The organism is Tabrizicola fusiformis, assembly GCF_013328815.1.
GTDB lineage: Bacteria > Pseudomonadota > Alphaproteobacteria > Rhodobacterales > Rhodobacteraceae > Fuscibacter.
On sequence record NZ_JABUHN010000002.1, the window covers coordinates 332,536 to 390,206 of the forward strand.

General features: G+C 65.1%; 45 protein-coding genes and 1 tRNA gene (2 of these 46 only partly in view). 23 read left to right on the plus strand and 23 right to left on the minus strand.

Annotated features, from left to right (window positions below; genetic code table 11):
* From pstA to HS053_RS04230, 5 genes are all read left to right on the plus strand, one after another.
* Window positions 1-330: the 3' end of a phosphate ABC transporter permease PstA gene (pstA, locus tag HS053_RS04210; protein WP_174209954.1), read on the plus strand. Its footprint begins 972 nt before the window's first position; 330 of the gene's 1,302 nt are visible here — the last part of the coding sequence; the start codon falls outside the window, past its left edge; its stop codon occupies window positions 328-330.
* A gap of 9 nt (window positions 331-339) precedes the next feature.
* Window positions 340-1,134, plus strand: coding sequence for a phosphate ABC transporter ATP-binding protein PstB (gene pstB, locus HS053_RS04215; RefSeq protein ID WP_174209955.1), 795 nt, complete (start codon window positions 340-342; stop codon window positions 1,132-1,134).
* Between the two features lie 11 nt (window positions 1,135-1,145).
* Window positions 1,146-1,868: a phosphate signaling complex protein PhoU gene (gene phoU, locus HS053_RS04220; protein ID WP_174209956.1), complete on the plus strand. Its 723-nt coding sequence runs from the start codon at window positions 1,146-1,148 to the stop codon at window positions 1,866-1,868.
* A gap of 1 nt (window position 1,869) precedes the next feature.
* Window positions 1,870-2,559: a phosphate regulon transcriptional regulator PhoB gene (gene phoB / locus HS053_RS04225; RefSeq protein ID WP_174209957.1), complete on the plus strand. Its 690-nt coding sequence runs from the start codon at window positions 1,870-1,872 to the stop codon at window positions 2,557-2,559.
* A 72-nt stretch (window positions 2,560-2,631) separates the two neighbouring features.
* Window positions 2,632-3,405: a DUF2189 domain-containing protein gene (locus HS053_RS04230; RefSeq protein WP_174209958.1), complete on the plus strand. Its 774-nt coding sequence runs from the start codon at window positions 2,632-2,634 to the stop codon at window positions 3,403-3,405.
* Here HS053_RS04230 and HS053_RS04235 read toward each other — a convergent pair.
* The 5 genes from HS053_RS04235 to HS053_RS04255 form a co-directional block, all read right to left on the minus strand.
* Window positions 3,402-3,824, minus strand: coding sequence for a DUF1801 domain-containing protein (locus tag HS053_RS04235; RefSeq protein WP_174209959.1), 423 nt, complete (start codon window positions 3,822-3,824; stop codon window positions 3,402-3,404). The two genes, HS053_RS04230 and HS053_RS04235, sit on opposite strands and share 4 nt — an antisense overlap.
* Before the next feature lie 108 nt (window positions 3,825-3,932).
* Window positions 3,933-4,454 carry a bactofilin family protein gene (locus tag HS053_RS04240; RefSeq protein ID WP_174209960.1) on the minus strand — a complete coding sequence of 174 codons (522 nt, stop codon included), beginning with the start codon at window positions 4,452-4,454 and terminating at the stop codon, window positions 3,933-3,935.
* Window positions 4,444-5,772, minus strand: a complete 1,329-nt coding sequence (locus tag HS053_RS04245; protein WP_174209961.1) for a DUF5930 domain-containing protein — start codon at window positions 5,770-5,772, stop codon at window positions 4,444-4,446. Before HS053_RS04245 ends, HS053_RS04240 begins: the two co-directional genes overlap by 11 nt.
* A gap of 187 nt (window positions 5,773-5,959) precedes the next feature.
* On the minus strand, window positions 5,960-6,781 hold the full coding sequence (locus HS053_RS04250; protein WP_174209962.1) for a ferritin-like domain-containing protein: 822 nt from the start codon (window positions 6,779-6,781) through the stop codon (window positions 5,960-5,962).
* Window positions 6,782-6,871: 90 nt separating this feature from the next.
* Window positions 6,872-7,330, minus strand: a complete 459-nt coding sequence (locus HS053_RS04255) for a peroxiredoxin (RefSeq protein WP_174209963.1) — start codon at window positions 7,328-7,330, stop codon at window positions 6,872-6,874.
* A 109-nt stretch (window positions 7,331-7,439) separates the two neighbouring features.
* On the opposite strand from HS053_RS04255, the gene HS053_RS04260 reads away from it, so the two are divergent.
* From HS053_RS04260 to HS053_RS04285, 6 genes are all read left to right on the plus strand, one after another.
* Window positions 7,440-10,814 (plus strand): YhdP family protein, encoded by a 3,375-nt coding sequence (locus HS053_RS04260; protein WP_241699743.1) that lies wholly within the window; start codon window positions 7,440-7,442, stop codon window positions 10,812-10,814.
* A complete protein-coding gene (gene queA / locus HS053_RS04265) occupies window positions 10,811-11,842 on the plus strand; it encodes a tRNA preQ1(34) S-adenosylmethionine ribosyltransferase-isomerase QueA (RefSeq protein WP_174209964.1) in 1,032 nt (343 codons plus the stop codon). Before HS053_RS04260 ends, queA begins: the two co-directional genes overlap by 4 nt.
* A gap of 224 nt (window positions 11,843-12,066) precedes the next feature.
* Window positions 12,067-13,284, plus strand: a complete 1,218-nt coding sequence (locus tag HS053_RS04270) for an MFS transporter (protein ID WP_174209965.1) — start codon at window positions 12,067-12,069, stop codon at window positions 13,282-13,284.
* Window positions 13,285-13,336: 52 nt separating this feature from the next.
* The gene (locus tag HS053_RS04275) at window positions 13,337-13,924 is read left to right on the plus strand and encodes a DUF924 family protein (RefSeq protein WP_174209966.1); all 588 of its coding nucleotides are present in this window, start codon (window positions 13,337-13,339) and stop codon (window positions 13,922-13,924) included.
* A 75-nt stretch (window positions 13,925-13,999) separates the two neighbouring features.
* Window positions 14,000-15,391: a dihydrolipoyl dehydrogenase gene (lpdA, locus tag HS053_RS04280; RefSeq protein ID WP_174209967.1), complete on the plus strand. Its 1,392-nt coding sequence runs from the start codon at window positions 14,000-14,002 to the stop codon at window positions 15,389-15,391.
* Window positions 15,392-15,454: 63 nt separating this feature from the next.
* Window positions 15,455-16,615, plus strand: a complete 1,161-nt coding sequence (locus HS053_RS04285) for an MFS transporter (protein WP_174209968.1) — start codon at window positions 15,455-15,457, stop codon at window positions 16,613-16,615.
* Here HS053_RS04285 and HS053_RS04290 read toward each other — a convergent pair.
* On the minus strand, window positions 16,605-16,958 hold the full coding sequence (locus HS053_RS04290) for a rhodanese-like domain-containing protein (RefSeq protein WP_174209969.1): 354 nt from the start codon (window positions 16,956-16,958) through the stop codon (window positions 16,605-16,607). The genes HS053_RS04285 and HS053_RS04290 overlap by 11 nt on opposite strands.
* A gap of 179 nt (window positions 16,959-17,137) precedes the next feature.
* Between HS053_RS04290 and uvrA the strand changes: the two genes are divergently transcribed.
* Window positions 17,138-19,996, plus strand: coding sequence for an excinuclease ABC subunit UvrA (gene uvrA / locus HS053_RS04295; RefSeq protein ID WP_174209970.1), 2,859 nt, complete (start codon window positions 17,138-17,140; stop codon window positions 19,994-19,996).
* On the opposite strand, the gene HS053_RS04300 is transcribed toward uvrA, so the two are convergent.
* The 3 genes from HS053_RS04300 to purB form a co-directional block, all read right to left on the minus strand.
* Entirely contained in the window at window positions 19,997-21,073 is a 1,077-nt protein-coding gene (locus HS053_RS04300; RefSeq protein ID WP_174209971.1) for a flagellar motor switch protein FliG, read from the minus strand.
* A 54-nt stretch (window positions 21,074-21,127) separates the two neighbouring features.
* Window positions 21,128-21,283: a hypothetical protein gene (locus HS053_RS04305; RefSeq protein ID WP_174209972.1), complete on the minus strand. Its 156-nt coding sequence runs from the start codon at window positions 21,281-21,283 to the stop codon at window positions 21,128-21,130.
* Window positions 21,284-21,352: 69 nt separating this feature from the next.
* On the minus strand, window positions 21,353-22,657 hold the full coding sequence (gene purB / locus HS053_RS04310; protein WP_174209973.1) for an adenylosuccinate lyase: 1,305 nt from the start codon (window positions 22,655-22,657) through the stop codon (window positions 21,353-21,355).
* Between the two features lie 133 nt (window positions 22,658-22,790).
* Here purB and HS053_RS04315 point away from each other — a divergent pair, with 133 nt between their 5' ends.
* Complete coding sequence (locus tag HS053_RS04315) at window positions 22,791-23,675, plus strand: endonuclease/exonuclease/phosphatase family protein (RefSeq protein ID WP_174209974.1); 885 nt, start codon at window positions 22,791-22,793, stop codon at window positions 23,673-23,675.
* A gap of 9 nt (window positions 23,676-23,684) precedes the next feature.
* Here HS053_RS04315 and dddP read toward each other — a convergent pair whose 3' ends face one another.
* A complete protein-coding gene (dddP, locus tag HS053_RS04320) occupies window positions 23,685-25,022 on the minus strand; it encodes a dimethylsulfonioproprionate lyase DddP (protein ID WP_174209975.1) in 1,338 nt (445 codons plus the stop codon).
* A 167-nt stretch (window positions 25,023-25,189) separates the two neighbouring features.
* Between dddP and HS053_RS04325 the strand changes: the two genes are divergently transcribed.
* Window positions 25,190-25,972 (plus strand): heme-dependent oxidative N-demethylase family protein, encoded by a 783-nt coding sequence (locus tag HS053_RS04325; protein WP_174209976.1) that lies wholly within the window; start codon window positions 25,190-25,192, stop codon window positions 25,970-25,972.
* Window positions 25,973-25,978: 6 nt separating this feature from the next.
* On the opposite strand, the gene HS053_RS04330 is transcribed toward HS053_RS04325, so the two are convergent.
* The 3 genes from HS053_RS04330 to HS053_RS04340 form a co-directional block, all read right to left on the minus strand.
* Entirely contained in the window at window positions 25,979-26,917 is a 939-nt protein-coding gene (locus tag HS053_RS04330; protein WP_174209977.1) for a hypothetical protein, read from the minus strand.
* Window positions 26,918-27,130: 213 nt separating this feature from the next.
* Entirely contained in the window at window positions 27,131-28,540 is a 1,410-nt protein-coding gene (glnA, locus tag HS053_RS04335) for a type I glutamate--ammonia ligase (RefSeq protein WP_174209978.1), read from the minus strand.
* A gap of 48 nt (window positions 28,541-28,588) precedes the next feature.
* Window positions 28,589-28,927 (minus strand): P-II family nitrogen regulator, encoded by a 339-nt coding sequence (locus HS053_RS04340; protein WP_174209979.1) that lies wholly within the window; start codon window positions 28,925-28,927, stop codon window positions 28,589-28,591.
* A 171-nt stretch (window positions 28,928-29,098) separates the two neighbouring features.
* Between HS053_RS04340 and HS053_RS04345 the strand changes: the two genes are divergently transcribed.
* The gene (locus HS053_RS04345; RefSeq protein WP_174209980.1) at window positions 29,099-30,733 is read left to right on the plus strand and encodes an NAD(P)H-hydrate dehydratase; all 1,635 of its coding nucleotides are present in this window, start codon (window positions 29,099-29,101) and stop codon (window positions 30,731-30,733) included.
* Window positions 30,734-30,751: 18 nt separating this feature from the next.
* Here HS053_RS04345 and xth read toward each other — a convergent pair whose 3' ends face one another.
* Window positions 30,752-31,531 carry an exodeoxyribonuclease III gene (gene xth / locus HS053_RS04350; protein WP_174209981.1) on the minus strand — a complete coding sequence of 260 codons (780 nt, stop codon included), beginning with the start codon at window positions 31,529-31,531 and terminating at the stop codon, window positions 30,752-30,754.
* 25 nt (window positions 31,532-31,556) lie between these two features.
* Window positions 31,557-32,264: a hypothetical protein gene (locus HS053_RS04355; protein WP_174209982.1), complete on the minus strand. Its 708-nt coding sequence runs from the start codon at window positions 32,262-32,264 to the stop codon at window positions 31,557-31,559.
* A gap of 142 nt (window positions 32,265-32,406) precedes the next feature.
* Here HS053_RS04355 and HS053_RS04360 point away from each other — a divergent pair, with 142 nt between their 5' ends.
* Window positions 32,407-34,452 carry a hypothetical protein gene (locus tag HS053_RS04360; RefSeq protein ID WP_174209983.1) on the plus strand — a complete coding sequence of 682 codons (2,046 nt, stop codon included), beginning with the start codon at window positions 32,407-32,409 and terminating at the stop codon, window positions 34,450-34,452.
* 22 nt (window positions 34,453-34,474) lie between these two features.
* On the opposite strand, the gene HS053_RS04365 is transcribed toward HS053_RS04360, so the two are convergent.
* On the minus strand, window positions 34,475-34,801 hold the full coding sequence (locus HS053_RS04365) for a HesB/IscA family protein (protein WP_174210087.1): 327 nt from the start codon (window positions 34,799-34,801) through the stop codon (window positions 34,475-34,477).
* A 99-nt stretch (window positions 34,802-34,900) separates the two neighbouring features.
* Here HS053_RS04365 and HS053_RS04370 point away from each other — a divergent pair, with 99 nt between their 5' ends.
* Window positions 34,901-36,064: a deoxyguanosinetriphosphate triphosphohydrolase gene (locus HS053_RS04370; RefSeq protein WP_174209984.1), complete on the plus strand. Its 1,164-nt coding sequence runs from the start codon at window positions 34,901-34,903 to the stop codon at window positions 36,062-36,064.
* 78 nt (window positions 36,065-36,142) lie between these two features.
* Here HS053_RS04370 and HS053_RS04375 read toward each other — a convergent pair whose 3' ends face one another.
* On the minus strand, window positions 36,143-36,607 hold the full coding sequence (locus tag HS053_RS04375; protein WP_174209985.1) for a disulfide bond formation protein B: 465 nt from the start codon (window positions 36,605-36,607) through the stop codon (window positions 36,143-36,145).
* Between the two features lie 8 nt (window positions 36,608-36,615).
* Window positions 36,616-37,200 carry a YqaA family protein gene (locus HS053_RS04380; RefSeq protein ID WP_174209986.1) on the minus strand — a complete coding sequence of 195 codons (585 nt, stop codon included), beginning with the start codon at window positions 37,198-37,200 and terminating at the stop codon, window positions 36,616-36,618.
* Window positions 37,201-37,352: 152 nt separating this feature from the next.
* Here HS053_RS04380 and ypfJ point away from each other — a divergent pair, with 152 nt between their 5' ends.
* From ypfJ to HS053_RS04405, 5 genes are all read left to right on the plus strand, one after another.
* Complete coding sequence (gene ypfJ / locus HS053_RS04385) at window positions 37,353-38,207, plus strand: KPN_02809 family neutral zinc metallopeptidase (protein WP_174209987.1); 855 nt, start codon at window positions 37,353-37,355, stop codon at window positions 38,205-38,207.
* 183 nt (window positions 38,208-38,390) lie between these two features.
* A tRNA-Leu gene (locus tag HS053_RS04390) sits at window positions 38,391-38,474 on the plus strand.
* A gap of 748 nt (window positions 38,475-39,222) precedes the next feature.
* On the plus strand, window positions 39,223-41,493 hold the full coding sequence (locus HS053_RS04395; RefSeq protein WP_174209988.1) for a Hint domain-containing protein: 2,271 nt from the start codon (window positions 39,223-39,225) through the stop codon (window positions 41,491-41,493).
* 305 nt (window positions 41,494-41,798) lie between these two features.
* Window positions 41,799-46,964 carry a Hint domain-containing protein gene (locus HS053_RS04400; RefSeq protein WP_174209989.1) on the plus strand — a complete coding sequence of 1,722 codons (5,166 nt, stop codon included), beginning with the start codon at window positions 41,799-41,801 and terminating at the stop codon, window positions 46,962-46,964.
* 221 nt (window positions 46,965-47,185) lie between these two features.
* Window positions 47,186-50,914 (plus strand): Hint domain-containing protein, encoded by a 3,729-nt coding sequence (locus HS053_RS04405; protein WP_174209990.1) that lies wholly within the window; start codon window positions 47,186-47,188, stop codon window positions 50,912-50,914.
* Here HS053_RS04405 and HS053_RS04410 read toward each other — a convergent pair.
* Window positions 50,900-51,493, minus strand: a complete 594-nt coding sequence (locus HS053_RS04410; protein WP_174209991.1) for a nucleotidyltransferase family protein — start codon at window positions 51,491-51,493, stop codon at window positions 50,900-50,902. The genes HS053_RS04405 and HS053_RS04410 overlap by 15 nt on opposite strands.
* A 130-nt stretch (window positions 51,494-51,623) precedes the next feature.
* On the opposite strand from HS053_RS04410, the gene HS053_RS04415 reads away from it, so the two are divergent.
* Entirely contained in the window at window positions 51,624-52,655 is a 1,032-nt protein-coding gene (locus HS053_RS04415; protein WP_174209992.1) for a DUF2332 domain-containing protein, read from the plus strand.
* Window positions 52,656-52,726: 71 nt separating this feature from the next.
* On the opposite strand, the gene HS053_RS04420 is transcribed toward HS053_RS04415, so the two are convergent.
* From HS053_RS04420 to HS053_RS04435, 4 genes are all read right to left on the minus strand, one after another.
* Window positions 52,727-55,147, minus strand: coding sequence for a GcvT family protein (locus HS053_RS04420; RefSeq protein WP_174209993.1), 2,421 nt, complete (start codon window positions 55,145-55,147; stop codon window positions 52,727-52,729).
* Window positions 55,148-55,329: 182 nt separating this feature from the next.
* The gene (locus HS053_RS04425) at window positions 55,330-56,634 is read right to left on the minus strand and encodes a branched-chain amino acid ABC transporter permease (RefSeq protein ID WP_174209994.1); all 1,305 of its coding nucleotides are present in this window, start codon (window positions 56,632-56,634) and stop codon (window positions 55,330-55,332) included.
* 1 nt (window position 56,635) lies between these two features.
* Complete coding sequence (locus tag HS053_RS04430) at window positions 56,636-57,640, minus strand: branched-chain amino acid ABC transporter permease (RefSeq protein WP_174209995.1); 1,005 nt, start codon at window positions 57,638-57,640, stop codon at window positions 56,636-56,638.
* Window positions 57,640-57,671, minus strand: partial view of an ABC transporter ATP-binding protein gene (locus HS053_RS04435; protein ID WP_174209996.1) — the 3' end only. The gene runs 682 nt beyond the window's last position; only the last 32 of its 714 coding nucleotides appear in the window; its start codon lies off the right edge, out of view; it ends in the stop codon at window positions 57,640-57,642. Before HS053_RS04435 ends, HS053_RS04430 begins: the two co-directional genes overlap by 1 nt.

A 57,671-nucleotide genomic window follows, 5' to 3' on the forward strand; every position in this document is an offset into this window, starting at 1 on the left:
GGGGCGTCCAAGCTGCAAACCGTGCTGCACCATGTCCTGCCGCTGGCAATGCCGGGCATCCTGACCGGCATGATCATCGGCCTGGCGCAGGCGCTGGGTGAAACCGCGCCGCTCCTTCTGATCGGCATGGTGGCCTTCGTGCGTGACTTCCCCGGCGGCCTCTTTGACCCCGCCGCGGCCCTGCCGGTGCAGGTCTATAACTGGACCCAGCGCGGCGATCCCGGCTTTGTCGAGCGGGCCTCGGGTGCGATCATCGTTCTTCTTCTCTTCCTCATCGTGATGAACACTGTGGCCATCATCCTGCGCCGCAAGTTCGAGCGCCGCTGGTAAGGTGCCAAAATGAAAGACCTCGTTATGGAGACTCGCGTGGACGTTCAGACCGTCAAGATCGAAGCCCGCAAGGCGCAGGTGTTCTACGGCACCAACCATGCGATCAAGGATGTCGATGTCGATATCCTCGACAAGACGGTGACCGCCTTCATCGGCCCGTCGGGCTGCGGCAAATCCACCTTCCTGCGCTGCCTGAACCGGATGAACGACACGATTGCCTCGTGTCGCGTCGAAGGCAAGATCACGCTGGAAGGCGAAGACATCTATGACCCCCGTGTCGATCCGGTGCAGTTGCGCGCCAAGATCGGCATGGTGTTCCAGAAGCCGAACCCCTTCCCCAAGTCGATCTATGACAATGTGGCCTATGGCCCCAAGATCCACGGTCTGACCCGCAACAAGGCGGAACTGGATCAGGTCGTGGAAAGCTGCCTGCGCAAGGCGGCGCTCTGGAATGAGGTGAAGGACCGTCTGCACGCGCCGGGTACCGGCCTGTCGGGTGGCCAGCAACAACGCCTCTGCATCGCCCGCGCCATTGCCACCAGCCCCGAAGTGCTGTTGATGGACGAACCCTGCTCGGCCCTTGACCCAATCGCCACGGCACAGGTCGAAGAGCTGATCGACGAGCTGCGCAGCCAGTTTTCGGTGGTGATCGTTACCCATTCGATGCAGCAGGCCGCCCGGGTCAGCCAGAAGACCGCTTTCTTCCACCTCGGCAATCTGGTGGAATTCGGCGAGACCTCGCAGATTTTCACCAATCCGCGCGACCCGCGGACGGAATCCTATATCACCGGCCGGATCGGCTGACGGAGGCGAACATGCTCAATGACCAGCACATCCTGCGGGCCTTCGACCGCGATCTTGAATCCGTTCAGGCGATGATCATGAAGATGGGCGGCCTTGTCGAAGCTGCCCTCGCCGATGCCGCCAAGGCGCTGGAAACCCAGGACGAGGCGCTTGCCGAACAGGTGCGTCGTGGCGATGCGGCGATTGATGCGCTGGAAAGCGACGTCAACACCGAATGCGCCCGGCTTATCGCGCTGCGCGGCCCCATCGCGGGCGATCTGCGCACCGTGCTGACGGTGATGAAGATTGCCTCCAGCCTTGAACGCTGCGGCGATTATGCCAAGAATCTGGCCAAACGCTCGCTCCTCCTTGGCACCATGACGCCGATCCCGGGAGCGGCCGGTTCTATCCGCCGTCTGGCGCGGCAGGTGGGGCTTCTGCTCAAGGACGCGTTGGATGCCTTCATCGCCCGCGATCCGGGTCTGGCCGAGGATGTGCGCCAGCGTGACCATGAAGTGGACCAGATGTATAACGCGCTGTTCCGCGAATTCCTGACCTTCATGCTGGAAGATCCGCGTAACATTTCCGCCTGTATGCACCTGCATTTCATCGCCAAGAACATCGAGCGGGTGGGCGACCACGCCACCACCATCGCCGAACAAGTGATCTATCTGACCACCGGCGCCCTGCCGGGCGAGGCGCGGCCCAAGGCCGACCTCACGCAGGACGGGCTTTCGACGGGCGGGCAGGGCTGAGATGGCCGATCCGCGTCCGCTTGTGCTGCTGGTCGAGGATGAGCCCGCCCAACGCGAGGTTCTGGCCTACAATCTGGAGGCCGAGGGTTTCGAGGTGGCGCAGGCTTCCAACGGCGAAGAGGCACTTGAGGCGGTGGCCGATACCCCGCCCGACCTGATCCTGCTGGACTGGATGATGCCGCATGTCTCGGGGCTTGAGGTGTGCCGCCGCCTGAAACTGCGCCCCGAGACGCGCAACATTCCGGTGATCATGCTGTCGGCCCGGTCCGAAGAGGTGGACAAGGTCCGCGGCCTGGAAACCGGCGCCGATGATTATGTGATCAAGCCCTATTCCGTGGTTGAACTGATGGCGCGGCTCAAGGCGCATCTGCGCCGGGTGCGGCCCTCGACCATCGGGATCGTGCTGGAATGGGGCGATATCCGGCTGGACCCGGAAACCCACCGCGTCACGCGCGGGGCGTCGCAGCTCAAGCTGGGCCCGACCGAGTTCCGGCTGCTGGCGACCTTCTTGGAAAAGCCCGGCCGGGTGTTTTCGCGCGATCAGTTGCTGGATCGGGTCTGGGGGCGCGACATTTATGTCGATACCCGCACGGTGGACGTGCATATCGGGCGGCTGCGCAAGGCGCTGATGGCGCAGGGCGGCGATGACCCGCTGCGCACGGTGCGCGGCGCGGGTTACGCGCTGGGCTGAACGCCGCTGCGAAAATACATCTTTTTCAAACCTCTATTCCCCGCATAGGCTTTGCCGAAAAGGGAGGACAGGATGGAAGCACGCGCGGCGGACAGGCCCGAGATTCTGCATGTCGAATGGTCCGACATCACCCATGCGCTGCGCAAAGGCTGGCGGGATTTCCTGCGGGCGCCGCATTACGGGCTGTTCTTCGCCTGTTTCTATGTCGCGGGCGGCTGGCTGGTGACCTGGGCCATCATGGCCAAGGGGCAGCTTTGGTGGACCCTGCCCGCCGGGGCGGGGTTTCCCATTCTTGGCCCGTTCATCGCCTGCGGCCTTTACGAAGTGTCGCGGCGGCTGGAGCAGGGCATTCCCCTGAACCGGCATGAGATTTTCGGCGTGATCTTTCGACAGAAGGACCGGCAGATCCCCTCGATGGCAGCCATTGTGGTGGTGTTCTTCCTGTTCTGGAATTTTCTGGCCCATATGATCTTTGCGCTGTTTCTGGGCAATGCGACGCTGACCAATGTCACCTCGTCGCTGGCGGTCTTCACCTCGTCTCAGGGGCTGACCATGCTGGCGGTGGGCAGCGTGGTGGGGGCAGGTTTTGCCACGCTTTTGTTCAGCCTGACCGTGGTCAGCCTGCCGATGCTTCTGGACCGCGAGGTGGATTTCGTCACCGCCATGCTGACTTCGTTTGGGGTGGTCAGGGAAAGCCCGGTGGTGATGCTGGGTTGGGGGCTGGTGATTGCGGTGATGCTCTTTGCCGGCATGGCGACGCTGTTCTTCGGCCTCTTTGCCGCGCTGCCCATTCTGGGCCATGCCAGTTGGCACCTCTATCGCCGCGCGATCGGCTGGGAAAGCTAGAGCCGGACCCCGGGCAGGCGGCTGGCCTGAAGAATCCAATCCGTCAGCAGCGCCTCGTCCAGCGGCTCCCCTTCGTGGATGTCGAAATAGCGCACCTCGGGCTGGCGCGAGGGGCCCGGCGGCACCGGCATCAGGGCCGCACCGCGAAAGAAGGCAAGGTTGACCCGGCGGGTATAGCAGCGGAATGACAGGAACCATTCCCTGTCATTCAGGCCATAAAGCGGGTTGTTCCATTTGACGGCCTTGTGCAGCCCCGGCACCGTGGCCGTGATCAGCGCATCCAGCCGCTGCCCGACATCGCTTTTCCAGCCGGGCATGGCGGCGATATAAGCGCGCACCGGCGCCTCGCCATGACCCTTGGCGATCTGCGGGTTCCCCCCGGACAGAAGCACGGGTGGCGTCTCGGCTGGGGTGGTCATGCGGCATCCTCCGTGATCTGACGATGCCGGGGTGGGATGGGGCGGTCAAGCCGCCATGAAAAAGGGCGCCCATGGGGCGCCCGTTTCATCAGCCGAAGACGCTTTGCCTCAGGGTTCTTCACCGGCGACGGCCGGGGCCACGACACGGCCTGCGGCCGGCGGAACGGCGGTGCGGCCGGTGGCAAGCGGGTCGTCCTGACGCTGTACCGAGCCTTCGAAATGCGCGCCAGATTCAATGGCGATGGTCTTGTGGATGATGTCGCCTTCGACCTTGGCGGTCGAGGTCAGCCGCACCTTCAGCCCGCGCACCCGGCCGATCACCCGGCCGTTGACGACGATATCATCGGCCACGATCTCGCCCCGGATGGTGGCGGTTTCGCCCACGGTCAGGAGATGGGCGCGGATGTCACCCTCGACGGTGCCCTCCACCTGAATGTCGCCGGTGGTGCGCAGATTGCCCACCACGGTCAGGTCGGCCGACAGGACCGAAGCCGCGACCTTGCCCTTGGGAGCGGCAGAGGTGAAATCCATCGTCGGTTTGCTCGTCACGCCGCCAGCCTCCGGGGTCTTGGGTTTGTCGGTTTCGCCCTGCTTGGGACCGGGTTCGTTGATGCGGCTCTTAGAAAACATTGTTCGCTGCCTTTATGAAGGTCATCGGATTGACGGCGGCCCCGCCGATGCGGACCTCGTAGTGAAGATGTGTGCCGGTCGAGCGGCCCGAATTGCCCATATCACCGATCCGCTCGCCGCGCGAGACCCTTTGGCCCACCTCGACCCTGATCTGCGAAAGATGGCCGTAGCGGGTTTCAAGGCCGAAGGCGTGCTGAATCTTGATCAACCGACCATAGCCGTTTTCCCATCCGGCATGGGTCACAACCCCGTCAGCGGTGGCATAGATCGGGGCACCATAGCTGCCGGCCATATCGACACCCTCATGCTTGCGGGTGCCCGCGCCCTTGGGGTCATTGCGATAGCCAAAGCCGGAAGTCCAGCGGAAGGCGGTCTTCACCGGCATGGCAAAGGGCGTCTTGAAGGCGGCGATGCGGTAAAGGTTCATCTCGTCCAGACCCTTGAGGATGGCATTGGCGCGCATCTCTTCAAGGCTGGGCGGCTGGCCCTTGGTTGAAAGCGTGATCGGCGTCAAAGGCCCGCCCTGCCCGGAATAGCCTTTGCGGACCGAAGTCAGAAGGTCGTCGGGCGACAGGCCCGCATCGCGGAACATCTTTTCCAACGGCTCGACCGAAACCGTCAGCGCCTCTTCCAACTGGGTGAAGATCACCACATTGCGCTGTTCCAGTGCCTTCTTGTCGGCGGCGATAATGTCGGCGCGTTCGGCGGCCTTCATCGCGGCGCCTTCCATCAGGTCGCGCTCTTCGGCGGTGGAGCCCAGACGTTCGGTCAGGAAATCGACGGTGGCGGCGGCGTCGCGGGCGCGGCCCGCCTCGGTCACGCCGGTTCCGGCGCTGGCCAGCACCGCCGAAGCTTCGGCCCGGGCCTGATCGCGCTCCTGAATGGTGCGGCGCAGGGTGGACTGGATCACGTCGATGCCGGTCTCAAGCTCGCGCCGGCGGTCTTCCGAGGCGAGAAGCCGGGCCTGCATCGCGCTGACCTGCGCAAGGGCAAGGTTGAAGCGTTCCTGCGCGCTGACCGCCTCTTCCACCCGGGCGTCGCGGTCTTCGGACAGGGCCGTCAGCCGCTGTTCATAAAGCGCCTGCTGGCGCGCGACCTGATCGCGCGAGGTGCCTGCCGAGATCGAGTCGAACATCAGGATGGCGGTGGCAAGGATGGTCCAGGCCAGCGCAAGCCCACCCACCACCACGGCAATCGCCTGGGTCGCGGGGCGCAGCCGGATGAAGCGCGTTTCGGTATCGGATTTCAGGAAAAGCCGCTGTTCGGGAAAATACCGCTCAAGCGTGGCATGGATCCGATAGGCGATGCGGGTCAGCACGAGGCGCGGTTCCGGTCTGTGAGTGGCTGGACGACCCTTCCCCGGGGCCGCCCATTGCTTACGGTGCGGTCGGAGCGGCTGCAACAAATTTGAAGAATGGGCTGGCAAAGCCCCGCCGGAACCGGGGGGTATCGGCGGGAATCTGCCGAAAATGGCGGGTTCACCCCGGAAATCCGTTTCCGCCGGATCAGCCGTCCTGCGGGGCACCATCGGCCAGCGGCCAGTAGAAATCGGGCGGCAGACCGGCCTCGGCGCGCTTCTCTTCGTTGAAGGGCGGTTTCAGGGCGCCATGGAAATAGCGTCGGACAAGCGTGTGGAACGCCTCCTTGGGGTCATCGCCTGCCCGGCCGCAAAGCCAGTTGAACCATTTTGAACCATAGGCGACATGGGCCACCTCTTCGGCATAGATCACCTGCAACGCGGCAAGGGCGCCGGTCTCTCCGGCCTTGGCGAAAATCTCGATCATGCCCGGGGTCACGTCGAGGCCCCGCGCCTCAAGCACCATCGGCACCACGGCAAGACGCCCGGGAAGGTCATCCACCGTATCCTCGGCGGCGCGCCACATGCCGGCATGGGCGGGCAGGGCGCCATAATGGCTGCCCATCGCCTCAAGACAGTCGCACATCAGGTTGAAATGCTTGGCCTCGTCATCGGCGGCCTTCACCCAGTCGTCGTAAAAGCCCAAAGGCATCGGATGATCGGTGAAGCGCGCGATGATGTCCCAGTGCAGATCGACGGCGTTCAGCTCGATATGGGCGACGGCGTGCAAGAGGGCGATGCGGCCCTGCGGGCTGCCGGGGCGGCGGCGCGGCACGTCGCGCGGCGACAGGAGTTCGGGCTGGTCCGGCCGCGCCGGGTGCAGCGGCGGCATGGCCCGCCCGATGGGCAGCGGCGCGCCCGCCGCACGCGCCGCAAACCATGCGGCGGCATGGGCCCGGCCCAAGGCGGTCTTGGCGCGGCCATCGGCGGTGGTCAGCACCTCGACCGCCATCTCTGCAAGTGTCTTCATGCCGCCCTCCGGGACGCGCCACAATTTTCCTGGAGGAAAATTGCAAATTCCTTGGAAGGAATTTGCAAGTTCCTTCCAAGGAACTTGGCCTTAACCTGCCAGCGCCGAAAGAACCTCGGCGGCATGGCCCTTGACCTTGTCCACCTTCCAGATTTTCCGCACGATCCCGTCGCCGCCGATCAGGAAGGTCGTGCGCAGCACGCCCGTCACCATCTTGCCGAAGAACAGCTTTTCGCCGTGGCTGCCCCATTGCTCCATCACGCTGCCGCCATGGTCGGACAAAAGCGGCAGGGTGATGCCCTGTTTGGCGATGAAACGGTCATGCGTCTTCACCGGGTCTTTCGACAGGCCCAGCACCACCGCGCCCGCGGCGCGGAAGGCATCGGCCAGCGCATTGAACTCCATCACCTCATTCGTGCAGGTGGGGGTGCCATCCTTGCCATAGGTGAAGAGGACCACCGGCTGCGGCCGCAGCGACGACAGGGTGACAGTGCCGCCGCCATCGCGGGGCAGGGTGAAATCGGGGGCGGGCTGACCTTCGGCGATCATGGGCGGCTCCTTGCCTTGGGGTGGGTGACCCTTGGCGATCTAGTTGCCTTTCGGCAAAGATAAAGGCAAGCCCGCGCCAGAGCTTGGCGCGGGCAAAGCGGAAGGGTGCATGGAAGACGGCAGCACAGGGCAGGAGGCGGCGGCAGGGTCGCCGCAAGCGGCGGCCGAGGCCCCCGCGCCCATGCCGCGCAAGCACCGGCGCCGGCGGGGCACCGGGCTGGCCGGGCGGCTGGTTCTGCTGACGCTGGCGCTTCTGGTCGCGGTCGGGGTCTATGGCCTGTCGGGACGTCCGATTGCCCTGCCGGTCTGGGCGGTGGCCGAGGTCGAGGCGCGGCTGAACCGGGCGCTGGAACCGACGATGCCGGGGGTTTCGCTGTCGATCGGCGGGCTGGATGTGGTGGTCGATGCCGATTGGGTGCCGCGGCTGGCGCTGGAGGATCTGCGGCTCCTGAAGGCGGACGGTTCGGCGCTGGTCTCGCTGCCCGATCTCAGGATGGAGCTGGACCCGGGCGCGCTTCTGCGGGCGCGGCTGGGGGTGCGGGCGCTGACGCTTTCCGGCGCGCGGCTGGCGATCCGGCGCGACCGGCAGGGCAATTACGACTTTGCCTTCGGCGGCGAGGCGGCGATGCCGCGGATCGAGAGTTTCGCGCAGCTTTTCGACATGGCCGATGCCCTCTTGGCGCAGCCCGCCGCCGCCAGCCTGACCCGGATCGAGGCCGAGGCCCTGACCCTCAGCCTGACGGATGAGCGCAGCGGCCGCACCTGGGAGGTGGGCGACGGTCGCCTGACGGTGGAAAACCGCCCCGATGCGCTGGCCGCCGATCTGAGCCTGACCCTGCTTGGCGGGGTGCCGGGGCAGGCGGGCCGGGTGGGAGTGCTGGCCATTTCGCAAAAGGCGACCGACAGCGCGCGGATCACGGCAACGGTCGATGGCGTGGCGGCGCAGGATCTGGCGGTGCAGGCGCCGCTGCTGGCGCCGCTGGGCATTCTGGACGCGGCGATTTCCGGCCGGTTCTCGGCAGAGCTGGGCACCGAAGGGGTGCGCGGGCTGGAGGCGGCGTTGCAGATCGGGCAGGGCGCGTTGCGTCCCACCCCCGCCGCCGCCCCCATCGCCTTTGACCGCGCCACGCTGGCGATGAATTATGATGCCGCCAGCGGCCGGGTCATCCTGAGCGATCTGGCGGTGCAAAGCCCCTCTCTGAGGCTGACCGCCGAGGGACAGACCTATCTGATGGCCGCCGATGGTCAGCGGATGGCCGGGCCACTGGGCGGGACGCTGCCGGAAAGCTTTCTGACGCAGATCCGCTTCCGCGAGGTCACCATCGACCCCGAGGGGCTGTTTCAGGAGCCGGTGCGCTTTTCCGACGGGGCGCTGGACCTGCGGCTGCGGCTGAATCCGTTCAGCGTGGAAATCGGCCAGTTGTCGCTGGCCGAAGCGGCGCAGCGGCTGACGGCGACAGGGCGGGTCGGCGCCGATGCCAAAGGCTGGAGCGCGGCGGTCGATCTGCGCCTGAACCAGATCGCGCATGACCGGCTGGTGGCGCTTTGGCCGGTCACGCTTTTGCCGCGCACCCGCGACTGGGTGGCGAAGAACATCCTGAAGGGCAAGCTTTTTGACGTCGAGGCGGCGCTGCGCATCAATCCGGGGCAAGAGCCGCGGCTGCATCTGGGCTATAGCTTTGAACAGACTGAGGTGCGCTTTATCCCCACCCTGCCGCCGATCCATGACGGCTATGGCTATTCCACCATCGACGGGTTGGTCTACACCGTGGTTCTGTCGCGCGGCCGGGTGACGCCGCCCGAGGGTGGGCAGATCGACGTTTCCGGCTCGGTCATGCGGGTGCCCGACATCACGCAGAAACCGGCGCGCGGCGAAATCACCCTGACCACGCAATCCAGCCTGACGGCGGCGCTGTCGCTGTTGGACCAGCCGCCCTTCACCTTCATGACCAAGGCCGACCGCCCGGTCGATCTGGGCGAGGGCGAGGCGCGGATCAAGACGCGGCTGTCGCTGCCGCTGCAAAAGAAGATCCTGCTGTCGGATGTCGATTATGACGTGGCGGGCACCGTCAGCGCCTTTCGCTCTGACAAGCTGGTCACGGGCCGCATCGTCACCGCGCCCCTGCTGACGGTGGCGGCCAATCCCGAAGGGCTGACGATTTCCGGGCCGGGCCTTTTGGGCAATGTGCCCTTCGATGCCACCTACAGCCAGAGCTTTGCGCCGGATCAGAAGGGCAAGGCGCGGATCGAGGGTCAGGTGGCCCTGTCGCAGGCGGTGGCCGAGGAATTCGGGCTGGGCCTGCCGTCCGGCATGGTTTCGGGTCAGGGGCAGGCGCAGGTCGGGATTGATCTGGTCAAGGGCCAGCCGGGGCGGTTGCGGCTGGTGTCGGACCTGAACCGGGTCGGGCTGTCGCTGCCCGATCTGGGCTGGTCAAAACCTGCGGCCAGCACCGGCCGCCTTGAAGCGCAGGTGCTGCTTGCCACGCCGCCCCGGGTCGAAAGCCTGTCACTGGCCGCAGCGGGGCTGAAGGCGCAGGGCACCGTATCGCTGCGGCAGGGGGGCGGGCTGGACCTTGCACGGTTTGAAACGGTGACCTTGAACGACTGGCTGCAAGGCGCGGTTGAAATCCGCGGTCGCGGTGCGGGCCGCCCGGTGGAGCTGGCAATGACCAGCGGCCGGGTGGACATGCGGCGGATGCCGCCCGCTTCGGCCCGCAAGGGCTCGGGCGTGGGGGGCGGGCCGCTGTCGCTGACGCTGGACCGGCTGACGGTGGCCGATACGGTGGCGCTGACGGGGTTTCGCGGCACATTCCAGATGGCGCGCGGCATGAAGGGCGATTTCACCGCCCGGGTGAATGGTGGTGCTGCGGTGCGCGGCTCGGTCGCGCCGGCGCCCCGGGGAACCGCGGTGCGCCTGACCTCGGACGAGGCCGGGGCGGTGCTGCGCGATGCCGGCGTCTTTGCCAGCGCCGTCGGCGGCAAGCTTTCGGTGCTGCTGGTGCCGCGCGACGACAAGGGCAGCTATGACGGGCAGGCGCGCATTCAGTCGGTGCGGGTGCGCGGCACCAATGTTCTGGCCGAGATGCTGAACGCGATCAGCGTGGTCGGCCTTCTGGAACAGTTGAGCGGCGAAGGCATCGTCTTCAACGAGGTGGATGGCGAGTTCCTGCTGACCCCCGGGGCGGTGCAGATCAGCCGCGGCTCGGCCATCGGCGCCTCGCTGGGGGTTTCGATGGCGGGGGTCTATCAGACCGGCTCGGGCAGGCTGGCGATGGAGGGGGTGATTTCCCCGATCTACATGCTGAACGGCATCGGCGCGCTCCTGACCAAACGGGGCGAGGGCGTGTTCGGCTTCAACTTTTCACTGCGCGGCACCTCGAAAGACCCTGAGGTCGATGTGAACCCGCTGTCGATCCTGACCCCCGGCATGTTCCGCGAGATTTTCCGCCGCCCGCCGCCGGTTCTGGGAGAACCCAAGCCATGAAACTGTCCGATTTCGACTTTGACCTGCCCGAGGCGCTGATCGCCACAAGGCCCGCCAAGCCCCGCAGCGCCGCAAGGCTGCTTCTGGCCGAGGGTGACAGCATCCGCGACCTGCATGTGCGCGACCTGGTCGATGTGTTCCGGCCCGGCGACCGGCTGGTGCTGAACAATACCCGGGTGATCCCGGCGCGGCTCTTTGGCAGCCGGACGCGGGGCGAAGCGGTGGCAAAGGTGGAGCTCACCCTGCTGGAGCCCGCTGCCGCCGGCTGGCGTGCCTTGGCCAAGCCGCTGCGCAAGGTCAACCCGGGCGAGGCGATCGTCTTCTCCGATCAGCTTTCCGCCACGGTCACCGCCAAATCCGAAACCGACCTGCATCTGGAGTTCAACCTGAGCGGCCCCGATTTCGACGCGGCGCTGAATGCGGCGGGGGCGATGCCGCTGCCGCCCTATATCGCCGCCAAACGCCCGGCGGACGAGGCGGACAAGACCGATTACCAGACCGTCTTTGCCCGCCATGCCGGGGCTGTTGCGGCGCCCACCGCCTCGCTTCACTTCGATGCCGAATTGCTGGCGGCGCTGGCGGCCAAGGGCGTGCAGTTCACCGAAGTCACCCTGCATGTCGGCGCGGGCACCTTCCTGCCGGTCAAGGTCGAGGATGTGACCACCCACCGGATGCATGCCGAATGGGGCCATGTCAGCCCGCGTGCCGCCGAAGAAATCAACGCCACCCGCGCTGCCGGGGGCCGGGTCATTCCGGTCGGCACCACCGCGCTGCGGCTGATCGAAACTGCCGCCCGCTCGGGCCGGGCCGAAGCCTGGGAAGGACCGACGGACATCTTCATCTACCCCGGTTTCCGCTTTCATGTGACCGATGCGCTGATGACCAATTTCCACCTGCCGAAATCGACGCTGCTGATGCTGGTCTCGGCGTTGATGGGCAAGGATCGGGTGGACAGGATTTATGCCCATGCCATTGCGGCAGGCTACCGCTTCTTTTCCTATGGCGATGCCTCGCTGCTGATCCCCTGACGCCGCGCGGCGGAAAGGTCGGCAGCCTCCGGCGGGAGTATTTCGAAAGGTGCAAATGCAAGTGCGGCGGTCCTGCATTTGCACCTTTTGAAATACTCCGGGGTCCGGGGCTGGCCCCGGTCCGCCGCCGGGGCAGGGCGTGCAAATCGGCCTTCGGTCGCAATCGGTCTGGGCAGGTTGCGCGGGCATTGCTACGATGCGCGAAAACGAATGAGGACCGCAGGATGCTGAAAGTTCTGGCCCAATCCTGGCCCCTGTTGCTGGGGGTCATGCTGTTGATGGTGGGCAACGGGGTGCAGGGCTCGCTTCTGGGGGTGCGGGGCGCGCATGAGGGCTTCACCACCTTCGAGCTGTCGGTGATCATGTCCTCGTATTTCGTGGGCTTCCTCGGCGGTTCGCGTCTTGCGCCCGAGATGATCCGGCGGGTCGGCCATGTGCGGGTGTTCTCGGCGCTCGGCTCCATGATCTCGGCGGTGCTGATCCTGTTTCCGATGGTGCTGGACGTTTATGCCTGGTCGATCTTCCGGGTGCTGATCGGCTTCTGCTTTTCGGGCATCTATGTGACGGCCGAAAGCTGGCTGAACAACACGGCCAGCAATGAAACCCGGGGGCGGGCGCTGTCGGCCTATATGATCGTGCAGATGCTGGGGATCATCGCCAGTCAGGGGCTGTTGTCGCTGGGCGATCCCACGGGATACGGGCTTTTCATCATCCCGTCGGTTCTGGTCTCGCTGGCCTTCATGCCGCTGCTCTTGGCCGATACTCCGGCGCCGACCTTTGACAGCATCAAGGCGATGAGCTTTCGCCGTCTTTTCATCATCTCGCCGCTGGGCTGCGTGGGGATGCTGCTGACGGGCGGGATCTTTGCCGCGATGTTCGGTATGGCCTCGGTCTGGGGCGCCAAGAGCGGGTTGAGCATTGGCCAGATCGCGGCCTTTGGGGCGGCGCTCTATATCGGCGGGCTGATGCTGCAATACCCCGTGGGCTGGATGTCGGACCGGATGGACCGCCGCGCGCTGGTGATGTGGCTTTCGGCGCTGGCGGCGGTGGTGGTGCTGACGGCGGGGGCGATCAAGTTTCCCTTCCCGGTCGAGCTGGTGGTGGCGCTGGTGCTGGGCGGGATCATCAACCCGCTTTATTCGCTGCTGATTGCCCATACCAATGACTATCTGAGCAAAGAACAGATGCCCGCAGCCAGTGCCGGACTGATCTTCCTCAACGGCTTTGGCGCCATCTTTGGCCCGCTGGTGACCGGCTGGCTGATGGGCGAGGTGGGCGCGCGGGGCTATTTCCTGTTCATCGGGGCGCTGTTTGCGCTGCTGGCGGGCTACGCGGCCTGGCGTATGACGCGGCGGCGGGCGCCGAAATCGACCGGCAGCTTTACCGGGCTGTCGCCCAATGCCTCGTCCCTTGCCGTGGGGGCGGTGATGGACAAGGAATGATTGCGGTAACGGGGCGAACCTGCCACGTTGCCCTGAATGCGTGGAGGTGGCGATGTCTGACCCGGTAGAGGTTCTGGATTTCTGGCTGGGCGAGGTTGGACCCGAAGGCTGGTACGCCGGGGGCGAGGTGCTGGATCTGGAATGCCAGACCCGGTTCGGGCCGATCTGGCAGGCCGCCCATGCCGGCGGGATCGAGCATTGGGTCGATGGGCCGGCGGGCACGCTGGCCTATCTGGTGATCTGCGACCAGTTGGCGCGCAACATGCACCGGGGAAGCGCGCTGGCCTTTGCCACCGATGCGCGGGCGCGGGCGGCGGCGCGGGTGGCTGTGGCCGAGGGTTGGGACATGGAGGCGCCCGAGCCGGAGCGGCAGTTCTTCTATATGCCCTTCGAGCATTCCGAAGACCCCGCCGATCAAGCCCTTGCGGTGCAGCTTTTGTCCGAGCGGGTGCCCTCGCTGCCCGAAATGGCCCTGCACGCCCGGGCGCATCAGGCGGTCATCGCCCGTTTTGGCCGTTTCCCGGGCCGCAACGCTGCCCTTGGTCGTGACGACACGCCGCAAGAGGCGGAATGGCTGGCGGCAGGCGGTTATCGTGCCGAGGTGGAGGCGCTGAAATCCAGCCATGCAAACGGCGCATAGGGGCGCGGCGGCAAGACTGTTGCTGGATTGAATGAGATAGTTTAACGCCAAACTACTTTCTTGAGGGAGGAAAACATGGCGCAGAATTTCGATGTGGTGGTGATCGGGGCCGGTCCCGGGGGCTATGTGGCGGCGATCCGCGCCAGCCAGTTGGGCCAGAAGGTGGCCATCGTGGAACGCGAACATCTGGGTGGCATCTGCCTGAACTGGGGCTGTATCCCGACCAAGGCCCTGCTGCGCAGCGCCGAAGTGTTCCACCTGATGCACCGCGCCAAGGAATTCGGCCTTAAGGTGGAAGGCGCCAGCTTCGATCTGGATGCCGTGGTCGCCCGCTCGCGCGGGGTGGCCAAGCAGCTTTCGGGCGGCATCGGCCATCTGATGAAGAAGAACAAGGTCACCGTCTTCATGGGCGCGGCCACGCTGCCCAAACAAGGCGTGGTCAGCGTCAAGACCGACAAGGGGACCGAGGAACTGACCGCCAAGGCGATCATTCTGGCGACCGGCGCCCGCGCCCGCGAACTGCCGGGGCTTGAGGCCGATGGCGATCTGGTCTGGACCTACAAGCACGCGCTGCAACCCAAGCGGATGCCGAAAAAGCTGCTGGTCATCGGCTCGGGTGCCATCGGCATCGAATTTGCCAGCTTCTTCAACACGCTGGGCGCCGATACCACTGTGGTTGAGGTGATGGACCGCGTGCTGCCGGTGGAAGATGCCGAGGTTTCGGCCTTTGCCAAGAAGGCTTTCGTCAAGCAGGGGATGAAGATCCTCGAAAAGACCACGGTCAAGAAGCTGGACCGCAGCCCGGGCAAGGTGGTGGCGCATCTCGAAGATGCCAAGGGCACCACGACGCAGGAATTTGATACGGTGATTTCCGCCGTGGGCATCGTCGGCAATGTCGAAGGGCTGGGGTTGGAGGCGCTGGGCGTCAAGATCGACCGCACCCATGTCATCACCGACGAATATTGCCGCACCGGGGTTCCGGGGCTTTACGCCATCGGCGACATCGCCGGGGCGCCTTGGTTGGCCCACAAGGCCAGCCATGAAGGCGTGATGGTGGCCGAGCATATCGCGGGCGGCCATCCGCACCCGATCAAGCCGGGCAGCATTGCCGGTTGCACCTATTGCCACCCGCAGGTGGCCTCGGTCGGCATGACCGAAGCCAAGGCCAAGGAGGCCGGGTTCACGGTCAAGGTCGGCCGCTTCCCCTTCATCGGCAACGGCAAGGCGATTGCGCTGGGCGAGGCTGAGGGTTTCATCAAGACGGTGTTCGACGCCAAGACCGGCGAGCTGCTGGGCGCCCATATGATCGGGGCCGAAGTGACCGAGCTGATTCAGGGCTATGTCGTTGGCCGCGCTCTGGAAACCACCGAGGAAGATTTGATGAACACGGTCTTCCCGCATCCGACCCTCTCGGAAATGATGCACGAAGCGGTGCTGGACGCTTACGGCCGCGCGCTGCATATCTGACGCAGCCGGGGGCCTGCCGCCCCCGGACCCCCGCTGCGGCGGGACAGCGCAAAAGGGGCGGCGATGAAGGCGGGTCTGACGATTGTGGCGCTCTGGCTGGCAGGCTTGGGCGCCGCAGCACAATTTGGCAAGATTTCCGTGGCTTACCCGTCGCTCGGCGCGGCCTATGCCGGGTATGAAGGCGTCTGGCTGGGGCTGATGGTGTCGGTCGTCGGCATGGTGGGGCTGATCTTCGGCACCACGGCGGGGCTTCTGGTGGCGCGGATCGGGCCACGGCGGGCGATTCTGGCGGCGCTGGTTCTGGGGGCTGCCGTTTCGCTGGTGCAGTCGGTTTTCCCGCCCTATCCGGTGATGATGCTGACGCGGGTGCTGGAGGGCGTCTCGCATCTGGCGATTGTCGTGGTGGGGCCGACGGCGATTGCCGCCACCGCCCCGCCGGCGCGGCAGGGGGCGGCGATGACGCTGTGGTCAAGCTTCTTCGGGCTGACCTATGCGGTTCTGTTCTGGCTGGGGCCGAAACTGATCGAAGCCGCAGGGGCGGGCGCGCTGTTTCAGGCCCATGCGCTGTGGATGCTGGGCTGTGCGGCACTGCTGGCCACGCTGATGCCCACAGACCGGCGCGCGACGGCGCAACCGGGGCAGGGCGGGCTTCTGGCGCAGCATGTTGCCATCTATGCCTCGCCCCTTACCGCCGCGCCGGCCATGGGATTTGTCTGCTATACGGTGACTTATGTCGCGGTGCTGACGCTGCTGCCGGGGCTGGCCAGCCCGGGGTGGGGCGGCTTCATAGGCGTGGCGATGCCGCTGGTCTCTATCGCGGTGTCGCTGACGCTGGGGGTCTGGCTGTTGGGGCGGATGCCTGCGGTGCGGCTGGTGCAGGCGGGGTTCGCGCTGGCGGTGCTGGGGGCGCTGGGCCTCTGGCTGGCCTGGGGGCAGGGGGCGGCCGAGGCGGGTTTTGCGCTGGTGGTCGCGGCGGCGTTGGGCATCGTGCAGGGGGCAAGTTTCGCCTCGATCCCGCAACTGAACCCCCGGCCCGAGGATCGCGCCGGCGCCGCCGGGGCGATTGCGCAACTGGGCAATCTGGGCACCACGACGGGCACGCCGCTGCTTGCTTTTCTGGTGGAGCAGGCGGGGGCCTCGGGGCTGGCGCTGTTTGTGCTGGGCTTTTCCGGGCTGGGCATTGCCATTCACGCGCTGCAGGCCCGCCGCCGCGCTAGCGCGTAACGGGGCCGCCCGCCGCGCACCAATCGCCGAAACCGCCGATGTTATGCGCGGTATAGCCCAGCCGTTGCAGCACCTGCACCGCCATGCCCGACCGCCCGCCCGAAGCGCAGAACACCGCCACCGGACGCGCCGGATCAAGCCGCGCATCATGGTCGGGGCCCTTCGGATCGGCCTTGAGCGCGATCAGCGCCAGCGGCAGATGCAGCCCGCCTTCTGCGGTGCCCGAGGCCCGCAGCTCATTGGCTTCGCGGCAGTCGATCACGGTAATCGCGCCGCTGGCAAGTCCGGCTACCGCATCGGCAGCGGTCAGGCGCGGTTTGGCGGCACCGAAGAGGTTGAACATGGCTGGCTCCGTTGTTCGGGTGCGGCCTATATATTCCTAAGTGTGAATTTGTAAAGCCCGGACGCCGCGGATCGCAGCAATTTCCACACAAGACTGCGAATGTTCACTCTTAGTTCACATTTTCTGGTTGGAGACTCGTCCCAACCGCCCTAAATCTGGCTTCCAGTGCGGGGGTAACCATGGCCGAACACAAGTTCATCGAGGTGCGCGGGGCGCGCGAGCATAATCTGAAGGGCGTGGATGTCGATATTCCGCGCGATCAGTTCGTGGTCATCACCGGGCTGTCGGGCTCGGGCAAGTCCTCGCTGGCTTTCGACACCATCTATGCCGAGGGGCAGCGCCGCTATGTCGAAAGCCTGTCGGCCTATGCCCGGCAGTTCCTTGACATGATGGGCAAGCCGGATGTGGACCACATCTCGGGCCTGTCCCCGGCGATTTCGATTGAACAGAAAACGACATCGAAGAACCCGCGCTCGACCGTGGGCACGGTGACCGAGATTTACGACTATCTGCGGCTGCTCTTTGCCCGCGTTGGCACGCCCTATTCCCCCGCCACCGGCCTGCCGATCACCGCGATGCAGGTGCAGGACATGGTCGATGCCGTGATGGCGATGGAAGAGGGGACGCGGGCCTATCTGCTGGCCCCCATCGTCCGCGACCGCAAGGGCGAATATAAGAAAGAGTTCCTCGACCTGCGCAAGCAGGGGTTTCAGCGCGTCAAGGTCAACGGCGCCTTCCACGATCTGGAAGAGCCGCCGGTGCTGGACAAGAAATTCCGCCACAACATCGACGTGGTGGTGGACCGCATCGTGGTGCGCCCGGGCCTTGAAACCCGGCTGGCCGACAGTTTCCGCACCGCGCTGAACCTGGCCGACGGCATCGCCATCATCGAGACGGCCCCGGCCGAGGGCGAGGGTGCCCGCATCACCTATTCCGAGAATTTCGCCTGCCCCGTCTCGGGCTTTACCATTCCTGAAATCGAGCCACGGCTGTTTTCCTTCAACGCCCCCTTCGGCGCCTGCCCGGTCTGCGACGGGCTGGGGATGGAGTTGTTCTTTGACGAACGGCTGGTTGTGCCCGATCAGGGCCTGACCCTGCTGCAAGGCGCCATCGCCCCCTGGGCCAAGTCGAAAAGCCCCTATTTCACCCAGACCATCGAGGCGCTGTCCAAGCATTATGCCTTTGACAAGAAAGCGAAATGGGTGGACCTGCCCGAGAAGGTGAAGGATCTGTTCCTTTACGGGTCCAAAGGCGAAGAGATCACCTTCCGCTATGATGAGGGCGGGCGGATCTATCAGGTGGCCCGGGTGTTCGAAGGCGTGATCCCGAATATGGAGCGCCGCTACCGCGAGACGGACAGCGCCTGGAGCCGCGAGGATATGGAGCGGTTCCAGAACAACCGCCCCTGCGGCAGTTGCGGAGGCTTCCGTCTGCGCCCCGAGGCGCTGGCGGTCAAGATTGCCGGGCTGCATGTCGGCCATGTGGTGCAAATGTCGATCCGCGAGGCGCATGACTGGATCGGTTCGGTGCCCGACAGCCTGACCAACCAGAAGAACGAAATCGCCCGGGCCATCCTGAAGGAAATCCGTGAACGCCTTGGATTCCTTGTGAATGTCGGTCTCGACTATCTGACGATGAGCCGCAATGCCGGCACGCTTTCGGGCGGCGAAAGCCAGCGTATCCGGCTGGCCAGCCAGATCGGTTCCGGCCTGACCGGCGTGCTTTATGTGCTGGACGAGCCGAGCATCGGCCTGCATCAGCGCGACAATGACCGGCTCTTGACCACGCTGAAGAACCTGCGCGACCAAGGCAATTCGGTGCTGGTGGTCGAGCATGACGAGGATGCCATCCGCGAGGCGGATTATGTGTTCGACATGGGACCGGGGGCGGGGGTGCATGGCGGGCAGGTGGTTTCCCATGGCACACCGGCGCAGGTCGCCGCCGATCCGGCCAGCCTGACCGGGCAATACCTGTCGGGTGCCCGGGCGATTGCGGTGCCGAAGACCCGGCGCAAGGGCAATGGCAAGAAGCTGGTGGTGGTCAAGGCCACCGGCAACAACCTGAAAAACGTGACGGCCGAGTTTCCCTTGGGCAAGTTCGTCTGCGTCACCGGCGTTTCGGGCGGCGGCAAATCGACCCTGACCATCGAGACCCTGTTCAAGACCGCCGCGACCCGGCTGAACGGCGCGCATGAAACGCCCGCGCCCTGCGAGACGATCAAAGGGTTCGAGCATCTGGACAAAGTGATCGACATTGACCAGCGGCCCATCGGGCGGACCCCGCGCTCGAATCCGGCCACCTACACCGGCGCCTTCACCCATATCCGCGACTGGTTCGCCGGCCTGCCCGAAGCCAAGGCGCGCGGCTATGCCTCGGGCAGATTCAGCTTCAACGTCAAGGGCGGGCGGTGTGAGGCGTGTCAGGGCGATGGCGTGATCAAGATCGAGATGCACTTCCTGCCCGATGTCTATGTGACCTGCGAAACCTGCAAGGGCCACCGCTATAACCGCGAAACGCTGGAGGTGAAGTTCAAGGACCGCAGCATCGCCGATGTGCTGGACATGACCTGCGAAGATGCGCGCGACTTCTTTCAGGCGGTGCCCAGCATCCGCGAGAAGATGGACGCCCTTTGCGAGGTGGGCCTTGGCTATATCAAGGTGGGCCAGCAGGCGACCACGCTTTCGGGCGGTGAGGCGCAGCGGGTGAAGCTGTCCAAGGAACTCAGCCGCCGCGCGACGGGGCGAACGCTGTATATCCTGGACGAGCCGACCACCGGCCTGCATTTCGAAGATGTGCGCAAGCTGTTGGAAGTGCTGCATTCCCTTGTGGATCAGGGCAATACAGTGGTGGTGATCGAGCATAACCTCGACGTGGTGAAGACCGCCGACTGGATCATCGACATCGGCCCCGAGGGGGGCGATGGCGGCGGTGAGATTGTCGCGGTCGGCACGCCCGAGGATGTCGCCAAGGTCGAGCGCAGCCATACCGGGCGGTATCTGAAGGATGTGCTGAAACCGCGCCGGGTGGCGGCGGAATAGTCAGTCCTCCTCCTGCACAAGGATCAGTTCGCCCGCGCCTTCCAACTGCCGCACGGCCATGACCACGGTGGACATCGCCTCTTCCGCGTCTTTCTCGCGCACCTTGCCACGGGCGGCCATCTCTTCGCGCAGGCCCTGCGCCATGCGCTGCGACATGTTTGCCAGCAGGAATTCGGCGGTGCGCGCCTGCGCCTCATGGTGCTGCGCGGCGGTCAGGGCGGTGACCAGAACCGGCTGTTCGACGATGCGGATGATTTTGGGCACGTCACGCGGCTGCACCCGGGCGGGGATATGAACGAAGGTGAAGATCGCCTTGCGCACCAGCTCGGCAAAGTCGCGGTCCTCAATCTCAAGCCCTTTCAGCACATCTTCGCGCGTCAGCGCCGGAGAGACGTTGAGGATCGCCCCCACCCGTTCCACCGGGCCGGAGTCAAAGGCACGGGGCGGCTGCGCATCCAGTTGCGCGGCCAGCGACAGCCCGATCCGCCGCACCGTTTCAGGATCGACATTGCCGGTCATCGACACGGCATAGGCCACCCGCCGCGCCCGGTCTCCCGGCAATTTCCCCAAGAGTTCCGCTGATTTGGCCACCGGAAGCTTGGACAGCATCACCGCCGCCACCTCGGCGCTTTCCTCTTCCAGAACCGGCAGCAACCGTTCGGCGGGCAAAGATGTCAGCCTATCCCAGGGGTCCACCTTGGCCGATGCCCCGGCAAGGCGGCGCAGCCGGCTGGCGGCGGTGGCCGAGATATGGCCATCCATCACCTGCAAGGCACCTTCGATGCCGCCGGGGAAGGCCAGCCCGACCTGCTCCAGCTCGTTCAGGAATTCATCCACCACCTGCCCCAGCGTGGCGCGGTCCACCAGCCGCATATGGGCCATCTGTTCGGTCAGTGCGGCCTGCATGTGGTCGGGCAGCTTCGACAGCGGGATCTGCGCCCCCTCGGCCAGCAGAAACCGCACGATGACCGCCGCCTTTTCCCGCGCGGTCAGCCCGCGCTTGGCAGGGGGCGGGGGCAGGGCCGCCAGCGCCCGCTTTGCCGGGGTGATCCGTGCCAAAGCCTGTTCGCCTGCCATTGCCGCCTCCGATTCTTCCGAAGGTCAGACTGTCAGGGCGGGGTTAACAGCACCTTAGCTCGACACCGGCTCGCAGGTCTTGGTGCCGGGATTATAGAGCGTGCCGGTGGCACAGGTCGGCGTCTCGCAATCGCTGCCGCGCGGGGTCGATTGCTCTTGCGCCGTGGCAGAGAGCGGCAGCAGCAAGAGGGCAAGGGCAATCCGTCGCATCGGGGCCTCCATCGCATCTGGCATCAGCCTAGCAGCGATGGCGGCAATCCGATGCTCACAGACCCGTGATCAGGCACCGAACACCCGGGCAAAGATCGTATCGACATGCTTGGTGTGATAGCCAAGGTCGAACTTCTCCTCGATCTCGGCGGGCGACAGGGCGGCGGTCACCTCCGGGTCGGCCAGAAGCTCGGTCTTGAAATCGGCGCCCTTCTCCCAGACCTTCATCGCGTTGCGCTGCACAAGGCGATAGCTGTCTTCGCGGCTGACACCGGCCTGGGTCAGCGCCAGAAGCACCCGCTGCGACATGACCAGCCCTTTGAACTTGTTCATGTTCTTCAACATGTTCTCGGGATAGATCACCAACTTTTCCACCACACCCGCCAGCCGGTGCAGCGCGAAATCCAGCGTGATCGTGGTGTCCGGCCCGATGGCACGCTCGACCGAGGAATGGCTGATATCGCGCTCATGCCAAAGCGCCACATTCTCCAGCGCCGGGGTGACCGACATGCGCACCAGCCGGGCGAGCCCGGTCAGGTTTTCGGTCAGCACCGGGTTGCGCTTGTGCGGCATGGCCGAAGACCCCTTCTGCCCGGGGCTGAAGAATTCTTCCGCCTCAAGCACTTCGGTCCGCTGCATGTGGCGGATTTCGATGGCGATATTCTCGATCGAGGAGGCAATGACCCCCAGCGTGGCAAAGAACATCGCATGACGGTCGCGCGGAATGACCTGCGTGCTGATCGGCTCGGGCGTCAGGCCCAGCATCTTGCAGACATGCTCTTCGACGGCGGGGTCGATATTGGCAAAGGTGCCGACGGCGCCGGAAATCGCCCCGGTGGCAATCTCGGCCCGGGCATTGACCAGACGGGCCCGGCCCCGCGCCATTTCGGCATAGAAGCGGGCAAAGGTCAGGCCCATCGTGGTCGGCTCGGCATGGATGCCATGGCTGCGGCCGATGCGGACGGTGTCCTTATGCTCATAGGCACGGGTCTTGAGCGCAGCCAGAACCCGGTCCATCGCGGCCAGCAAAAGGTCACAGGCTCGGACAAGCTGAATGTTCAGCGTGGTGTCCAGCACATCGGAAGAGGTCATGCCCTGATGGACAAAGCGGGCGTCATCGGCGCCGATATGCTCGGCCAGATGGGTGAGGAAGGCGATGACGTCATGCTTGGTGACGGCCTCGATCTCATCAATCCGGGCCACGTCAAAGGTGACATCCTTCGCCCGCCAGACCGCTTCGGCATTGGCCTTGGGGATCACGCCAAGAGCCGCCTGCGCATCACAGGCATGGGCCTCGATCTCGAACCAGATGCGGAAGCGGGCCTCGGGCGACCAGAGGGCAACCATCTCGGGGCGGGAATAGCGCGGGATCATCGGGACCTCTGACTTGTCGGGCGTTGGTGCCCCCCTTAGACTGCACGTCGCTGCGCTGCAAGAGTTGAGGCAACTGCGTGCCCAGCAGGTGCCATCAGGCGAATTGACACAGAGATACAAGGGTCAGGTGGCGATGACGGTCGCAAGATGGGGACTGGGGTTGACCGGGCTGACCCTGTTGCTGGCTCTGGTGGCGGGGTTCCTTGGGGCGTTGCACCCGGCGGGGGACTCTCTTGCGGTGTTCCGCGCCCAGGTCACGGCGCTGTTGGCGCTGGTTGCGGTGCTTGGTCTGGCCCTTGGCGCGCGCCGTTCAGGGGCGGTGGGGCTGATCGCGGCGCTGGCGGCAGGGGCACCGCTGCTTGCGGCCTATCAGTTGCCAGCCACCCCGGGTGCGTTGCGGCTTTATCAGAAGAACATGCTGTTTCGCAACGATGCCCTGCCTGCGCTGGTGGCCGATATCCGCGCTGCCGTGCCCGATGTGGTGACCTTGCAAGAGGTGTCTGCGCCGAACTGGGTGGTGTTGGCCGATCTGGCCGATATCTTGCCGCATCAGGTGATGTGCCCGGTGTCAACGGTGGGTGGTCTGGCCGTGCTGACGCGGCTGCCGCCGGTTCCGGGCACCGAGACTTGCGCCAAGGGTCTGGCCGCCCTGCAGGTGCAGGCGCCGCAGGGGCGCATCTGGCTGGTGTCGGTGCATCTGAGCTGGCCATGGCCCTATGGTCAGGCGGCACATCTGGCGGTCGTGCTTCCGGTGATCAAGGCGCTGGAAGGCCCCGTGGCGATCGCGGGTGATTTCAACATGGTGCCATGGTCGCATGCCTTGGCCGAGGTGAGGCGCGCAGCCCGGGTCACTGCCGCCGGTCCGGTCCGTGGCAGCTTTCCCGAGTTTGGCCGACTTCTGACCCTGCCGATTGACCATGTCATGGCCCCCGGCGGCGGTGCCGTTGCATTGCGCCCGCACCTTGGTTCGGACCATCTGGGCCTTTTGGCCGATTTGACTGTCTGGACTGCAGACTGACCGGCCCGGTTACCCCATCAGCCGGGGGTCAAACGGATAGCGCGTCAGGTTCTCAAACCCCGTTTCGGTGATCAGCACCTGATCCTCCAGCTTGATCGAGAAATCGCCACCCTCGGGCGAAACCAGCGCCTCGACGCAGAGGACCATGCCCGGCTGCAACGCCACCTCGAAGGCGCCGTCCACCCAGGCGTCAGGATAGGGCACGAAGGGCCATTCGTCGCACAGGCCCACCCCATGCATCTTGCAGGAATATTTCTGCTTCCAATATTGCGCGTCCAACTGGTGGCCGCCATGGGTCAGCTCGCGGATGGTCACGCCGGGTTTCAGCATGGCCATATTGGTGTCGATATGGTCGCGGGCGTGGTGCATGGCGGAAATCATCGCATTGGTCGGGTGCCCGTCGCCCACCCACCATGTCCGGCTGATGTCGATGCAGATACCGTAGGCGCCGATCAGGTCGGTGTCGAAGGCCACGATTTCATTGTTCTGCACAATCCGCGGCCCGCATTCCTGAAACCAGGGGTTGGTGCGCGGGCCGGAGGCGAGCAACCGGGTCTCGATCCACTCGCCGCCGCGCCGGATGTTGCCCTTGTGCAGTTCGGCCCAGATGTCATCCTCGCTGACGCCGCCGCCGGGCACGGCTTCGCGGGTAAACGCCTCCATCTCGGCAATCGCGGCTTCGCAGGCGTGGTGGGCGGCCTTCATCGCCAGAATCTCATCCGGCCCCTTGATGGCGCGGCTGCGTTCGGTCACCACCTCGCCCTCCAGCACTTCGAACCCCGCCCGTTCCAGCGCACGCAGGCCGTGGACCATGATCTTGTCCACCGCCAGCCGTTTGTTGATCCCCGCATGGGCCGCCATCACCTCGGTCACCTGCGCGGCAAAGGCGCGGGCGTCCTGCGCGGTGGCATCGCCGCAGACATTGTAGAAGAACGACGCGCCCGAGCGCAGTTCGGCCACCAAAGGGTTGAACGTCACCAGAAAGGGCGAGTTCTTGTATTCCCACATCACCATATGGCCGTCGGCGCAGAGCAGGCAGGCGCGGAACGGGTTGTGGCTGTTCCAGAGCTGCATATTGGTGGTGTCGGTGGCATAGCGGATGTTCAGCGGGTCGAACATCAAAAGCCCGCCGATATCGCGCTCGACCAGCGCCGCGGTCAGCCGCTGCCAGCGATAGCGCCGCATCCGGTCAAGGTCGGGCAGCGCCAGACCCGCCGCCGCCCATTCGGCAAAGGCAAGCTGGGTCGGGCCGATCTCCACCCGGTCATTGTCATTGGGGGTTCCGTCGCCCAGACGGTCGCCCCGGGCGGGGTCGATCTTGCGGCGGGTCTGGGCATAGGGGTCCATCGGCATCCTCCGGGGCTGTTGCCGCAGCTTCGCCGCCCGGCGCGCGGGAGCTTGCCTTGCCGCGACATCCGCTGTCGCGCCCGGGCTTTCATCTTGGCCCAAATATCCCCGCCGGAGGCCCCGGCCAGCCCCTTGCGTGCCGGGCGGCCTTCGGAGAGAAACGGGCCATGACCGATCCGATCCTGCAAACCCGCCTGCCTTTCGCCATCTGGATGGACCCGCGCACGGCGCGCCTTCCCGGCATTCAGCCCGTGCAGGGCGATGACTGGCTGCGGCTGGATGAGGCTTACGCGCGCCAGATGGCCGAGCGTGACCGGCTGATCGCCAGCCGCCCCGAAATTGTCCATGCCCTGATGGAGCGGGGGCGTCCGGCGGCGGATGAGCTTTATGCCGCCGTGCTGGACTGGACCGCCCGCACCCCCGGTTTTGTGCGCAAGGGGGAGGCTGTCCGGCGCCCGGATGGCGTTCTGGTGCCGCTGGACCCGGAGCAGCCGCTCATGACGCTCGGGCGGCTGGTGCAGGAAGACCTGTGCCTGCTCGAGGCCGAGGGAGAGGAGCATGTGCTGACCGGCGCCATCCTGTGCTTTCCGGCAAGCTGGTGGCTGACGGAAAAGCTCGGTCGGCCTCTGACCGGCATTCATGTGCCGGTGCCCGCCTATGATGGCGATCTCGCGCGGCGGGTGCAGCGGCTGTTCGATGCGATCCGGGTGGGTCAGCCGCTCTGGCGGGGCAATGCGCTGATCTACCGCGACCCCACCTTGCACCAGCCCCGGCGCGAGGCCGATCCGCGCACCGACCGCACCGGCGGCAGCTATGTGCGCAGCGAGCGGCAGGTGCTGATGCGGCTGCCGCAGAGTCAGGCGGTGGTGTTTTCGATCCATACCTGGGTAGTATCGGTTCAGGCGCTTGAGCCTGCCGAGCTGGCCGCCTTGCGGGCGGCGGCGCATTAAGCGGCGTCAGGTGCCGACAAAGGCCGCCATGGTCTGGCCCAACGGCGTCTGCACCATCATCGAAATGCTGCCCGTCAGCATGAGAAGCCGCGCCGACAGCTTCATGTCCTCGCCTTTCAGCAGGGCATAGGTCATCACCGCAGCGCCCAGCGGGGCATAGACCACGATCAGCGTGGCATTCATCGCATGGACCGCAAGCCGCATCTGGGACGAGGGCACTTCCGGCACCTCGGCGGGCAGCGGTTCGTAAAGGGCGGCACGCAGCCGGGCCAGTTCCGGGTCGCGCGACCGCGGCAGGTCAGGCCGGTCGTTCGCCATTTCGGTGCGGCTGGCCGCCTGTGCGGCAGAGCGGCGCAGATGCGGCGCCCGGCGCGACTTGACCGGCTTTTCGGCCGGGGCTTGGGCGGTTTCAGGTGCGGCAGGGGGCGGCTCCGGCGCCACGGGGGCGGGCCCGGCAGTTTGCGGCTCGGCCGGTTTCACGGCGACTTCGGCATCGGCCATCTCGGCCAGATCGGTTGCCAGATTGTCCAGCCGGGGCAGGGCTTCGATCAGGGCATCAATGGTTTCAGCGGTGACGACGCCTTCGACCTGATGCCAGACCACCGCTTCGGGCGCCAGCCGCGGCTGCACCCGTTCGACCAGCCGCACACAGAGCGCGTCATGGCCATCGTCGCGCGCGCCGGGCACCCGGGCCCGCGGCGAGGGGCCGACGCCGACGCTGAGGCAGGCATTGCCGCGCCCGGTCTGTTCCGACCAGCCCAGCAAAATGCGCGTTCCGGGCAAATCGAAGATCGCCACATCCTCGCAATCCCAGGTCAATTGCCTCTGGGTGTCGCCAAAGCGGGACAGAACCGCATCCAGATCGCCCACCATGCGGGCGAAGTTGACGGGCGTTTCCGGGCAGCACACGAGCTGGGCAATCGTACTGAGAGACGCGTAAGACATGGCAACCCTCCGTTGCAGGCCCGTCCAATCTCTCGCCCGAATGTGATGGGAAGCGGGAATGATTGTGGTCTTAAGATGAAATTAACCTTGGGTTGTGTTCGGTTTCCGCCACATTGGGTAATCGCCGGGCGACCCGCCGCTTTGTTTCCGCGACGCCGTGTCAAACGCAAAAGGCCGCCCGGGGGCGGCCTTTCGATTGTCATGATCGCTGCCTCAGCAGGAGTAGTACATCGCGTATTCGATCGGGTGGGGCGTATGCTCATAGGCATAGACCTCTTCCCATTTCAGCGCCATGTAGGCTTCGAGTTGGCCTTTTTCGAAGACACCGCCAACCAGCAGGAAGTCCATGTCCTTCTCCAGCTCTTCCAGCGCTTCGCGCAAGGAGCCGCAGACGGTCGGGATTTCGGCCAGTTCTTCCGGCGGCAGATCGTAGAGATCCTTGTCCGAAGCCGGGCCCGGGTCGATCTTGTTGCGGATGCCGTCCAGGCCAGCCATCAGCAGGGCCGAGAAGGCCAGATAGGGGTTCGCTGCCGGATCGGGGAAACGGGCCTCGACGCGCTTGGCCTTCGGGCTTTCGGTCCACGGAATACGGACGCAGCCCGAGCGGTTGCGGGCCGAATAGGCGCGCAGCACCGGCGCTTCAAAGCCCGGGATCAGGCGCTTGTAGCTGTTGGTGGAGGGGTTGGTCAGGGCGTTCAGCGCCTTGGCATGGGTCAGGATGCCGCCGATGAACCACAGGGCTTCCTGGCTCAGGTCAGCATATTTGTCACCGGCGAAGAGCGGCTTGCCGTCCTTCCAGATCGACATGTTGACGTGCATCCCCGAGCCGTTGTCGCCCTTCATGGGCTTGGGCATGAAGGTCACGGTCTTGCCATAGGCGGCCGCGACGTTGTGGATGACGTATTTGTACTTCTGGATGTTGTCGGCCTGTTCGACCAGACCACCGAAGATCATGCCCAGTTCGTGCTGGCAGGTCGCCACTTCGTGGTGGTGCTTGTCCACCTTGATGCCCATGCGCTTCATGGTCGAGAGCATCTCGCCGCGAAGATCCTGGGCTTCGTCCACCGGGTTCACCGGGAAATAGCCGCCCTTGTGGGCCGCGCGGTGCGCCTGGTTGCCCGAGTCATATTCGGTATCGGTGTTCCAGGCCGCCGCATGGGCGTCGATCTGGTAAGACACCTTCTGCGGCGTGATCGAATAGCGCACGTCGTCGAAGATGAAGAATTCGGCTTCCGGCCCGCAGTAGAACGCATCGCCGATGCCCGAGGATTTCAGGAAGGCTTCGGCCTTCTTGGCAATCTGGCGCGGGCAGCGGTCATAGGCTTCGCCGGTGTCCGGCTCGACCACGTCACAATGCACGCAGAGCGTCTTTTCGGCATAGAACGGGTCGATATAGACCGAACCGGCATCGGGGATCAGCTTCATGTCGGACTGGTCGATCGACTTCCAGCCGGCAATCGACGAACCGTCGAACATGAAGCCTTCTTCAAAGAAGTCTTCATCCACGAGGTCGGCGATCAGCGTGACGTGCTGGAGTTTGCCTTTCGGGTCGGTGAAGCGGACGTCGACGTATTCGACCTCTTCGTCCTTCATCAGCTTCAGAGCTTTTGCAACTGCGCTCATCTGACTGCCTTTCGGTTGTGGTTGGAATTAGGGCCGCAAAGCCCGGTGTCACACGGCATCATCACCGGATTCCCCGGTGCGGATGCGGATGGCCTGTTCGACGGGAGAGACGAAGATCTTGCCGTCGCCTATCTTGTCGGTGCGCGCGGCGCCGATGATGGCTTCGATGGCGGTGTCCACCATGTCGTCGGTCAGGACGACCTCGATCTTCACCTTGGGCAGGAAATCCACCACATATTCGGCACCACGATAGAGTTCGGTATGGCCCTTCTGGCGCCCGAACCCTTTGACTTCCGTGACCGAAAGGCCCTGAATCCCGGCTTCCTGAAGGGCTTCCTTCACCTCATCCAGCTTGAACGGCTTGATGATTGCCTCGATCTTCTTCATGGGCCGACTCCCCCCGATTTCGCTCTGTTTCCGTCTGACCACTTCCGCCGGGCAGGGACAATTGGCTAGGGTGGGGTATGGGCGATCCGCCGCGGGATTCCGCAGGATGTGATTAAAAATTATGCAATGCGCCCTTTGTGTGGGCGGTTTGAAAACTCAATAGGCGGAACGATGACCGAACTCCTCACCGCTGCCCAAATGCGCGCCATCGAAGCGGCCGCGATTGCCTCCGGTCAGGTCACCGGGCTGGACCTGATGGAACGCGCCGGGCAGGGCGTGGTGAACGCGATCTTCGAGGTATGGCCGGAATTGGCCAAGGCCCCGAGCCGCGCCGTGGTCCTCTGCGGGCCGGGCAACAACGGCGGCGATGGGTTTGTGGTGGCGCGGTTGTTGAAGGGTCAGGGCTGGCAGGTGGAGGTGTTCCTGTACGGGGATGCCGAGCGGTTGCCGCCGGATGCGCGGGTGAATTATGAGCGGTGGGGGGAGGTGGGGGAGGTGCGGCCGCTTTCCGCCTTGAATGCGGAAGTGGGCGCGGCGCCGGGCTTGACCTTTGACATTGTCGTGGACGCGCTTTTCGGCATCGGGTTGGGTCGCAGCCTGCCCGATGATGTTGTCCGGACGCTATGCAATCTGTTCCGCGGCGACCTCTGGGGACCCGTGGTTTCTGTCGACCTGCCCACGGGCCTTTGTGCCGATAGCGGCAAGCCGCTCTTGCCGCGAGGATATGCGAACGGCACAAACGATTGCTCAGGTTGGCCGGCACTGGATGGCCTCGTGGCCGAGGCTGCGCTTACGGTGACGTTCCACCGCAAGAAACTTGGGCATGTCTTGGATGTTGGGCCGCGTCACTGTTGCCGGGTCGTGGTCGTCGATATTGGTCTTGTCCCGGTGATCGCCACGCGGGTTTGCAGAGATGTCGGCATGGTCAGGAAGGATCTTTTGCGCTTTCTGGCGAAAGGTCGCGAAGACCACAAATACTCCCACGGCCACGCCCTCATCCTTTCCGGCCCCTCTGGCCACGGCGGGGCGGCCCGACTTGCAGCGCGGGGGGCGCTGCGGATCGGGGCGGGGGTGGTGACGGTGGGGTGTCCGCCGGATGCCCTCCCCGAGAACGCTGCGCGGCTGGATGCGGTGATGCTGCGCGGGGTGCCGGATGCCGCCACTTTGGCCGAAGTCTTGACGGACAAGCGGATCAACGCGCTGTGCCTTGGCCCGGGGCTGGGCCTTGGGGCCTTGCAGGCAGGGCTGGTGCGGGAAGCGTTGGCGGCGGTGCGCCAAGGCGCACCCCACGGTGAGGGCCGCCGTGGCGCGGTGCTGGACGCTGACGCCCTTACCCTGATCGCCCGCGACCCCGCCCTCTTCGCCGCCCTGTCGCCCAACTGCATCCTGACCCCGCATGCGGGCGAGTTCGCCCGCCTTTTCCCCGACATTGCCGCGAAACTGGCCGAACCCGCCACCAAAGGCCCGGCCTATTCCAAGGTCGATGCCACCCGCGAAGCCGCCGCCCGCGCCGGTTGCGTGGTGCTTTACAAAGGCCCCGACACGGTGATTGCCGCCCCCGATGGCCGCTGCGCCATCAATGCCGCCGTTTATGACCGTGCCGCGCCTTGGCTGGCCACGGCAGGATCGGGCGATGTGCTGGCGGGGTTCATCACCGGGCTTCTGGCGCGGGGTTTCAGCCCTTTCGATGCCGCCTGCACCGGGGCATGGTTGCATGTCGAATGCGCCCGCAGCTTTGGCCCCGGCCTGATCGCCGAAGACCTGCCCGAGGAATTGCCCAAGGTTTTCCGTGCCCTTGGCCTGTGATGGGCAATATTGCCCATCCTACGCGTCCAGCTCGATCCAGACCGGAACGTGATCCGAGGGCTTGGTGCCGCCGCGCGTGGCTTTGTCGATCTGGCAATCCAGAAGCAGGTCGGCGGCCTGCGGTGACAGCAACAGGTGGTCGATGCGAATGCCGTTGTTCCGCTCCCATGCGCCCGCCTGATAATCCCAGAAGGAATAATGCCCCGGTGCCGGCTGCACCGCCCGGAACGCCTCGGTCAGGCCCAGCGCCAGCAGGCGGCGGAAGGCGGCGCGCGAGGCGGGCAGGTAAAGCGCATCGGTGACCCAGGCTTCGGGTTTGGCGGCGTCTTTCGCCTCGGGGATCACATTGTAATCGCCGCAGAACACCAGCGGCTCTTCCAGCGGCAGAAGGGCGCGCACCCGCGCCTCCATCCGCGCCATCCAGGCCAGCTTGTAATCGTATTTCGGCCCCGGCGCCGGGTTGCCGTTGGGAAGGTAAAGGCCACAGACCCGCACCGCGCGCTTGCCTACCACCGTCGCCTCGATCCAGCGCGCCTGCGGGTCGTCCTCGTCCCCCGGCAGGCCGCGTGTCACATCCTCAAGCGGCAGGCGCGACAGGATTGCCACGCCGTTGAAGCTTTTCTGGCCGTGGGTTTCGACATTATAGCCCATCGCCTCGAAGATCTCGCGCGGGAAGGCTTCGTCCACCGATTTGATCTCTTGCAGGCAGACCACATCGGGCCGCGCGCTTTCCAGCCATTCCGGCAGCGCCTCGATCCGGGCCTTGATGCCGTTGATGTTGAAGGTGGCGATCTTCATGGGGGCCTCCGGGCTTTCCCCCGTTCTAAGGCCCCACCTCCGCCGCAGCAAGCCAGAGCGCATCCAGCGCGTCGATCTCGGCCGGATCGAAACGCCCGGCCTCTTCCCAGTAGCGGCCCGAGGGGACGTGATAGCCGAGCTCCGCCTCGCGGCTCAGGGCGGTTTCGGCCCGGTCGCGGTTGAAGGGCAGGGGGCGCAGCCCGGGCAAGGCGCTGCGCACGGCGCGCGGCCAGACCAGCCGTGACGGCCCGTCGGAAAGGTTTACACAGGCACAACCCGCCATCGCCGCCAGCACCATCAGCCGCGCCGATTTCGCCTCGAGCGAGCGCAAGGTGATATCGGCGCGCAGCGGGTCGGGCGTGCCCGTGCCATAGAAATGTGTGGCCCCGGTCGCCGGGTAATGCATGTCACAGCCGAAAGCCGCCAGCACCCGCGGCCGCAGCGCCGCCAGTGCCCAATAGGCAGCGGTAAAGGCCATGGTGCCGCCGGCATAGACGAACCCGCCAAAGCCGTTCTGCGCCGGAACGAACGCCTCCTGCGTGATCAGCCGCTGACCCGGGCCGGGCGTGGGGCGGCGGGCTTCGGGAAAGTCCCAAGGGTGGATCATGTCATCCCAATCGGCCCGGATGGCATGGGCATTGTTGATCGCCACGATCCGGTCAAAGGGCGCGCGGGGCCAGCCCGCCGCCGCAACCGCCATCGGGGCCGAGCCCAGCATCAGAACGATCGTCATGCACACCTCCCCCTGTCGGGCGGGACATAGCACGGAATGACGGGGGATCAGCCCCCGCAGAGGGCAAATTCGTTTGGGGAATGCCGCAGGCTGAGGCATTCTGCCTGCAACCGGGCGTTGTTGTTGGTGCAGGGGGCCTGCGATGAAAAAGCAACTGATCGTGGTGGTGCATGGCGTGGGCGTCCGCGAGGCGGGGGTCAGCACGGCGCAGGTGACGGCCTGCCTGCATTCGGGCAGCGGCCGCAGTTGGCGCGCCCAATCCAGCGACGACATCCACCTGCCGGAATATGCCCGCTATGGCCGGGGCGGACTTTTCGGCACCTTCCACGCCCAGTTGCGCCGCTTTCGCCTGTATCGCCGCGATGATCCCGAAACGATTGAGGCCGAGCGCGTGGTGGCCGATTTCTATTGGGGCGATGTTTCGGGCACCGGGCAAAGCCTGCTTCTGGTGATTTCCGGCTTTCTGCGCGTGGTGCTGGGGCTGGCCCATGCGGTGCGTGAAAACGCCCGTTCCTGCTGGCCCGACCAGACGCCGGGCGACCGGCTGCGCCGCAGGCTGGCCTCTTGCGCGGCGCTGGCCATTCACGGGCCGGTGGTGGCGCTCAATCTGGTGATCCTGGCGGGGCTGGTGCTGGCTTGGGCTGCGCGCAGCCTGCTGCCCCTTGGCCTCTGGGGGGTGACGGCGGATCAGCTTGCTGGCTGGCTTCTGGGTTTTGGCGCGCTGGCGGTGGGCTATGGCACCTTGCGGATGGCCCGGGTCTATCTGGTGCGCCATCTGGCCGATTGGGTGATCTGGAGCGGGGTTCTGGTGCTTGCCTTGTGCCTGCTGGGCGTTGCCGGGACTGATGCCCTGCCGGGCCGGCTGGGGGGGCTTGATGCACAGCTCGCAATCTCGTCCTGCGCCGGATCGGCGGTGGTGGAGACCTGTCGGTCGGAATATCGCGGGATCGAGCGTCTGGGGCTCTGGCTGATGGCGGCGATGATGCTGGTCTGGTCGCTGGTGATCCTGTGCACGCTGGCGCTGGCCGGGATGAGCCGTTTGCGCAGGGGGGCGACGGGCGCGCGCAATTTCGTCATTCCCGCGCTGTCGCTGATGATGCTTCTGTGGTTTCTGACCATGACGGCGGTCTGGGCCGCGGTGATGAACCTGCCCGGCGGGCTGGTGCGCAATCCCGACCATGTGGCGGGGGCGCTGCGTCTGGTGGTGCCTGCGGCGGCGGCGCTGGTGCTGATCGCGCTGGCAGGGGGCTTTGTCCATCTGCGCAAGGGGCGGGAAATGGCGGCCTTGCCTCCGGCCGACTATCTCGCGCAGCGCGATACGCTGGCTGAGCGGCATCGGCTGATCGTGGCGCCCGCGCTGCTTTGGGTGTTGCGGCTGTTTCTGGTGGTGGTGGCCGGTCTGGGGCTTTGGGGTGCTGTCGGGGCCAGTGGGCCGCTGGTCCTGTCGCATAAGGCGGTGAACTGGGCCATCGCCGGGATCGGGCTGGGCGGCGTGGCGCTGACGGGCTTTGCCCGGGGCGCTTTTGCCATGGGGATCGGGATTCTGGCCGATGTGGTGGTCTATCTCAATGACTACTCATGGAAATCGCAAGAGATCGACCCGGCAACCGGCCATCCCTTCGGCACCCATACCCGCACCCCGATGGAGCGGGCGCTGGGCCTGCGGAAGCTGGCGCCATCCGAAAGCGTGATGCCGCAGGGCTATTGGCTGCGCCGCCGGATCGGCGACCGGCTGGATGTGCTGATGCAGCGCCTGATCCGGGCCGAGCGGCCGGATGCGATCTGCGTCATCTCGCACAGTCAGGGCACGGTGATCGCCCTGGACCTGCTGGCCGAGCGGGGCGCGCATTGGCGCGACGCGGCGGGGCGGCCGGTGCCCTTGGTGCTGGTCACGATGGGGTCGCCCTATACCCATCTTTACAACACCTATTTCCCTGCCAGCTTTGTCCCCGCCCACAGCCGCAGGGGCCTGCTGCCCGAGACGCAGGGCGGGAATCTGGCGGCCTGGACCAATATCTTCCGCACCGATGATTTCGTCGGCACCCATATCGATACCACCCGCGACGACGGGATGCCGAATGCGGGCAGAGGCTGGCCCGAAGAGCGCCCGGTGCCGCCGAACGGGCATACCGGCTATTGGCTGGACCGCAAGGTCATCCCGATCCTGCGTAAGGCCATTGAGTTCTGAAACAAGACCCGCCCGGAAGCCGTCAGATCGAGAACGAGGTGCCGCAGCCGCAAGAGGCGGTGGCGTTGGGGTTCTCCACCACGAAACGCGCGCCGATCAGCTCGTCGGTAAAGTCGATGGTGGCATTGGCAAGGAAGGGCAGGCTGATGCCGTCGATCAGCACCTTCTGGCCGTCCTTTTCCAGCACCAGATCATCTACCGCCGGATCGTCCAGCCGGATGTCATACTGAAACCCCGAACAGCCGCCGCCCTCAACCGCGATGCGCAGCGCCTTTTGCGCGCCCGTCAGTTCGGCAATCTCGGCCAGACGGGCAAAGGCCCGGTCGGTTACGCGGGGAGGAAGCGTCAGGGTCATGGTTTGTTCGCATATCCATGGGGGGCTACAGCCAATATAAGGCGCCACAAGGCTTTCAACAAGCCAAGTGCCTGACCGAAGAACGAGGCTTTCATGCTCGCCCCCTTTGCCTGCCTGCCCGACGCCTCGCGCGGCAGGCTCTACCCCGAGCGGATGTCGTCCTTTCGCAGCCCGTTCCAACGCGACCGCGACCGGATCATCCACTCCAGCGCCTTCCGGCGGCTGAAGCACAAGACGCAGGTCTTCGTCGAACATGAGGGCGATTATTACCGCACCCGCCTGACCCATTCGATCGAAGTGGCGCAGGTGGCGCGCACGATTTCCGGCGTCTTGCGCTTGAATACCGATTTGGCCGAGGCGATTGCGCTGGCGCATGACCTTGGCCACACCCCCTTTGGCCATACCGGCGAAGATGCGATGGAGGCGTTGATGGCGCCCTATGGCGGGTTTGACCACAATGCGCAGGCGCTGCGGATCGTTACCCGGCTGGAACGGCATTATGCCGATTTCGACGGGCTGAACCTGACATGGGAGTCGCTGGAAGGCATAGCCAAGCACAACGGCCCGGTGACGGGGCCGAATGCGGACAAGAAACATGACGGCCCCTTGCCCTATGCGCTGGCCGAGGTGAATGCGCTGTGGGATCTGGAACTGGACACCCATGCCAGCGCCGAGGCGCAGGTGGCGGCGATTGCCGATGACGTGGCCTATTCGCACCATGATCTGCATGACGGGTTGCGCTCGGGCCTGTTCAGTGAATACGACCTGATGGAACTGCCGGTCACCGGCCCGGCTTTTGACGAGGTGGACCGGCTTTACCCCGGCCTTGAAAAGATGCGCCGCCGGCATGAGGCGCTGCGCCGCGTCTTCGGCCGCATGGTCGAAGATGTGATTGCCGTGGCGCAGAACCGGCTGGCTTCGGCGCAGCCGCAATCGGTGGGCGACATCCGCCATCTGGGAACCACGGTGATCCGCTTTTCCAAGCCGCTTTATCAGGAGCTGAAGGCGATCCGGTCTTTCCTGTTCCACCGGATGTATCGCGCGCCCTCGGTCATGGCCGAACGGGCGCGGGTGACGCAGGTGATCAACGGTCTTTTCCCGCTGTTCCTGACCCGGCCCGAACTTTTGCCGCAGGAATGGCGTGCCGATATCGAGGCGGCGGCAAGCGAGACGGAACTGGCGCGGATCGTGGCCGATTACGTCGCGGGCATGACCGACCGCTTTGCCTTGCAAGAGGGGCAGCGGCTGTTGGGCTAGGCCGGGATGGGCAGATTGCCCATCCTACGTTGGCGCATCCGTCGTCGGGTAGGATGGGCAATCTGCCCATCCTCCGGTTCAGTCGCGCCGCGATGCCAGCAGCCAGATCCCGGTCAGCAGCAGCGACAGGATCACGTTCCAGCCCGGCATCGAAATGCCCATGAACATCCATGCGATCTTGTCGCAGGCGGCGGGGGCGCCCACGCTGATGTCGGTGTTCAGCAGATCGGCGCCCGACAGGCCCTGCATCGTGTTCACGGTGCAGGTGGCCAGCCCTTCCCACCATTGCTGTTCGACGCCGACATGGAACAGCCCGATAGCCGCCGAGGCCAGTGTCGCCAGTGCCCCCAGCACCGGCAGGAACCGCCCGCCGAAGGCCAGCGCCACCAGACCCAGCGCCACCGCCGCCGCATGGGGCCAGCGTTGCCACAGGCACAGCACGCAGGGCGCCAGCCCGCCCAGATACTGAAAGGCGAAAGCCCCCAGCAGCAGGGCGAGTGACCCCCCGGCCGCGAGCAGGATCAGCAGATTTCGCGCCGACATCTCAATCCTCATGTAAAGCGCCAGACCATCCAGCCCAACGCACAGACCGCCGCCAGCCCGCCCGCGATCCAGCCAAAGCGGCGGGCGACAAATTCGGCCATCGCCGCACCATGCCGCCGCAACAGCCATGCCAGCAGGAAGAACCGCCCGCCCCGCGCCACAATCGCCGAAACCACGAACCAGGTCAGATCAAAACCGACCAATCCCGACAGGATCGTGACGACCTTCATCGGTGGCAAGTGCGAGAATCCGGACGTGACAAGCATCAGCAGCACCGCCTCGTTCCCGGCGCCGACGCGCAGGGTCTCAAACGCCTCACGCTTGCCATAGAAGTCCAGCAGCGGTGCCGCGATCAGGTCGAAGGCGTAAAAGCCGATCATCCAGCCGAAAACCCCGCCCAGAACCGAGGTGACGGTGGCGATCAGCGCATAGCGCATCGCGGCATCCGGCCGGGCCAGACACATCGGGATGAAGAGGACATCGGCAGGAATGGGAAAGACCGAGCTTTCGACGAAGCTCACGGCGCCCAACGCCTTGGGCGCATGGCGCGAAGCCGCCCAGCGCAGCGTCCAGTCATAGAGCCTGCGGAACATCCGGTCTCCTCATGGCCGTGCGGTTGCGCGGCCTTTACCCGGCTCCCTTTTGCGCGCACGGGCGCCAAGGTCAAGCAGGCTGGTTGCACGGCTTCGTGAGCGGGCTATAGACTGCCGATTGCAGGGTATCGGTATCGGTCGGGAGGGTCACCATGGAATGGCGCGGACGCAAAGGCAGCAGCAATATCGAGGACCGCCGCCGCGCCTCGGGCGGCGCACGCGCCGGCAGCATCGGCGGGGTCGGGCTTCTGGCGGTGCTGGCGATCGGCTGGTTCCTGGGAATCGATGTCACGCCCTTGCTGAACGATCCGGGCCTGACGGGCGGGCAGGGCGAGCAAGAGACCGAACTGACCGAAGCCGACAAGACCGCGGGTTCCTTCGTTTCGGTCACCCTGGCCTATACCGAGGCGATCTGGGCCAGTGAATTCCGCAAGCAACTGGGCGAGACCTACAAGCCGGTGACGCTGGTGCTGTATAAGGGCGTCACCCCCTCGGCCTGCGGCAGCGCCTCGGGGGCGACGGGGCCGTTCTACTGCCCGGGCGACAAGAAGATCTATCTCGACACCGATTTCTTTGCGACCATGCAGAACCAGTTGGGCGCCGGCGGCGATTTCGCCATGGCCTATGTGGTCGCGCATGAGGTGGCCCATCATGTGCAGGACGAACTGGGCATCCTGGCCGAGGCCAATCAGGTGCGCGCCCGTGTGAGCGAGGCGGAATCCAATGCCATTTCGGTGCGGATCGAATTGCAGGCCGATTGCCTGTCGGGCATCTGGGCGCGCGGTGTCGCGCAGCAGTTGGGTGCCATCCACGAGGGCGATTTCGAAGAGGCGCTGAATGCCGCCCGCCAGATCGGCGATGACACGTTGCAGCGCAACGCGGGCCGGGTGCCGATGCCGCATACCTTTACCCACGGCACCTCGCAGCAGCGCGCCCGCTGGTTCGAGATCGGCCGCGCCTCGGGGCGGATGGCCGATTGCGATACCTTCGCCGCGCGCAAGCTTTAGCTGCGTTGACGCGGCGCGGCGCAACGGCTAAACCACCGCGCAGACGGAACCTTGGGCAATGTCGGGCACCCTTGCGGTGCTTTGCCTTGGGGGCCGGGCCGGAGGAAGCAGGTGCTTCCGCCCGGCAACAGGGTGACCGCAGCCGGGTTTTCCTCCGGCTCTACCATGCGGGCGCCGGAATGTGCGGGTGTGGCGGAATGGTAGACGCGACAGACTCAAACTCTGTTTCCGCAAGGAGTGTCGGTTCGAGTCCGACCACCCGTACCACCTCCCAATATGGTTTATTTTGTGGCGAGGCGCCTTCCGGCGCGCACCTGATTCGGCCTTTGCCAAGATTAACAGTGGCTTGGGTTGAAATGATGATCTCCCAATCGCAGGATTGGCCACGACCGGGGAACAGCGCGCCGAAAATGTGGCGGCCAAACGGCAGGAAGATGAAGCAGGGTTAACACAATTCGGCCGACGCCGTTTGCGTCTGCGCGCGAAACGATCACGGGGGTGGCCATACCACCCTGGGATGAACTCTTCGGGATTTCCTGCGGTTGTCGGGCAAAGGTGATGCAGTCTGTTTCCGGTGTTGCAACAATTCCAGCCAGATCAACAGCTTGCGCGGCGTTCCTTGGTCGCCTTGCCGCCGCGGCCTTGCCGCAATCCTGACTTTTTTTACTTTCCGTAAGGCTTAACAAAGTCTACTTAGAAGCTGTCTCTTCGGAGATATGCAGGCCGTGGGGGCGGTCGTTTGAAGGTGCGCGTCGCAAGACGCGAGGAGTGTGAAGTTACTGTTGCCAGACACATGAACCGCTGCGGTCATGTGAACGCCCTGAAAATCAGGACTATGTGAACCGGATCGTTTTCCGGGGCTGGTCACGTCTGCTTCCTCGACCTTCGACGACAGGCCGCGATGGCGCAGGGCCGGGATACCCCGGCACGGCGCCGATCCGAGGGTGCCTTTGGCACCGCGGGCACTGGGATCGGTTGGGCCTTTCGGGGCCGCTGCAGGAACGAGGAACGGACTATGCCGGTTTACGCGCTTTACAATTTCGATGACACCGACGGCATCGCAATGGACAGCGCGCTCGGCAATGGCAACCAGTTCGGCTATTACCTGAACGGGGCGACCGCTGCGGTGGGTCAGGTCGTGCTGGATGGCCAGAACGATCTGGTCAAGATCACCCCCGATGCCGCCTTCCAGATGGATCGCGGCACCCTCGACATCAGTTTCAGCCTGAACGACAGCCCGCTGACCGCCGGCCAGACCGTGCTGTCGCGTGACAGCGCCGGTCTGACCGATGGCGCCTTTCGGGTGGAGATCGCCGCCGATGGTTCGGTCGTGATCACCCATGAAAGCGCCGGGGCCGCGACGACCTATCAAACCGTGCCGGGCTTTGCCAATCCGGGCGACCAGATCAGCCTGAGCTATTCCTGGGATCAGGGCGGCGCGGGCGGGGCCCTGATCCTGAACAACACCACCACGGGCGCCAGCTTTGCCGAGGATGTGCCCAACACGCTGACCATGGATCAGGGCAGCCTGAACCAGCCTTGGGTGATCGGCGCGGGCCAAGCCAGCGGCACGGCGCAGTTCGATCAGAATTTCGGCGGTGCGGTGAAGGTGTTCCAGCTTTCCGACAGCGTGGACAATGATGGCCCGCTGCGCGATGGCATCATCTTCGGCACCGCGGGCGCGGACCTGATCGACGTGGATTACACCGGCGACTTCGATGGCGACCGCATAGACGGTCATGATGCCGTGCTGCCCGGCGCCTTGCCCGATGACGACCGCATCTATGCCGGCGAGGGCAATGATACCCTTCTGTCGGGCAATGGCGCGGATCTGGCCTATGGCGGACCGGGCGATGATGTGATCGACACCGGCACGCAGGGCGCCGCGCCGCTGCCCGACCGTGGCTATCCCGGGCTTTATGCGGCGGACGCCGATCCGATGGACGACCGCGACACCGTGTTTGGCGGCGTCGGCAATGACACCATCCGCACCGGCGACGATGCCGACGAGGTTCACGGCGGCACCGGCGACGATTCCATCGACGGCGGTTTCGACGATGACACGATCTTTGGCGACGACGGCAATGACACGATCCTTGGCGCCGAGGGTTCGGACGAGATTTACGGCGGCGAAGGCGACGATCTGATCTATGGCGGCTACGCGCCCGGCACCCCCGATGCCGTGAACCTCCGCGACGATCAGGGCGACCTGCGTGCCGACAATGGCCGCGATTTCATCGTGGGCGGCAATGGCGATGACACGATCTTCGGCATGGACGATGCCGACACCCTCTATGGCGGCGAGGGCAACGACTCCCTCGACGGCGGCATCGACAATGACGAGGTTTATGGCGGCGCCGGCAATGATACGCTGGCGGGTGGTCAGGGCAATGACACGATCGACGGCGACTTCGGCAATGACGTGATCCTGGGCGGTGCCGGGGCCGATATGCTTTATGGCGGCGACGATGCCGATATCTTCGTGGTCGGTTCGGCGGCGGATGGCGCGGGCGACACGATCAATGGCGGTCTGGGCGTCAATGACTATGACACGCTGGACCTGCGCGGCACGGCGCCGTTCCGCCTGACCGGGGTTGTCACCGATATCGACGGCAACGGCATCGACGGCACGGTCGAGTTTCTGGACAGCGACGGCAATGTCACGGGCGCGCTCTCTTTCACCAATATCGAAGAGATCATCCCCTGCTTTACCCCCGGCACGCTGATTGCGACGCCCCGGGGCGAGGTGCCGGTGGAAAACCTCAAGGCCGGGGATCGGGTCATCACCCGCGACAACGGCATTCAGGAAATCCGCTGGCTGGGGCACAAGGCGCTGAACTGGTATGATCTGGCGGCGAACCCGCATCTCAAGCCGGTGCTTATCCGTCAGGGCAGCCTTGGCAACGGCCTGCCCGAGCGCGACATGATGGTGTCGCCCAACCACCGGATGCTGGTCGCCAATGACCGCACCTCGCTTTACTTCGACGAGCATGAGGTGCTGGTGGCGGCCAAGCATCTGGTGGCTGCCAATGGCATCGGCGCGGTGGATGCGGCGGGGGCGACCTATATCCACTTCATGTGCGACCGCCACGAGGTGGTGCTGTCGAACGGCGCCTGGACCGAAAGCTTCCAGCCGGGGGACTATACGCTCAAGGGCATGGGCAATGCCCAGCGGACGGAAATCTACGATCTTTTCCCCGAGCTTAAGACCACAGCCGGGCGCGACAGCTATCAGGCGGCCCGCCGGGTGCTGAAGCGGCACGAGGCGATGCTTCTGGTCAAGTAAGGTTATGCAGCGCAGGCGGGGTGGCCCCATGGCCCCCGGCAGGCAGGGAAAGGGGTGCCGCAGGGCGCCCCTTTTTCTTTTGTTTCGCCGCGAAGACGCATTGTTGCCAATCCTGCAACCATTGGCGGATAAACCAAAGATTTTATTGATATTCTAGGGATTTTCGCCGGGTTTTCGCCGCAATCCGCCGCAGCACTTCCGCAATCCTCGCATCCTTCCGCCCCATTGGCCTGCCATATCTGCCGGCCGGGAGCCTGCTGTTGCGGGGGCATTCCCGGTGCAGCGTGCATGAGTGGGTGGACGAAATGGCGATTGCCAACGAGCTGACGATCAATACCGGTGCGACGGCGCTGGACATGGCCAATGCGATCTTTGGCGATGGCATCACCGTGGTTTCGGCCAGCTATACGGGCGCGACGGTCGGTTCGGGCATCTACTCGGGGGCGAACACCACCACGCCGGGCATTTCACCTACGGATTCGGGCGTGATCCTGTCCACCGGGCGGGTGACGGATTTCACCAATTCCAGCGGCACGACCGACACCAACACCGCGACCGGCACGGGCACTGATGCGACCGGCGGGGTCGATGGCGACAGCCAGTTGAACGCCATTGCCGGGGCGACGACCTATGACGGCGCCATCCTGAACGCCAGTTTCATTCCCGACGGCAACATCATCACGATGCAGTTCGTCTTTTCGTCCGAAGAATATCCCGAATACGTTAACGGCGGCTATAACGATGCCTTCGGCGTCTGGGTGAACGGCACCTTCGTTCCCGTGACCGTTGCGACGGGCGGGCAGGTGTCGATCGACACGGTGAACCCGCTGTCGAACCCGAACCTCTACCACTCGAACGCCAGCGACACTTACAACACCGAGATGGACGGCTTTACCGTCGTTCTGTCGTTCAAGGCGCCGGTAAATCCGGGGCAGGTGAACACGATCAAGATCGGCATCGCCGATGCGGGCGATGCGGTCTATGATTCCAACCTGATGATCATGGGCGGCAGCATCCAGACCTATGCGCTGGCCTATGACGATACGATCCAGCTTACCGCCAATTCGACCCGCACCTTCGACATTCTGGCCAATGACCGCGACGATACCGGCGCCGGACTGAACATCACCAAGATCAACGGCACCGCCGTGGTGCCGGGTCAGACGGTGACCCTCTCTACCGGCGAGAAGGTGACGCTGAACGCCAACGGCACGGTGACGGTGCAATCCGATGGCGATATCGGCAGCAACACCCTGACCTATGAGATCGTCGATTCCGACGGCAATACCGATGTCGGCTATATCACCGTCAAGACGGTGGGCACCGCGGGGCCCGACGGCATCGTGCAGGGCACGGGCGGCGATGATCTGATCGACACCAGCTATCTGGGCGACCCGGACGGCGACCGGATCGACAACAGTGACGGCCGCGGCATTGAAGGCACTGTCGGCAACGACGACCTGATCCTGGCCGGTGCGGGCCATGACACGGTGAATGCCGGTGCGGGCAATGATGTCATCTATGGCGGTTCGGGCAACGATCAGGTTTCGGGCGGGGCGGGCAATGACCGGGCCCATCTGGGCGCGGGCGATGACAGTTTCGGAACCGCCGCCGACGATGCCGGCAATGACACCGTTTACGGCGACGGCGGCAATGACACGATTTCCACTGGCACGGGCAATGACGCGGCCTATGGCGGTGCGGGCAATGATGTGCTGACCGGCGGCAGCGGTGCCGACTATCTTGCGGGCGATGACGATGCCGACACCTTCTATGGCGGCGGCGGCGACACGATTATCGGCGGCGAGGGCGGCACGGACAACGACCGGCTGATCGCAACCGGCGTGACGAATGTGCTGTTCACCCCCGGCAATACCGAAGCGGGGACGGTGACCTTCAGCGACGGTTCGACCCTGACCTTTACCGAGATCGAGCAATTCACCCTGAACGGCGGCAACCGGGACGGTTTCGTTCAGGGCACCGCCGGGGCCGATTACATGCCGGTGGGTTATGTCGATGCGCAGGGCGACATCATCGACGGCGGCGACAGCATCTTTCCCGATGCGCAGCCGGATGATGACGGCATCATCGCGGGCGCGGGCAATGACACGGTCGATGGCGGCGCGGGCAAGGATTTCATCTATGGCGGCACCGGCGAAGACAGCCTGCTGGGCGGCGCCGGTGACGACACCATGCAGGGCGACGAAGACAACGACATCCTGCATGGCGGCGAGGGCGACGATTATGTGCGCGGCGATGCAGGCAATGACATCGTTTACGGCGACGCGGGCAATGACTCGGTCTATGGCGGGCTGAACGACGACATCGTCTATGGCGGCGCGGGCAATGACTTTGGCTATGGCGGCTATGGCAATGACATCGTTTACGGCGGCATCGGCGACGACACGCTGACCGGCTCGGACGGCGATGATGCGGTTTATGGCGACGAGGGGAACGACTCGCTCCTCGGCTCGATCGGGAATGACACGTTCTACGGCGGCACCGGCAATGACCTGATGCAGGGCGAGGCCGATGCCGATGTCTTCTATGGCGGCGGCGGCGATACCGTCATCGGCGGCGAGACGGTGACGACGGGCACCGACAATGACACGCTCTATGTGACCAACGTGGACCGGGTGGAATTTGCCGGTGACGATCCCGAAAACGGCGTGGTCTATTTTCTGGACGGCACCCGGCTCGACTTCTTCCAGATCGAGCGGGTCGCGGTGGACGGGGTTCCGGTCGTCACGCCGAACTATATCGTCGAAGGCACCGCGGCGGGCGAAGTGATCGACACTGCCTATACCGGCGATCCCGGCGGCGACCGGATTGACGCCAGCGACAATGCCGGTGGCAACAATGACGATCTGGTCATGGCGGGCGGCGGCAATGACACCGTGCGCGCAGGCGATGGCGCCGACACCCTTCACGGCGAGGCGGGCGACGATCTGTTGCAGGGTGGTGTCGGCGCCGATGAGCTTTATGGCGACGCGGGCAACGATCAGTTGCAGGGCGATGAGGGTGCTGACCGGCTCTATGGCGGCGCAGGTAACGACGCGTTGCAGGGCGGCGCGGGCAATGACACGCTGGACGGCGGCAGCGGCGACGATGCGGCGGACGGCGGCGCGGGCGATGACAGCTTTCATCTGTCCACCGGCTTCGGTAACGGCAGCATCACCGGCGGCGAGACGGGCGAAACCGCGGGCGATACGCTGGATCTGACTGGCCTTTCGGGCGTGGTCAGCGTGAACCTCACGGCGGCCAATCCCGAAGCCGGCAGCGTCAGCCAAGACGGCAACACGACCACCTTCACCGAAATCGAGACGATCCAGCTTGGTGCGGCGACCGAAACGCTGGTGCTGGCCGATGGGTCGGGGGCCGATGTGGTGCGCGGCTTTACCGCGCCGGTGCAGAACCCCGATGGCAGTTATAGCGGGGTTGACCGGCTGAACGTCGCGGCGCTGCATGACGGCGAGGGCAATCCGGTCAATGCGCTGGATGTGGTGGTCGGCAACGATGGTAACGGCAATGCCGTGCTGACCTTCCCCAATGGCGAGACGCTGACCCTGATCGGCGTGGCACCCGCGGCGGTGACCGATCCTGCGGCGCTGGTCGCCATGGGCATCCCGCTGGGACAGGATTACATTGTCGAGGGCACAGCGGGCGGCGATCTGATCGACGCGGGCTATGCGGGCGATCCCGAGGGCGACCGGGTGGATGCGGCTGATAACCAGACCGGCACCGATGACGATGTGATCGAAGCTTATGGCGGCAATGACACGGTTCATGCCGGGGCGGGCAATGACCATGTCGATGGCGGCACCGGCGATGACGACCTGCACGGCGGCGCGGGGGCGGATACGCTTCTGGGGGGCGACGGGGTTGATTATCTTTGGGGCGAGGCCGGCAACGACAGCCTTGATGGCGGCGCGGGCGACGATGTTCTTCTGGGCGGCGATGGCGATGACAGCGCCGATGGCGGCGCGGGGGGCGACATCCTCACCGGCGATGCGGGCAATGACACGCTGTCGGGCGGCGCCGGGGTGGACACACTTTATGCCGGGGCCGACGATGACCAGGTATCGGGCGGTGGCGACGGCGACCTGATTTATGGCGAGGCGGGCCGGGACAGCCTTTATGGCGGCGATGGCGATGACACGATCTATGCCGGAACCGAGGACGATCTGGTCGAGGGCGGCGGTGGCGCGGATTCGGTCGATGCCGATGTCGGCAACGATACGGTTGACGGCGGCGAGGGTGATGACACCCTCTTCGGGCGCGGCGGCGATGACAGCCTGATCGGCGGCAGCGGCGACGATCAGGTCTATGGCGGCGAAGGCGACGATACCCTGTCCGGCGATGCCGGCAATGACGTCGTGGACGGTGACACCGGCAATGACATGCTGTCGGGCGGCACCGGCGACGATACCCTTGCCGGAGACGAGGGCGACGATGCGCTTGCCGGGGGGGAGGGCGCCGACGAGCTTTACGGCGGCATTGGCAATGACACGCTTTACGGCGACGAGGCGGCGGACGGACCGGGTGGCAATGATCAGCTTTACACCGGCGCCGGGGACGATCTGGCCTTTGGCGGTGCCGGCGACGACCTGATCTATGGCGAGGGTGGCAATGACACCCTGACCGGCGGCACCGGCAACGACACCATGGCGGGTGGTGACGACCGCGACACCTTCTATGGCGGCGCGGGCGATGTGATCGATGGCGGCGAGGGCGGCGACGATTATGACATCCTTGACCTGACCGGCTGGGGCCATACCGCGACCGAGGTTGATTATGACCCGCTCAACCCCGAAAACGGCACGGTCCGTTTCCTCGATGCCGATGGCAACCTGACCGGCACCCTCAGCTTCAGCAATATCGAGAAGGTGATCGCCTGTTTCACGCCAGGCAGCCGGATTCTGACCGAAGCGGGCGAAAGGGCGATCGAGGATCTGGGGCTGGGCGACCGCATCCTGACCCGCGACAGCGGCTGGCAGGATATCCGCTGGATCGGGCGGCGTGACCTGACCGCGGCCGAGGTTGCAGCCGAGCCGCGTTTTGCCCCGGTCTGCATCGCCAAGGGGGCGCTGGGTAGCGGCCTGCCCGAGCGTGACATGAAGGTCAGCCCGCAGCACCGGTTGCTCTTTGCCGGGCCGCGCGCCGAATTGCTGTTCGGCGAGCATGAGGTGCTGGTGGCGGCCATCCATCTGGTGGGTCAGCCCGGCATCACCCGGGCCGATCCGGGGGCGGTCAGCTATATCCACCTGCTGTTTGAACGGCACGAAATCGTGCTGGCGGACGGGGCCTGGTCGGAAAGCTTCCAGCCGGGGCAGGCAACGCTGGACGGGCTTGAGGCCGCGCAGCGCGATGAGCTTCTGGCATTGTTTCCGAATCTCGCGGAATGGAACGCCTATCCGGCGGCCCGTCTGGCGCTCAAGGCGCGGGAGGTTCAGGTGCTGCTGGCCGCCTGATTGTGGCAAAGCCGCGGTTAATCGCGCGATTTGCCTTGAATTGATCGTATTTGGCAGGGGGCGGGTCCGGCAATTGCCGGATTCGCGCCCCGCTTTGTTCACCTCCGCCCGGTAATTTCGAGCCATCGGAAACGGGTGGCGCGATGTCTTCTGCGGATTTCAGACGGATTGCCAAAGGCCAGCGCCCCGTTGCCGGGATCGAAACGGTGCGGGGGTAAGCCATGGCGACGATGAACAGCGGCTTGGGCGGCAGCACCGGCTACGGCGAAAATTCGTTCAAGGCGTCCAGCTATTCCGGCAACCTTGATGACGGTTCGGTCAGCGTCAACATCTCGTCGGTGTTCGGCCCGGCGGGGATGAACGTCTACGGCACCTCCTACAGCTCGATCTACATCAACACCAACGGGCTGGTGACCTTTGCCAGCTCGAACCACACCTATACGCCCTCGACCGCGCTGACCGCGATGGGGCAACCGTCGATTGCCGCCTATTGGACCGATATCGACATTTCCAAGGGCGGCGACATCATCTGGGATCTCGACCCGACTTCGGGCAAGGTCACCATCACCTGGCTAAACGTCGCGCCCTATACCGGCAGCGGCACCAACAGCTTCCAGATGGTGTTGACCGCGACCGGCGGCGGCGATTTCGATGTTGAGTTCATCTATGGCAGCATCGGCTTCACCAACGGCTATACCGGGCAGGCCACAGTCGGCATGTCCAACGGCACCAACAGCCAGATTCTGGCCGAAGGTTCCAGCAATGCGGCGATGCTGGCCACCTATGCCCACAATGATTTCGACACCAACGATCCGCTTGGCGTCTTCTCGCTGAGTTCCGAAGGCGGTGTTCCCGCGGCGCTGGATGGCATCGTCGATGGCACGGCCGGAAACGACCTGATCGACACCAGCTATACCGGCGACGCCAATGGCGACCGCGTGGATAACGGCGACGCCACGGGCTATGCCGGCACATCGGGCAACGGCGACTATATCCGCGCCGGGGCCGGCAATGACACGGTTCATGCCGGTCTTGGCAATGATCAGGTGTTCGGCGGCTCGGGCGCAGACAGCATCACCGGCGGCTATGGCAATGACACCATCGACGGTGGCAGCGAGAACGACACGATCGACGGCGGCTCGGGCCATGACAGCATCGAAGGCGGCACCGGCGACGATGTGCTTTACGGTGGCGCGGCGGGCGCGGGCATCAGCTATACCGCCTCTTACACCGAGGTCACGGCGGCGACGCAATCGGTCGCGGGCACCTCGGGGCGGCCGAACTTCACCGTCCAGACGGTTTCGGGCGACAACAACCTGACGGCCGGCACCTCGGGGACGGTTTCGGGTTGGCGGATCGGCAACGGCGACTCGACCGAGACGCATACCCACACCATGTCGTCGCAGGTGGCGGGGGCACAACTGCTCGTCACCGGCTTTGACGCCAACGAACAGATGACCCTGATCATCGATGGCGTGACGCTGAACCTGACCACGGCGATTGCCAATGGCACCGTCAGCCTTGCCGGGACCGGCTATACGATCGACGGCTCCGGGCGGCTGGTGCGCACCTCGGGCGCATCGGGCAATGTCGGCACCATCACCATCAACGTGCCCTTTTCGTCGCTGACCGTCAGCGCCACCGGCAGCAACACCAACAACAGCACTTCGGGCTTTTATTACGAGCTTTATGTCAACACCGTGCCAGTGCCGCAGGCGGCCGAGGGGGCGGGAAATGACACGCTTTCGGGCGGCGCCGGCAATGACCAGCTTTACGGCGGCGACGGCAATGACAGCCTGTCGGGCGGGGCCGACAGCGACACGCTTTATGGTGGCAACGGCAGCGACACGCTCAACGGCGATGCCGGGGCGGATTCGCTTTACGGTGATGCGGGGACCGATCTGCTGAACGGCGGTGACGGCGCCGACCAACTGTTCGGCGGCGCGGATAATGACACGCTGAACGGCGATCTGGGCGACGACACGCTTTACGGCGGCGACGGCAATGACAGCCTGTCGGGGGGTGACGGCAACGACCGTCTGTTCGGCGAGGCCGGGGACGATTCGCTTTACGGCGGCATCGGCGATGACAGCCTTGTGGGCGGCGACGGCAATGACCGGCTGTTTGGCGGCGACGGCACCGATACGCTCTTGGGCGATGGCGGCAATGACAGCCTTGATGGCGGTGCCGGGGCCGACAGCCTGTTCGGCGGCATCGGTGATGACACGCTCTTGGGCGGCACCGGCAATGACACCCTCATGGGCGGCGACGGCACCGACCTGATCTATGGCGGCGACAATGACGATCTTTTGTCGGGCGAAGCCGGGAGCGACACGCTCTACGGTGGTCTTGGCAATGATGTCCTGTCGGGCGGCAACGATGCCGACAGCCTGTTCGGGGACGAGGGCGACGACACGCTGCGTGGCGACGGCGGGCATGACACGCTGGACGGTGGTGCCGGAAATGACCTGCTCGAAGGTGGCGACGGCAATGACAGCCTTGTGGGGGGGGATGGCGATGACCGGCTGTTCGGCGGCATCGGCGATGACCGGCTGTTCGGCGGGGCGGGCAACGATTCGCTCGATGGCTCTTCGGGGGCCGACAGTCTGGTGGGCGGCGGCGGCAATGACACCCTCAGCGGCGGCGACGACAATGACACGATCAGCGGCGATGACGGCGACGACCTGATCTATGGCGGTGCGGGCGCCGACAACCTGTCGGGCGGCACGGGCAGCGATACCATCACCGGCGGCGCCGGGGCCGATCTGATCTCGGGCGGCGCCGGGCAGGATTATGCCGATTACAGCACTTCGGGCGCCGGGGTGACGGTGGATCTTGCCGCCGGAACCGGGTCGGGCGGCGATGCGCAGGGCGATACCCTTAGCGGGATCGACGGCATCTATGGCTCGGCCTGGGATGATGTGCTGCTGGGCTATGACGGGCAGGGCTCCACGCCGGGCGATCTTTTCACCAATGTTTTCTACGGCGGTGCGGGCAATGACAGCCTCGACGGCCGTGGCGGCGATGACCTGCTTTACGGCGGCGCCGACAATGACACCCTGCGCGGCGGTGCGGGCAATGATACGCTTGACGGCGATGCCGGCAATGACCTGATCGAGGGTGGGACGGGGGCCGACCTGATCTATGGCGGCATTGGCAATGACACGATCATCGGCGGCCCGGGCGACACGGTGGATGGCGGCGAGAATGCCGGCGACAATGATGTGCTGGACCTGTCGGCCTGGGGCTGGTCGCTGACCAACATCACCTATGACCCGCTGAACGGCGAAAACGGCACGGTGGAATTTCTGGATGCCGCAGGCGCTGTCATCGGCACCATGGCCTTCAGCAATATCGAGAAGGTCATTCCCTGCTTTACCCCCGGCACGCGCATCGTGACCGACCGGGGCGAGGTGGCGGTTGAGGATCTGGTGGCGGGCGATCTGGTGCTGACGCGCGACAACGGCTTGCAGCCGCTGCGCTGGGTTGGGCAGCGCAAGCTCAGTCTGGCCGATCTGATCGTGCAGCCGAAACTGCGCCCGGTGCGCATCGCGCAGGGCGCGCTGGGGCAGGGATTGCCCCACCGGGAGATGAAGGTGTCGCCGCAACACCGGATGCTGATGGAAGGCTGGCAGGCCGAAATGCTGTTTGGCGAGGGCGAGGTTCTGGTGGCCGCCACCCATCTGACCGGCCTGCCGGGGGTGGAGCAGGTGTTGACCGGCGGGGTCACCTATGTTCACATCATGTTCGACCGGCATGAAATCGTGCTGGCCGACGGCGCATGGAGCGAAAGCTTCCAGCCGGCGCAGCGGATGCTCGACGGGATGGGCGGCGAGGCGAGCGAAGAAATCCTGACGCTGTTCCCAGAACTTGCCGCGATGGATGTGGCCTTCCCCTCGGCGCGGCTGACGCTCAAGGCGCATGAGGCGCGGGTGCTACTCGCCGCGTAGGGCGCGCCATTCGGCCCAGGCTTCGGGTGTGTCGAGGTCGGTCGTGGCATGGGCGCCGGGCAGGGCGGTCAGGCGCAGCCGGTCGCTGTGCTGGCGGATCACCGCGCGCGCGCCCTGATCGCCTTCAAGGCGCAGCAATTCCGGCCGCGTCCAGCCGGGAAAGATCACCGGATGGCCGGGTGTGCCGTCTGCGGCGGTGCCGCGGTGGATCAGTTCGGGGGCGTCCTGATGGGCGCGGACCATCTGGATCAGATCGTCGGCGGTGATTTCCGGCAGATCGGCCAAGAGCAGCATCACCGGCCCCGCAGGCATCGCCCGCAGCCCGGCAACCAGACTGGCCGCCATACCGGGGCCGGGGTCCGGCACGGTAACCGCGCGCAGGTTCAACCCTGCCAATGCCGCGCCCCGGCCCGGGCGGTCGGGCGGCAGCGCCACCGTTACCGACCAGCCGGTTGCCAGCGCCGCCCGCGCGATCCGCGTCAGAAGCGCTTCGCCGTCAATGAGTTCCAAGAGCTTGTCGCCACCGCGCATCCGTGTGGCGGCCCCGGCAGCAAGGATCAGAATGGCGGGTTCCGGCATGGGCCTCTCCTTTTGCATCAGCCTAGGGTGCCCCGCCGGCCAAGGGAACCGTGATCACCAATTGTATCATATGGGTCATTATCATTGACCTATCTGCCTGCCGTGGCAGGTTGCCATCAGGAGGTGACCCATGCGTGACGATCTGATTGTGGCCTTTGAGGTGCAGGCCCGGGCCTGTGACGGGCTTGGTTCGCCCTTTACCGCGCGGCTGATGCGGTTGTTGCCGGAGCTGGTTGCCGATGAAAGCGGGCTGGGTCGGCTGATGGCAGGGTGGCCGGGCGACCCCGGCCCATCCGGTGCCTCGCTGCCGCTGCGCTTGGCGGGCGGGCTGCATCATCTGGTGCTGACCGGGCAGGCGGATGATCTTGCCGCCTGCTATCCGCCGCAGGAGGCGCCGGGGATCGCCGCGGCACTGGCCCGGGTCTTGCGCGCCGAAGAGGGGTTTCTGACCGGCTGGATGGCCAATACCCCGCAAACCAATGAGGTGGGGCGCAGCGCCGTCCTGCTTGCCGGGGCGGCTGCGGTGGCGCACTGGTCGGGGCTGCCATTGCAGGTGTCGGAACTGGGGGCGAGTGCCGGGCTGAACCTGAACTTTGCGTGCTATAGGCTTGATGTAGCAGGCGTTTCTCTGGGTGATCCCGATGCCGCGCTGGTGCTTGAGCCCGATTGGCGCGGGGTGCCGCCGGTGCCGGGTGGGGTTGCGGTGGCCGAGGCGCGGGGCGTCGATCTGAATCCGCTGGACCCGGGCGCGGACGGGTTGCGGCTGATGTCCTATGTCTGGCCCGATCAGGCTGCGCGGCTGGCCCGGCTGCGGCAGGCGCTGGATGTGGCGGCGGTGGCCCCGCTGCAGGTGGACAGGGGCGAAGCGGCGGATTGGCTTGAGTCGCGGCTGGCGGCGCCGCCGGAAGGGCGCTGCCATCTGGTGTGCCACACCATCGCGCATCAGTATTTTCCGGCGGCTTCGCAGAACCGCATCGCCGCCGCGATGGCAGAGGCAGGCAGCCGGGCCACGCCTGCGGCGCCACTGGCCTGGTTGGCGATGGAGGCGGATGCTACCCCGGGCAGCGCCGCCGTCACCCTGCGGCTTTGGCCGGGTGACCGGCAGGTCGCCCTTGGCCGCGCCGGGTTTCATGGCCAATGGCTGGAATGGCGCGGGCTTTGAAGCTTGCCCGTGCCCGCTGCGTGTCTGTCCCGGTTTGCCTCCAATCTGATTCAGATTGACGGCAAACCGCTTTAGCCCCGCATCCGTCCGCCATCATCCCAGAGCGGCGCGAGGTGGACGGTCGCGCGGCGCCGTTCGCCCAGAATTTCGATCTCGCAGGCCAGCCCGTCCTGCACCTTGTCCGCGGGCAGAAAGCCCATGGCCACCGATTTGCCCGTGCCATGGCTGAACCCGCCCGAGGTGCAGAAGCCGACCACCGCGCCCTCCAGCCAGATCGGTTCCCATGCCACCACGTCGGCGTCCTTGGCATCGACGACAAAGCTGACCAGCCGCCGCTTTGGCCCGGCGGCCTTTTCCGCCGTGGCGGCGGCCTTGCCGATCCAGTCCGCCTCTTTGTTCCAGCGGATGAAACGGTCCAGACCCGTCTCGCAGGGGGTGTAGTCGGGGCTGAACTCGCGGCCCCAGCTTCCGAACCATTTGTCCAGACGCAGGGACATCATCGCGCGCATCCCGAAGGGGCGCAGGCCCAGATCGACGCCCGCCGCGGTGAGGGTGTCCCACAGGTGGCGCACTGACATATGGTCGCAAAAGATTTCATAGCCCAGATCGGCGGTGTAGCTGACGCGCTGAACGATGCATTTCGCCATGCCCACGGTGATCTGCTTCACATCCATGAACCGGAACGACTCGGCCGAAACATCGGCGCGGGTCACGCGCGACAACAGCTCGCGCGCTTTCGGCCCGGCAATCTGGAAGCCGCTGCGGGCGTCCGAGACGTTTTCCACCGTCACCCCGTCCATCGCGTTCTGCTCGAACCAGCGATAGTGCCAGCCCTGCGCGCCATAGCTTGCGGTCAGTTGGAATTCGGTTTCCGACAGGCAAGACACGGTGAAATCGCCGATGATCTTGCCGGAATGGGCCAGCATCGGCGTCAGCGACAGACGCCCGACCTTCGGAATCGCCCCGGCCATGATGCGGTCCAGCCAGACCCGCGCATTCGGGCCTTTGACGATATATTTGCCGAAATTCTGCAATTCGTTGATGCCGACGCCCTCGCGCACCGCCATCACCTCTTGCCGGGTGGCCTCCCATGCGTTCGAGCGTTTGAAGGTCGGAGTTTCATAGGTCGGCTCGCCGGGCAGGGCGTAGTAGTTCACCACTTCCAGTCCATATTGCTGGCCCCAGACGGCGCGGAGCGCGGTGTTGGTGTCATACATCGGCGTCGTGCGGAAGGGGCGGGCTGCCGGACGTTCCTCGTTCGGGTAGCCGACCGAGAAGCGCATCTGATAATTCTCGATCACCTTCGGCACGGTATAGCCCGGCGTGGTCCAGGTGCCGAAACGCGACACGTCAAAGCCGCGCGGGTCACGCTCGACCTCACCCTCGATCATCCATTGCGCCAGCGCCAGACCCATGCCGCCGCCTTGGCTGAACCCGGCCATGACGGCACAGGCGGACCAGTAGTTCTTCAGCCCCTGCACCGGCCCGATCAGCGGGTTGCCATCGGGGGCGAAGGTGAAGGGGCCGTGGATCACCCGCTTGACCCCTGTCCGCTCCAGCACCGGGAAGCGGCGATAGGCGAAGTTCACCGAATCTTCGATCTTGTCGAATTGCTCGTTCAGCAACTCATGGCCGAAATTCCACGGCGTGCCATCGACCGACCACGGCTCACAGGGTTTTTCGTAAAAGCCGATGCAGAGACCCCGGCCCTCTTGCCGCAGATAGCTTTCGCCACCCGGGTCCATCACATGCGGGAACTCGCGGCCGGATTTCAGGATGTCCATGATCTCGGGGATATCATCGGTGACCAGATACTGGTGCGCCATCGGCAAAAGCGGCAGGTAAACCCCCGCCATCGCGCCGATTTCGCGCGCCCAAAGGCCGCCTGCATTCACCAGATGCTCGCAGTAAACGGTGCCCTTTTCGGTCACCACTTCCCAGCCCTCGGCGGTCGGGTTGGTCTCCAGCACCCGGTTGTGCAGCACGATTTCCGCGCCGCCCATCCGCGCGGCCTTGGCATAGGCATGGGTGGTGCCCGAGGGGTCAAGGTGGCCGTCAAGTGGGTCATAAAGCGCACCGATGATGCCGTTCAGGTTCACCATGCCATCGGTGAATTTCTCGATTTCAGCCGGCCCGAGGATTTCGGTGTCCAGACCCATATAGCGGTGCTTGGCGCGCTCGGCCTTCAACTGGTCAAAGCGTTCCTGATTGTCGGCAAGGGTGATGCCGCCGACGTGATGCAGCCCGCAGGACATGCCAGTGATCGCCTCAAGCTCCTTATACAGCCGGATGGTATAGCCCTGTAGCGCCGCCATGTTGGTGTCGCCGTTGAGCGTGTGAAAGCCGCCCGCCGCGTGCCAGGTGGAACCAGAGGTCAGTTCCGACCGCTCGATCAGCATGACATCCGACCAGCCGAGTTTGGTCAGGTGATAGAGAACCGAACAGCCAACGACACCGCCGCCGATCACGACAACGCGGGTATGGGTTTTCATGGGGCAAACCTTCCGATTGGGGCGTCTTGGCGCCGCTTTGGTTCTGAATATCGGCTTTTGACGGTATCGTCGGCACATCTGCGACTGTATTTTGTCGCTTTTGAAATTCGGGCAGGGGCCGAGAAAAAGAAAAACCCCCGGCGCCAAGGGCACCGGGGGTTTATGAGGCGTGGCAAAGGCGCCTATTTCTCGGGGATCAGCCCCCTTGGCGCAAAGCGCAGCACCACCAGCAGGACCACCCCCAGCGTGATCAGCCGCAGATGGGCGGCGCTGTCGATCAGGTGGGTCTTCAACTCACCCGCCGGCAGCGGCGCCGTCAGATAGCCCATGAAGACCGGCCCGGCATTTTCGACGATCAGCCAGAGCCAGCCGATCAGCAACCCGCCCAGCACCGACCCCCAGTTGTTGCCCGAACCGCCCACGATCACCATGACCCAGATCAGGAAGGTAAACCGCAGCGGGGTGTAGGCGGTGGGGGTCAACTGCCCCTCCATCGAGGTCATCATCGCCCCCGCCAGACCCACCACGGCCGAGCCGATGATGAAGATCTGCAAATGTCGCTTGGTGACGTTCTTGCCCATGGCGGCTGCGGCAATTTCATTGTCGCGGATGGCGCGCATCATGCGGCCCCAGGGGCTGTTGAGCGCCCGTTCGGACAGCCAGATGATCGCCAGAAGCACGGCCCCGAACAAAAGGGCATAAAGCAGCTTGACCAGAATGCTCGAAGTGGTGACCGGATCGACCCCCCAATTCGCCGCCGCTTCAAGATAGGCGGGGTTCACCTGCAGATCGACTTCCTTTGGCACTGGCCAGGGACGGGGCAGGTCGATCAGGTTCTTCACCCCGCGCGCCAGCCAATCCTCGTTCTTCATCACCGCCAGAACGATTTCGGCAATGCCCAGCGTGGCCACCGCAAGGTAGTCCGAGCGCAGCCCCAAAGCCACCTTGCCGATCACCCAGGCGGCGGCGGCGGCCATCAGCGCCCCCACCGGCCAAGCCAGAAGCGAGGGAAGCCCCAGACCGCCGATATTGCCGGCAAGGGCGGGGTTGTTCGCCTCGACCGCCATGACAGCCGGGTCCAGCACCGCGCGGTAGATGAAGAAGGCCGCGACCAGCAGCGCCGACAGCACCAGCGTCCGCGCGGTGCCCTTGGCCATCTTCCGCCAGGTGAAGATCGACAGCAGAATGGCCGCCGCCGCAAAGACCAGCGCCAGCACGATGCGCGGCCCGCCCGCTTCCCAACCGGCGGGAACCGGCTTGCTGGACACCAGCACCACCGCCAGCCCGCCAAGGGCGACCGAGCCCATGATCCCGGTCGAGAACAGCCCGGCATAGCCCCATTGCATGTTCACGCCCAAGGCCATGATGGCCGAGAGCAGCCCCATGTTCAGGATTTGCAGCGACAGGTTCCAGCTTTGGGCAAAGCCGGTGATGACGAACAGCAGCCCCACCGCGCCGAACAGAACCAGATTGCGATATTGCTGCATGTCATTTCCCCTTGAAGAGGCCGGTCGGCATGACCAGCAGCACGATGATCAGGATCGAGAAGCTGACGGCCACCTTGTAATCGGTGGACAGCGCCTGCAACAGCCCGTCGCCCAGCCATTCCGGCGGCAAGAGATAGGTCGCCACCTTCTTCCAGGCATAGGTCACGATCACCTCGGAAAAGGCGATGATATAGCCGCCCGCGATGGCACCCAGCGGGCTGCCCAGCCCGCCCACGATGGCCGCCGCGAACATCGGCAGCAGGAGACCGAAGTAGATGAAGGGGCGAAAGCTTTTGTCCAGACCGTAAAGCGTGCCCGCAATCACCGCCAGCGCCGCCGCGATGATCCAGGTCACCTGCACCACCCGGTCGGGGTTGATGCCCGAGAGCAGCGCCAGATCCTCGTTATCGGAAAAGGCGCGCATCGACTTGCCGGTGCGGGTCTTTTGCAGGAACCAGAAGAGGGCCGCCACGCAGATCACCGCCACCACAACCGTCACCGCCGCCGTGGTCTTGATCGCCAGCGGTTCTGCCAGGCCGGTGATGTCCTTGAAGGTCTTGGGGTCGAGGAGAAAGCGCGAGCCGTCGGCAAAGTTGCGCTCCTCCACACCGATCAGGATGCGGACAAGGCCGTTCATCACGAACATCACGCCTGCCGAAACGATCACCAGAATGATCGGCGCCGCCTTTTGCTTGCGGTAAAAGCGATAGACCACGCGGTCGGTGCCCAGCACGAAAAGCGCGGTCACGATGATGCCGAAGGGCAGGGCCAGCAGGGCCGTGGGCAGCGGCCCGGCAGAGATGCCCCAGGACTGGAAGAGCCAAGTGAACAGGATCACAAAGGCAGTGCCGAAGGCCATGGTATCGCCATGGGCGAAGTTGGAAAACCGCAGCACGCCAAAGATCAGCGTCACACCCAGCGCGCCCAGCGCCAACTGGCTGCCATAGGCAAGGCCCGGCACGAAGACGAAGTTCAGAAAGGCCACGAAGGCGTTGAGAATGTCCATCAGTTGCCCCCCAGGAACGAGCGGCGGACCT

Excerpts from the sequence above, each read along its gene's own strand:
- pstB (WP_174209955.1), top strand. The coding sequence starts at position 340 with ATGAAAGACCTCGTTATGGAGACTCGCGTGGACGTTCAGACCGTCAAG.
- phoU (WP_174209956.1), top strand. The coding sequence starts at position 1,146 with ATGCTCAATGACCAGCACATCCTGCGGGCCTTCGACCGCGATCTTGAA.
- phoB (WP_174209957.1), top strand. The coding sequence starts at position 1,870 with ATGGCCGATCCGCGTCCGCTTGTGCTGCTGGTCGAGGATGAGCCCGCC.
- HS053_RS04230 (WP_174209958.1), top strand. The coding sequence starts at position 2,632 with ATGGAAGCACGCGCGGCGGACAGGCCCGAGATTCTGCATGTCGAATGG.
- HS053_RS04235 (WP_174209959.1), bottom strand. The coding sequence starts at position 3,824 with ATGACCACCCCAGCCGAGACGCCACCCGTGCTTCTGTCCGGGGGGAAC.
- HS053_RS04240 (WP_174209960.1), bottom strand. The coding sequence starts at position 4,454 with ATGTTTTCTAAGAGCCGCATCAACGAACCCGGTCCCAAGCAGGGCGAA.
- HS053_RS04250 (WP_174209962.1), bottom strand. The coding sequence starts at position 6,781 with ATGAAGACACTTGCAGAGATGGCGGTCGAGGTGCTGACCACCGCCGAT.
- HS053_RS04255 (WP_174209963.1), bottom strand. The coding sequence starts at position 7,330 with ATGATCGCCGAAGGTCAGCCCGCCCCCGATTTCACCCTGCCCCGCGAT.
- HS053_RS04260 (WP_241699743.1), top strand. The coding sequence starts at position 7,440 with ATGGAAGACGGCAGCACAGGGCAGGAGGCGGCGGCAGGGTCGCCGCAA.
- queA (WP_174209964.1), top strand. The coding sequence starts at position 10,811 with ATGAAACTGTCCGATTTCGACTTTGACCTGCCCGAGGCGCTGATCGCC.
- HS053_RS04270 (WP_174209965.1), top strand. The coding sequence starts at position 12,067 with ATGCTGAAAGTTCTGGCCCAATCCTGGCCCCTGTTGCTGGGGGTCATG.
- HS053_RS04275 (WP_174209966.1), top strand. The coding sequence starts at position 13,337 with ATGTCTGACCCGGTAGAGGTTCTGGATTTCTGGCTGGGCGAGGTTGGA.
- lpdA (WP_174209967.1), top strand. The coding sequence starts at position 14,000 with ATGGCGCAGAATTTCGATGTGGTGGTGATCGGGGCCGGTCCCGGGGGC.
- HS053_RS04285 (WP_174209968.1), top strand. The coding sequence starts at position 15,455 with ATGAAGGCGGGTCTGACGATTGTGGCGCTCTGGCTGGCAGGCTTGGGC.
- HS053_RS04290 (WP_174209969.1), bottom strand. The coding sequence starts at position 16,958 with ATGTTCAACCTCTTCGGTGCCGCCAAACCGCGCCTGACCGCTGCCGAT.
- uvrA (WP_174209970.1), top strand. The coding sequence starts at position 17,138 with ATGGCCGAACACAAGTTCATCGAGGTGCGCGGGGCGCGCGAGCATAAT.
- HS053_RS04300 (WP_174209971.1), bottom strand. The coding sequence starts at position 21,073 with ATGGCAGGCGAACAGGCTTTGGCACGGATCACCCCGGCAAAGCGGGCG.
- HS053_RS04305 (WP_174209972.1), bottom strand. The coding sequence starts at position 21,283 with ATGCGACGGATTGCCCTTGCCCTCTTGCTGCTGCCGCTCTCTGCCACG.
- purB (WP_174209973.1), bottom strand. The coding sequence starts at position 22,657 with ATGATCCCGCGCTATTCCCGCCCCGAGATGGTTGCCCTCTGGTCGCCC.
- HS053_RS04315 (WP_174209974.1), top strand. The coding sequence starts at position 22,791 with ATGACGGTCGCAAGATGGGGACTGGGGTTGACCGGGCTGACCCTGTTG.
- dddP (WP_174209975.1), bottom strand. The coding sequence starts at position 25,022 with ATGGACCCCTATGCCCAGACCCGCCGCAAGATCGACCCCGCCCGGGGC.
- HS053_RS04325 (WP_174209976.1), top strand. The coding sequence starts at position 25,190 with ATGACCGATCCGATCCTGCAAACCCGCCTGCCTTTCGCCATCTGGATG.
- HS053_RS04330 (WP_174209977.1), bottom strand. The coding sequence starts at position 26,917 with ATGTCTTACGCGTCTCTCAGTACGATTGCCCAGCTCGTGTGCTGCCCG.
- glnA (WP_174209978.1), bottom strand. The coding sequence starts at position 28,540 with ATGAGCGCAGTTGCAAAAGCTCTGAAGCTGATGAAGGACGAAGAGGTC.
- HS053_RS04340 (WP_174209979.1), bottom strand. The coding sequence starts at position 28,927 with ATGAAGAAGATCGAGGCAATCATCAAGCCGTTCAAGCTGGATGAGGTG.
- HS053_RS04345 (WP_174209980.1), top strand. The coding sequence starts at position 29,099 with ATGACCGAACTCCTCACCGCTGCCCAAATGCGCGCCATCGAAGCGGCC.
- xth (WP_174209981.1), bottom strand. The coding sequence starts at position 31,531 with ATGAAGATCGCCACCTTCAACATCAACGGCATCAAGGCCCGGATCGAG.
- HS053_RS04355 (WP_174209982.1), bottom strand. The coding sequence starts at position 32,264 with ATGACGATCGTTCTGATGCTGGGCTCGGCCCCGATGGCGGTTGCGGCG.
- HS053_RS04360 (WP_174209983.1), top strand. The coding sequence starts at position 32,407 with ATGAAAAAGCAACTGATCGTGGTGGTGCATGGCGTGGGCGTCCGCGAG.
- HS053_RS04370 (WP_174209984.1), top strand. The coding sequence starts at position 34,901 with ATGCTCGCCCCCTTTGCCTGCCTGCCCGACGCCTCGCGCGGCAGGCTC.
- HS053_RS04375 (WP_174209985.1), bottom strand. The coding sequence starts at position 36,607 with ATGTCGGCGCGAAATCTGCTGATCCTGCTCGCGGCCGGGGGGTCACTC.
- HS053_RS04380 (WP_174209986.1), bottom strand. The coding sequence starts at position 37,200 with ATGTTCCGCAGGCTCTATGACTGGACGCTGCGCTGGGCGGCTTCGCGC.
- ypfJ (WP_174209987.1), top strand. The coding sequence starts at position 37,353 with ATGGAATGGCGCGGACGCAAAGGCAGCAGCAATATCGAGGACCGCCGC.
- HS053_RS04395 (WP_174209988.1), top strand. The coding sequence starts at position 39,223 with ATGCCGGTTTACGCGCTTTACAATTTCGATGACACCGACGGCATCGCA.
- HS053_RS04400 (WP_174209989.1), top strand. The coding sequence starts at position 41,799 with ATGGCGATTGCCAACGAGCTGACGATCAATACCGGTGCGACGGCGCTG.
- HS053_RS04405 (WP_174209990.1), top strand. The coding sequence starts at position 47,186 with ATGGCGACGATGAACAGCGGCTTGGGCGGCAGCACCGGCTACGGCGAA.
- HS053_RS04410 (WP_174209991.1), bottom strand. The coding sequence starts at position 51,493 with ATGCCGGAACCCGCCATTCTGATCCTTGCTGCCGGGGCCGCCACACGG.
- HS053_RS04415 (WP_174209992.1), top strand. The coding sequence starts at position 51,624 with ATGCGTGACGATCTGATTGTGGCCTTTGAGGTGCAGGCCCGGGCCTGT.
- HS053_RS04420 (WP_174209993.1), bottom strand. The coding sequence starts at position 55,147 with ATGAAAACCCATACCCGCGTTGTCGTGATCGGCGGCGGTGTCGTTGGC.
- HS053_RS04425 (WP_174209994.1), bottom strand. The coding sequence starts at position 56,634 with ATGCAGCAATATCGCAATCTGGTTCTGTTCGGCGCGGTGGGGCTGCTG.
- HS053_RS04430 (WP_174209995.1), bottom strand. The coding sequence starts at position 57,640 with ATGGACATTCTCAACGCCTTCGTGGCCTTTCTGAACTTCGTCTTCGTG.